This is a genomic window from Candidatus Schekmanbacteria bacterium RIFCSPLOWO2_02_FULL_38_14, from assembly GCA_001790855.1.
Taxonomy (GTDB): domain Bacteria; phylum Schekmanbacteria; class GWA2-38-11; order GWA2-38-11; family GWA2-38-11; genus 2-02-FULL-38-14-A.
This window is the reverse complement of the sequence record MGDH01000016.1, coordinates 1-57671: the sequence shown is the minus strand read 5'-3', so window position 1 is coordinate 57671 and position 57671 is coordinate 1. Positions and strand designations below refer to the sequence as shown.

Below are 57671 nucleotides of genomic sequence, written 5' to 3'. Positions count from 1 at the left end.
AAGCAAGAAATAAACTTTCAGGCAAGGGATGGGATGTTGAGATAATTTATGTTCATACTATATTGCCTTTGGACTTACCATTAATATATGAAAGTGTTGAGAAGACTAAAAAAGTTCTTGTAGTAGAGGAGCACAATCGTTTTGGTGGATTGGGGCATGATATTTTACAGGGAGTTTATAATATTAAAGGTATGCAGTTTAGCTCAATTGCCATTGATTCGTTTATGCATGACTATGGCACTTACGAGGAACTCTGTTCACAGGCGGGTCTTTCATCAGATGGGATAATAAGAGTTATACAAAATAATTTTAAAAAACATATGTGAGGAAAATTTTATGTCAGGAAGAATAGCCAATGAACCTCAAAACCAAATTCAATTTGATACATATTATAACAAAGGTGGTGTTGTCTTAGGACCATATACCAGTCATATATGGAGAAATGATCCAAGACATTTGTGTTTTTTACTTTCACGTTATAAGTTTTGTGCAAAAATATTAGCAGGCAAAGAGGAAGTGTTAGAGGTCGGTTGCGGGGATTCTTTGGGAACTGCTATTGTATTGCAAACTGTCGGTAGTGTACATGGTATTGATATTGAACCTCTTGTAATTGAAGATAATGTCAAAAGAGTAGAATATGGAGCGAATTGTACTTATGAGGTTTTAGATATTACGACAAGACCATTGAAAAAAAAATATGATGGTGCTTTTGCTTTGGATGTTATTGAACACATCCCGCCTAATCTTGAGCAAAAGTTTATGACAAATATTAGTGATTCATTAAAACCAGATGCCATTTTTATTATTGGTACTCCCAATATTAATTCTCAGCAATATGCTTCTTCAGAAAGTGCTATTGGTCACATAAACTTAAAGAGTGGAGAAAGTCTTAAAAAGTTAATGGCATCATTTTTTGAAAATGTTTTTATTTTTTCTATGAATGATGAAGTTGTGCATACTGGATTCTTCCCAATGGCCCACTATTTATTGGCTATTGGAGTAGGGAACAAAGGGTAGCCCCATTCACGATGATTACTAATAAGATTGTTAAAACAGACATGCAAAGAAGAATTTTAGGGGTTTGGAATCTTCGAGGGGATAGACTCAGTTTGGGATGTTTGCTGATTTTTCTTGAAGAACTAAGAATACAGCAGCTAATTCATAAGGCTGAATACATTGATTTGTGTTTTATAGGAGATGGATCTAAAATATTATCTGGGAATGAAGTATGCGGAAAGGATGGTTTGCTTAGAGTATTGGGCAAAGAGTGTTGTAATAAATCTATAATAATAACCACACTCCTTGATATAGACAATATAAATTTATATTATCAGTGCGATTCTTTTAGAATTTTGCAGAATTTTATTTCTGATGCATCATGTGAGTATATTTTATGGCCTTCAGCGAATGAACAAGAGATACTGAACTATAATTGTGACAATACCTTTACTGTACAGAAGTTTTTCCAAAATTATTCATTTATACCCTACCTTTCCTGCAGGATAGGACTTTTAGATTGGGCGATTAATTTTTTGCAAAGCAATGTGTTTCCAAGTATACCGGTAGTCATTCATTTGAAAAATAATCCGGAAGAACAAAATTGCAGTAATGCAAATTTTGATGCCTGGATTGCTTTTTTTGAAACCTGTAATGTACGTTATAATGCCAAGTTTATCCTTATTGGCAACGAAAAAATAGATAAGAGAATACACAATATTCCTAACGTATTATTGGCAAGAGATTTTGGAAGCAACCTTTCTCGGGATTTGGCTTTAATTCAAACAGCTTGCATTTTCATGGGAATGACAAGTGGGCCTTGTCAGATGGCACTATTCAGCGATGTCCCATATATTATTTATAAAAATCCGGATCATCATGCTGAAAAAATGCATTTAGAACTGGGGAGGGAAGATAGATATTCTTTTGCAACTTCATTGCAGAAAGTTTTGAGAGCTATAGAGACTCAGGAGAACATTTTATCTAATTTTGATTTTTTATATAATAATGTTAATGAACATTATTGGGAGACGAAGCAAGAAAAATTGCAGTTACATAAAAATGAGTATGGGAAAAAAACGTTTTGAAAATAAAGTAGCGCTAATTACTGGTAGTGCAACAGGAATTGGGAAAAATATAGCACGAGCATTTGGACAGGAAGGTGCACATGTTGCAATTTGCGATATTGACTTGGAAAACGGGAAAAAAACTGAAATGGAACTTATTGACAGAAAAATATCGGCAAGTTTTTTTCATGTTGATTTAAGTCTAAAAGGAGCTCCTTATGATATGGTACGACAAGTTGTTCAGCGATATGGTAAATTGGATATTTTAGTAAATAATGCACGTTCAGGACAGCGCACATCTTTCTTTGAAGAGGATGAAAATTCTTGGGAAAAAGGAATATCTGTTACATTGAGAGCAGCATTTTTTGCTTCTCAAGAAGCATGCCGAGTTATGTCAGAAAAAGGAGGAGGGAATATCATTAACATTAGTTCCGTTGCAGCATTATTAGCTTGTCATGAATCACCTGTATATCATATTGCAAAGGCAGGGATGCTGCAAATGACGCGTTACCTTGCTATGCATACAGGCAAATTTGGGGTTCGTGTAAATACAATTTTGCCTGGCTTTATCGTACGGGATGAACATAAAGCTCGTTATGACCAAGATAATAATAAGAACTATAGAGAAATGGTTAATTTTATTCACCCATCGGGACATATAGGTTGTTCTGATGATGTTGCAAATTTGGTATTATTCCTCTGTTCTTCAGAGTCATCTTTTATTAATGGACAGTGTATAATAATTGATGGGGGTCTTACATTGCAGGAACAAAGCAGCCTTGTTTTTCGGTTTGAAAAAAAAGAATAAGAATAATGTAATTGATATAGCAAAAAAGAAAATTATGTATGAATAATTTTTCTGTTGAAATACTATTGTTTATACCAAATAGCCGTTGGGATAACAAACGTCAATGGATGCAACAATCGAAGAACTTAATCAATATAGAAACCAGACTATATTGAAATGTGGAGTTTACCACCAACAAGGGGTAAGGAGATAAGGAATGGAGCTAGGTTTAAAAGACCGTGTTGCAATAGTCACAGGTGGTAGCAAAGGTATTGGCAAAGCTATTGCAAAATCTCTTGCTGAAGAAGGTGTAAATGTAGTCATTTGTGCAAGAGGAAGAGAGTCATTGCTTTCAGTGCAAAAAGAAATTGCAGATTCTGGTGGTAGTATTTATGCAATTCCTGTAGAAGCAACGAAACCTGAATCTGTGCAGAATTTAATTAATAGTGTGGTTGAAAAATTTGGGCAGATAGATATTCTAATTAATAATTTAGGAGGGACAGATAAATTTGGAGATTTTTTTGAATTAAAACATGATGATTGGAAAATGGCTTTTGAGCTGAATGTTATGACAATAGTTTACTTTGTCCAATATTCAATTCCCTGGCTCCGTAAGTCTACTGCACCACGAATAATTAATATCTCATCTATTTCAGGGTTGCAGCCTGGTTCTTATAATCCTCATTATACAATTACCAAAGCAGCAGTAATAAATCTTAGCAAATATTTGTCTAATCAACTTGTGAAGGACAATATACTGGTGAATGTAGTTTGTCCTGGACCAGTGCATAGCGATTCTTGGGATAGAAATGTCCAACGATTAGCTGATATCCACAATATCTCGATAGAAGAGGCAAGGGTAAAGATAGATACAGAAGAATCTGTTAAGATACCTTTAGGACGTGTTGGTGAGGGGAAAGATGTGGCTGAATTGGTAACATTTCTATCTTCTAATAAAGCGTCATGGATAACTGGCTCATGTTTTCATGTTAATGGTGGCAAATTGTACACAATTTTATAGGTAATAGTTAGGGGAATCTTATGAAAGAGATTAATTTGCTTGATACGCATCCAAAAACTGTACGGGATTATGATAAGCGTGCACAGGAGAAAACTCCTGAGATTGTCCGCATTGCTAAACAGTTTGGAAAGGATTTTTTTGATGGTGACCGGAAATGCGGTTATGGGGGATATAAATACGACGGCAGATGGAAGTCTGTTGTAAAGCGTATGAAGGATTATTATAATTTGCCTGAGAATGCCGCTATTCTGGATATTGGGTGTGGAAAAGGCTTTATGTTGCATGACTTCAAAGAGTTGATACCTGGCTGTATTGTTGCTGGAATAGATGTAAGTTCTTATGCTATTGAGAATGCAATGCCTTCAGTTAAACCGTTTCTGAAAATCTGGAGTGCAGAAAAATTACCTTATCCTGATAAGAGCTTTGATTTAGTCATCTCCATTAACTCTATCCATAACCTTCCTCTTCAGCGCCTTAAAGAGGCACTTCGTGAAATCCAGCGTGTTTGCAGAGGCAATAGCTATATTACTGTTGATGCATGGCGAAATGAGACCGAGCGGGAGAATCTTTTCAAATGGGTGCTTACTGCTGAGACTATGATGCATGTTGATGACTGGAAAAAATTATTTGATGAGGTGGGATACACTGGAGATTATTGGTGGTTCATAGCGGATTAAAAAGGCAAATGGCATAGAGCATAGAGTAGAAGTTCGGAGGAATATTTGAATAGGAACATTCCTGAAATCCAGAGTTCTCATGCTATTTTGCTGGTCTCTGGTAACTATGTTTTGCAATTGCGTGACAACAAGCCAACTATAGCAGCAACAGGCCAATGGTCTCTTTTTGGAGGGGTGATAAATAACGAAGAGACACCGCTTCAATCTATAAATAGAGAAGTATTAGAGGAACTTTCTATAAAACCTGCAGAATATAGGTTTTTGTGGTTTACGGATTACTATTCAAACTTTGAAAAGGCCAAGACTCGTACATGGTTCTTTGTTTCTGATATCAGCTCGGTCTGGAATAAGCATAAACTGATGGAGGGACAGGATGTAGGTGTGTTTAAGTTTGAACAGCTTTCATTCTTAGATATGCCATCTGTAATGCGCCAAACAATAGAAAATTTTCATAAGGGAACAAAGATTGTTGGACAGAGAATCAAAGAATAATAGCCTTCGATATTTTACCTCTTCACTATGCTCTATCTGAAAGAACATTATGAAAACCTTAGCAGCAGTTTTGAACAAAATTAATAATCCCTTACAGATTGAAGAGCTTACAATTCCTGAACTCAAAGCAGGACAGGTTCTAGTTAAGATTGCTTATAGTGGAGTATGTCACTCTCAACTTAATGAGGTTCATGGGTTAAAAGGTGAAGACAAATTTCTTCCCCATACCTTAGGACATGAAGGTTCAGGGGTTGTTGAAAATGTTGGGAGCAGTGTTAAAAAGGTAAAGCCGGGAGACCATGTTGTGCTGACATGGATAAAAGGCATGGGTGCTGATGTTCCGTCTGCTTTATACAAGAGAAGCAATGGCTCAATAGTAAATTCCGGTGCGATATCTACATTTCTGACAAAGGCTGTTATTTCAGAAAATCGTGTTGTAAAAATTCCTGATAAAATGCCTTTACGTGAAGCTGCTCTTCTTGGTTGTGCTATTCCTACAGGTGCAGGAATTGTTATGAATACAGCACGTGTAAAACCTAGTACTAGTGTTGCTGTATTTGGAGTTGGTGGTATTGGTTTAAGTGCTTTATTAGCAGCTAAAATAGCAAATGCTTCCTTAATTATTGCCATAGATGTACTTGATCATAAACTTGAACAGGCTATTCAGTTGGGAGCAACACATATAATTAATGCAAGAAATCAGGATGTCTTATCAGGAATAATGGACATTACAGGTAATCGTGGTATTGATTATGCGATTGAGTCTGCTGGTAAGAAGGAGTCCATGGAAACTGCTTTTCGATCAGTTCGCAATAATGGCGGTCTGTGTGTTCTGGCTGGCAATCTACCACTGGGTGAAAAGATATTAATTGATCCATTTGATCTTATCAAAGGCAAGAAAATTATTGGAACATGGGGAGGGGAGACTCAAATGGATCGAGATATTCCATTGTATGTCAACATGTATCTTGCTGGCAAGCTTAGACTCGATGCTCTCAATACTAATGAGTATAGGTTGGAAGATATAAATAGTGCCTTTGATGATTTGGAGCAGGGTAAGGCAGGAAGGGCATTGATTAATATGTCTGGAGAATAAGGTTTTTGGGAGAGGTGGGGAGATTTTACATAAAAACATGTTTTTTGAAATCAATAGGAGGGTTATCAAATGCAAAAAGATAGTAGGAAATTATTAATAGTAAAACCTCCTTATAAGCATAGCCCACTGGGAATGGCTTATGTCCTTTCATGTTTGGAACGGAATAATATACCATTTGATTTTATTGATACAACACTTACCAATCCAGATTATAGTAAACTGCTTAAAAAAAATGATTATTTAGCATTTGCAACTGGAGGGCTAATTTCCAACTTTAATTTTATATCACAAACCATTCATACAATTCGTTCGATCAAACCTGGTTTGCCGATTATAATAGGTGGTAATATCACCAAAGACGTTAATCCTCGTTTTCTTTTTGATAGTGAAATGATGGGAATTGATTTCGGGATTATTGGTGAAGCTGAAACCTCGCTCCCTTGCCTTATTGATGAGTTAAGTAATGGCTCAGATGATTTTAAAGAAGTGCCAGGACTACTTTTTAAAGACAGGTCTAGCAGTGAAGTAATTAAAAATCATCCTAAAAGATTGGATTTGCAAGATATTAATATTTTGCCCGCCTGGCATCACATTAATATAAATTATTACAAATATGCTGAAGCGTCCTATATGCATAATCAGGTAGTTTTACCGGTACTGACTGGCAGGGGATGTGTTGGAGTATGTACCTTTTGCTCCCCGACCATCGGGGCATTTAGAAAACGTCCCCTTGAACATATTATGGAAGAAATAGAATTTTTACTTTCTAAGTATAATTTTGACATACTTAATTTCGTTAATGAAATGTTTTACCAAACCAAGGAAGACATTTTGCGGTTTTGTGAAGAATACAAGAGATTGAAAACGAAAAAACCATGGATGTGTGGGATGCGTGTAGATGTAAAGAATATCGATGTTGATACTTTTGTTGCAATGAAAGAGGCTGGATGTGTTTTAACAGGAGCTGGTATAGAAAGTAGTTCAAATAAAATATTAAAAATAATGAAAAAACAAACGACTAAGGAAGAAATTATAAAGTTCTATAGAGCAGCAAAAGAAGCAAAAATACCGTGTCTTGGTACTTTTATGGTGGGGAATGAAGGAGAAACTAAGGAAGATTTAAAAGAAACAATTGATATGGTAATTAATGAGGAAATGAATGCTGATGTAAGTTTAGTAGATGCATATCCAGGAACGCAAATTTATAAAAGTGCTTTAAAAAGAGGTTTAATCAACGATGAAAAAGACTATTACAAAAACATACATCTGACCCCCGGTCCTTATGATTTATTATGGAGAAATCGAGAAAGATATTTAAATATTAGCGCGATTTCCAATGATCGTTTTTGGAGTGTTGTTTTCAGCGAGCTTAGGTGTTTTTATACATTTTTATTTAATAGATTTAAGGTCTTAGATGTTAAATATAAAAGGAATTGGTTATTGGGAACAATAAGTGTAAACGGTATATGTTCAGAGTGTGGCAGTACTGTTAAAGTGTTATCAGATTATAATTTATTAGGGCAGTTAACATATTGCCCAAAGTGTTACATTCCTTTACATATAAATTATTATAAACTAGAAGATTTTTTTAGACACTATGATATGTTATGTGAAGAATTAAGGAGTGCAGAAAAATTGGTTATTGCCGGCACACAATTGCAAGCGATGAATATATTACGTTATGACCATTTTGGATTAAACTATGAAAGGATAAAAGGATTTCTTGAACTTGAAAGAAAGAAAGATTCGAGTCCGCTATTTGCTCATATGCCAATATTACAAATAGAAAAGCTCCTAAGTATAGCACCGGATAAGATTCTAATAGCTGATGATCCAACTGGAGATGCAGAATTAATGATAAAAATGTTTTATTCAAAAAATGGAACGAACGCTCCTAAAATTTTACACTTAGTGCCTGATAATAAAAGATTTAGTTTAAAAATAACACGTTACGTAAGTAAATTTACTACAGGGAAAGGTCATAGAGGAGCTTTTGATCGTATAATTTGGGGCTTAGTTATAAAGCTATTAAGATTTGGGGCATTGTTTCTAAAAATAGAACCTACATTAAAACAGATATCAAAACGAGTGTTGAGACGGCTATTTGGTGCTACTTTTACAAAGGAGTTGTACTTGAAGTATATTCTTTGGAAACAGAAAAGCTTATAGAACAGAAAAATAAGCTTGCGAGAGAAACATTATGACATTGCTCTGGATTAATGGACAGACCCGAGAAAAATCAACTGGAGGCACCTTGTAAAATGATGATTATAAAAGACACAATGCACCTTTTTATGCAAAGGGCTTCTATAGATAGACCTGTATTTTTTGGACTTTTAACTCGAGTATTCAATCTAATTACTGGGCCAATTACTGGAATTTTAATGATTAGCGTTTTTACTGCAAAATTGCAGGGTTATTATTATACTTTTCAAAGTTTGGTTGCATTACAAACTTTTGCTGAATTGGGACTAAGTATTGTAATTCTCCAATTTGCCGCACATGAATGGTCTAGTTTAAGTTTAGATAATGATGGCAATATAATTGGCGATAATGTAGCTCTTTCGAGACTGGCTAGTTTGACACGTTTTGTTTTAAAATGGTATGGAATTGCCGCCATCTTCGTACTTATTGGTTTAGGTGTAGGGGGATATCTGTTTTTTTCCAGATCCCCAGATCCTTCGATTGACTGGGAAATGCCCTGGTTTTCACTTTGTTTTATCACTAGTATTGCGGTTTTATTGCTTCCAATTACTTCTATATTAGAGGGATGCAATCAAGTATCTAATTTATATACCTACTCGTTTTACCAAGCATTATTTGTCAAAATAACTCTTTGGTTAACAATATTATTACACACAAATTTATGGGTTTTAACTTTTTCTAATATAGCAAGTATAATATGCATTATTACGCTTATTTTAAGAAAATATAAGGTATTTTCTAAAACTTTAATATTCTCATTTAAAGTTAAAGAAAAATTGCATTGGTCTAATGATATTTGGCCAATGCAATGGAAGATAGGCCTAAGCTGTTTATGTGGTTATTTTGTCCATTACTTTTTTATACCGATACTTTTTAAATATCATGGTGCTGTAGTTGCAGGACAGATGGGTATGACATGGAGTGTAGTCGGACTCATACCTTCAATTCCTACTGCATGGATTGCTCCTAAAATTCCACAATTTGGTATGCTGATTGCACGGAGAGAATATGAGGAACTAGATAGACTATTTTGGCGACTCATGAAAATAACGATAGTGGTTTCAGGTTTCATATCATTCAGCGGCTGGCTTATAGTATACATACTCAATGTCTTACAGCATCCTTTTGCGGCTCGTCTTTTGCCACCATTGCCTATGGGAATATTTGCCTTTGCACAAATATTTCAAGCCATATCAGTTCCTATGGCAGGGTATCTGAGAGCCCATAAGCAAGAACCATTATTGCTCATTAGTGTTCTGGCTGCAATTTTAATCACATGCAGCAATGTTTTCCTTGGACGTTATTTTTCTGCCATGGGAATGGCAGTCGGATACATGATATCACTATTAATTGTAATCCCCTTGGTAGCATGGCAATGGTATCGTCTCAAAGGTATTTGGCATGGTGATGGTAAAACTATTGTTGGCTTAGATGGTAAGGTAAGTCGGTACTATTGAAAGTTTAGTCAGTACTAAATTGATTATTAGAAATATAATGTATAAATAGGAAATAAAATGTTTCAAAAGGGTATAGATATATATCGCAAAATTCGTAAGCACGGTGTTCTTACTACATGTAAGATAATAACTGATAAATTATATAGTTTTTGGTTGAGGCTGGGTCTATGGCCAATAAAAGTCAGGTTTTATTATAATTTGATGAAACTAATTTTCGCACCAAACTTTCAAAAGAAACGTATTTTGGGAGTTTGGGACTTCAAAGCCCTTCCATGGTCAGTTGGAGATCCCTTACTTTTCATTGAAAGATTAAGCATTTTGAAAATTAAATATAATGCAGAAGAAGTTGATATTTGTGTTATATATGATAGTGATAACCCAATTGGCAACCGTAAAAAAGCCGAAGATAATAATATTACATCTGATAATGCGCAAGACTATATGCTTGAATTCCTTCCATTGTTTAGTACATGTCCATATCTTGGATCAATTTTCCAATTTAATTCTCGTAAAGAATTTTATCATTTCTTGAAAAGTAATGTTGAACGCTATGACATGTTCCCACCGTTGGCTCATCACTTAGGCGAAACATATAATTATGCTGATTATGGATTCCCCAACTTTAATGAGGTACAAGATTTTTATAATTCGCATGGATATATACCATATCTTAGAATTGGTGATAGGGATGGATTTTGGGCACATTGGTTCTACCTGAATTATTTGCCAGAGAATACAGTACCTGTAACATTATCTTTAAAACAAACATCGCATGCTTCTGAACGGAACACTAATCCTGTGGTTTGGTTGTCATTCATAGATCAGTGTAAAATAGATTTTCCGGAAGTTGTTTTTGTATTTGTTGGATTACGGGAGGAAACTTTTGATGGCCTGAGAAAAAGGTCGAATGTAATTATCGCAAAAGATTTTGGGACATCTATAATAGAAGACCTTGCTTTGATTCGCACATCTTTAATGTATATGGGTACATCATCTGGGGTTAATACTATTGCGCAGTTTAGTGACCTTCCTTATTTGATATTCAAATTCCCAGAATGGTGTTTACATAGACTTGAATTGAAATCTGGGGAAAATTTTTCGTTTGCAACAGATAGACAAAAAATGTTTAGTACCCAGATTTTGGTAACACCAGAACTCTTGTTAAATGAGTTTAAGGCACTTTATTCCAAACTTGATCGGAATAAGTGGTGCAGTACAGTTTTAGAAAAAGCTCGTAATAAATATGGGCATCCATCAGCTAGGGTTAAGATGAATAGTAAAAATTAGTTTTGTGTGAGGATATAATTTCGCTTACTACTGCCCGATTATTGACATGACCGCAGGCAATAACATATTTAGGTAAATATAGATAAATGAGCAAAATGGAGTTTTCGGAAGGACATGCTGGTAATCAGGATAAGAAAATAAATTATGGGTTGAAGGTATTCAAATGCGAATTCTGTTAGTAGCATATGATAATGATTCTTATATTTCAGTTTTTCCCCTTGGATTAGCATACATTGCGTCCGTATGCAGAAATGCAGGGCATGAAGTTAAAATTTATAACCAAGATGTTTATCATTGGCCAGAATCACATTTACTTAATTTATTGAACAGGGAGTATTTTGATGTAATCGGCGTAGGTGTTATAGGAGGCTATTATCAATACAGAAAGTTATTAAAAATATCAGAAGCTATTAATAAAGCAAAAAATAGGCCCTTTTTTATAATAGGAGGGCATGGTCCATCGCCAGAACCTGAGTATTTCTTAAAAAAAACACGAGCTGATGTAGTAGTAATCGGAGAAGGCGAAATTACAATAATAGAACTATTAGAAACTTTAAAAGAAAAAAAAGAATTGTGTTCTGTTCATGGCATTGCATTTTTGAAAAATGGAAAATGTATTCAGACACCAAGACGTGCACTTATACCAAATATTGATGAAATTCCTTTTCCCGCATGGGATTTATTTCCTATTGATCATTATGCTTTGTTAAGAGAAGCCAATATTAAAAACAGCGAACGTTGTATGCTTCTATTATCAGGGAGAGGGTGTACTTTTAAATGTAATTTTTGTTACAGGATGGATAAAGGCCATAGAGTCCGGTCCACAGATAGCATTATAGAAGAAATACAAATTTTGAAGAAAGACTATCATATTTCTTATATTGATTTCCAGGACGAGCTTTTAATGAGCTCCGTTCAGAGAACAGTTGAATTATGTGAAAGTTTTATTAAGTCAAAACTTAAATTTAAATGGTTTTGTAACGGCAGATTAAATTATGCAAGACCTGATGTTCTTAGATTAATGAAAGAAGCAGGATGTGTTTTCATTAATTATGGTATTGAGTCGCTGGATGAAAAAGCCCTTCATACAATGAAAAAGGGGCTTATGGTTAAGCAAATCATCAGTAGCATAGAAAATACTTTAGCTGCTGGTATAAGCCCAGGGTTTAATATTATATTCGGCAATATTGGAGAAACCGCAGAATCGTTAAAACTTGGTGTTGATTTCCTGCTTAAGTATGATGACCATGCTCAAATGAGAACAATAAGACCTGTTACACCATATCCAGGCTCCCCACTATATTATTATGCTATAGAGAAAGGTTTGCTGAAAGATTGTGAAGATTTTTATGAGAATAAACATATTAATTCAGATTTATTGTCAGTTAATTTTACAAACCTAAGTGATGATGAATTTTATATGCTTCTCTACGAGGCAAATAAAGTGTTAATAGAAAACTACTTTCTGTATCAAAAATGTAATGCGATCGAAAATGCGAAAAAATTGTATTTTGAATGCGATGCGTCGTTTAGAGGTTTTCGACAAACCTGATTTCTGCAAATTAAATCAATAAAGATGTTGTCAATTATGATACCCTGTCTGAATGAAGAAAATAATTTAGAAAATACTGTTTCTGATATAATTCAAGTTGCAAATGAGACAGAGACCCAGTTAGATATAATAATAGTGGACGATGGAAGTACTGATAAGACAGGTTTTCTAATTTCTGAATTGACCAGAAAATATAATTTTATTCGCGGCATTTTTAATAAAACAAATATAGGGATTGGAGAAAGCTTAAAAAAAGCAATAAAAATAGCAAAGTATGAAAAATTTACTATTATTGGCGGAAGTAATGACATGAGTATAAATTTATTAAGAGAGCTGTTTAGATATAAAAATAAGGCGGAATTGGTTTTTGGTTTTTATTTGAATAAAAAAGTGAGATGTCGCAGGAGAATAGTTTTGTCAAATTTTTATAACTTAATTTATACAGTTTTATTTGATATTTACATTCAATATATCAATTCACCATGCATATATCCAACTTGGAAATTGAGAGGCTTACCAATTCGAGCACAGAGATTTAGTGTTATTGCTGAAATAACAGTAAAACTTTTGAGGCAAGGATGCTCATTTTTCGAAATTCCAGGGTATGCCCAGGCTAAAAAACAGAATAGTAGCGCAATAAAGATAAAAAACTTAGTAGAAGTTATTAATACTTTTTTTATGTTAATTATAGAAATATTTTTAACACAGCGTTCTTTGTATAATAAAAAACCCGTCCGAGTTTACTAGCTATTGGATTTTTTTATTGCGAATGTACACGAGCTACAATAAAAACTTAGTTTTCATTCTAATTTTTCTATTGGTTATTCCCTTTTTATATGTGCTTTTCGTAAACCCCTATTTCTCTAATACAGATGAAGCTTTTCAACTTCAAGCTGCGATGAGGTTGGCTGATGGCCGTGGATATACAGCCACATTGATTCCCCAAAAGGATTTGTCCATTGCCAACTATAGTTATTTAAAAGGGTGGCCAATAGGATATTCTTTTTTCATCTCTTTATTGTTGAAAATTGGTTTTAGCATAGGGTTTTCTGCAAAGCTTTTTAAAAGCGTTGTTCTCATCTCTGGTATATGGCTGTGGTTTAAGTTGTCTGACTTTTATATCGAAAGAACAATGGCTAAAATTTTGTACGTTTCTCTATTGTGCCCACTGTCATTGCGATTTGCATCTTCTTGCACTGACTTAATTCTTTGGGCGATATTTCCTTTACTAACCTGGTTAATGTTGTCTGTCAAACAGCTCCCTGCTCGAGAGAAGAACATTAAAAAGCAAAGTGTGTTTATTCTTGCTACAAGCCTACTGGTTTCTATTGCGATTCTTGTGAAATATTTAGGCTTGGTTATGTTAATAATATGCTTTGTATGGGTAGTATTTATGCATCGAAAAAATTACAAAGAAGTGGTAATTAATAGTTCATTAGTTGTTTTGTTGCCTATTGTAACTGCCGTTATTATTTTTTATACAAACGTTTTGTACGCAGGTAGTGTTGGAACAATAGGCGCTGTTATCAATAAACACTTACACTTGAATTTTAATTTACTGGAAATATTTGAGGCGATATTGTACGTTTTTATGCCTCCAGGACTCTTGATTTTTATTGTAAACAAGTTGAATATAGGTGGACAATTAGTAATGGTAGTCCGTATTTTGGCAGCAGGTGTTATGTTCACAATGGGCTGTGTGTTGTATAAATTATATCGCATAGGCCGTTTCAACGTTTTGACATCATGGTTTATTTTATCGTTTATGTCGTTAATACTATTCCTTGGTTTTCTTACGCTTTGTTTCTGGAATGGCACGAGCTTTAAATTCTTTAGTGAGTGTCGATATTACTATTTTATTAGCCCCATTATTATAATGTTTGTGGTAGAATTTTTATTTTCTATCATGAGCCAACGCGGTGCTCGAATTTTTACTATTTTGGTTGTGGTTGTTGGTATGGCAGGAGCGTGGAGTTATTCTGCGTATAAGGAGTATGAAAATAGATTAGATTGCCGTGTTAAGTCAGTTGTTTTAAATGGAATACAATCTATTAGATCTGCTGATACAGAAGCGTCTGTCGTAGTGATTGCCGGAGACGCTAAGTATAATTTGTTATTTCAACAACAAGGAATTTCAAGCTATAGTGTTCGATATGATCAAGTTCTAAACAAGGAGACATTTTTTTCAAAACCGACTTGGGTATTCATTGTATGCGATGGAAATTCAGGTTGTTCGGAAAATATTGTTGAGGTAGTAAAAAGATTATCATTCGATAATGCAAGTTATCCAAAAGCGACTATTTATTGGCGAAAGTTTAATGTTGGCCAGTTATCTTCGTAAGAGTATAAAGCTGGGGATCATCTGTTAACTATTCTTGGAGACATAAAAAAAACAACAGATGAGGAGGGTGTTTAAGATGGTTACCAATGTTTTTTTTACAAATGGATTAATGAGTACCATTGCAGCTAGTGTGGTTGCAGAAAAACTGCATGCAACAGATATTAATATTCTTTGCGTTGAGAGGGCTACTAATGTTTTTAAAGAAAATTATTTCAAATTGAACAGCATGATTGAGAGTTATTTTCCATGGGGAAAGGTTATTTACATTGATCGGATGGAACATGTGGGTTTGTTGAAAAGGAGGATCATTAGATATTACAAAGCGGTAAAATATTATAAGTCATTTAAAAAACATCTTAATAAAAACCTTACTGAATTTGGTGGAATTGATCAGATTTATGCACCCATGCCATCTATGCTGTGGTCTTTGATCAAAGATAGAACTGCTAAGCTTAATATTATTGAGCATAGCATACAGGAATATAATTTGTTTTATTCTATGAGAAATAGGTACAGTCCAATAACCCTTTTTAGACGATGTTTTGATTATTTTGTAGGGTATCGATTTATGAGCCGCGGCACTATCCCCTCACGGTTTGTTTTCTTGGATGGTGGACGGTGTCATTTAATAAAAAAAAAGCAATTAGAGAAAAATGTGTCTCTGGTATCTGTTAATGCGAGTGATTTAATACCAAAAATATTTAAGCATGTGGAGAAAGAATATCAAAAAATGTTTCCAAAAGAATATGGGGAGATTGTTGATATAAATGCTCAGATGAATCGTTTCAAAAACAGGTATGTATATCTGCCTACAGCAGAGGTGCCACCAAATGAATATAATAATTATCTTGAGCACCAGATTAAGGATGTTTCGTTAAATGATTCTTGTGTTTTAATAAAAAACCATCCTTTGGATTTGAATAATTATTTGGGATATTTTAAAAAATATGATTGCAAAGTATTTACTATGAAATATGAAATTAATCGGTTTCTCCCTGTTGAATTGTTGATGGTAATGTTGAATATGCCCACTTTATGGGGTTCGTATTCATCATCATTAATCTATTCGTATTGGTGGTTAGGTGCTTCCCCGATTTTATCGGAAGTGAATTCTAATTCTGCCAATCAATTACTACTTAAGGAGTATAAACGTTTTGTAGATGATTTTCATAATATTAAGGTTAATCAACGAGAAAGCGTGTTATAATCTATACAAAGTTAAATCATTAACAGCATAGAGAATGAGATTTATTATATGAAAATATTGATTACAGGAATAACAGGTTTTGTGGGGAGTCATCTTGCAGAATATATACTTAATCTAAATGAAAATCATGAAGTCTATGGATTATGCAGGTGGAGAAGCCCAAAGGATAATCTTGAAAAAATATACAATAAAGTAACTCCACTTGAGGCTGATCTTTGTGATTTGGGCGCTCTGATTCGACATCTTAAGGTTGTTCAACCTGAGGTTATTTTTCATTTAGCGGCGCAGAGTTATGTTTTGACCAGTTTTAACTCTCCTGTTCACACTCTATGGGTGAACGTTATAGGGACAACAAATCTGCTCGAGGCCGTTAGGATAACGGAAATTAATCCAGTTGTTCATATATGTTCGTCTTCAGAAGTCTATGGCCAGGTAAATGAGGCAGATGTTCCAATTAAAGAAACATGCCCGTTTAAGCCGGCTTCGCCATATGCAGTAAGCAAAGTCGGAGAAGATATGATAGCCTTTCAGTACTTTGTATCTTACGGAATTAAAAATATACGCACTAGAATGTTTACTCATACAGGGCCAAGGAGAGGTGATGTTTTTGCCATGTCGTCATTTGCCAAGCAGGTTGCAGCTGCTGAATTAGGACTTAGCAAACCGGTTGTATATGTTGGGAACTTAAAATCCGTGAGAACTTTCTGTGACGTGAGAGATGCGGTGAGGGCATATTGGATTTTAATAAACAGGTGTAAGCCCGGTGAGGTCTATAATATAGGCGGTGATAGGACAATGATGATTGGGGAGGCTTTGGATATTTTATTGTCACTTTCTAAGGTAAGGATTGAGGTTAAGGTTAACTCCAAACTGTTGAGGCCTTCTGATGTGACATTGCAGATACCTTGTATAGACAAATTCAAAAATGAAACAGGATGGAAGCCGGAAATACCTTTTGAAAAAACCCTCCAAGATATGTTGGTGTATTGGAAAGAGGAGTTGTCTCGTTGTCCATGGAAAGCACTAACGATTGAAAAATAGCAATCTTGTGAAATTGCAAAAAAACAGATCTACGTTAAATGAGAAATTAATTTTTTTGGCAGGTGCGACTGGGATGGCGGGCACCAGCATTTTGGTGCATATCCTTAATAATTATCCTGGAGCCAAAGTCCGTGCCTCATATTATAAGAATACGAGACCTTTTATTAAAAATGAGCGTGTGGATTATGTGGATGGTGATCTAACTTCTCTAGAGGATTGCAAGAGGATGGCTAGTGGATGTGATTGTGCAGTTATGGCAGCCGCATATACAGGTGGGGCAGGCATAATAAGATCATTCCCGTGGAGGCATATTAAAGAAAATTTATTGATGAATACACAGATGATAGAAGCATTTCAGCTGGAAAATATTAAACGGGTAATTTATATTGGTTCTGCAACTTTATATCAGGAGTTCGAAGGGAGTATAAAAGAGGATGAACTTGATTTGAACAAGGATCCCAATCAGGCTTATCTGGGATTTGGATGGGTAGTTAGGTTTATCGAAAAACTATGCAAATTTTTATATGAGCAAAATGGTATGGAAATAGTTGTGGCCCGGGTAGCAAATATTTTTGGTCCTTATGCTAAATTTGACCCGAAGACCTCTAATTTTATTCCAGCAATTATTCGTAAAGCCATTGATAAGATGGACCCTTTCGAAGTATGGGGAAGTCCTGATGTCATCAGGGATGTTATTTATTCAGATGATTTTGCAAGAGCGATTGTAATGATGTTAGACAATGGTAATGTTAAATTCGATGTTTTCAATGTTGGCTCTGGAGTAAAAGTCTCGGTTGGTGAGGTTGTTAATCTGGCTTTGAAATATGCAGGACATACACCAAAAGAAGTAAAATACATTCAAGACAAACCCACAACTATGAATTTCAGGGCGCTTGATTGTACAAAGATAAAAAACACTCTTGGTTGGCAGGCACAAAATACTGTCGAGGAGGGAATAAGGAAAACCACCGAATGGTGGTTTGAAAATAAAGGAAGGTGGAACAAATGAAAACAGAAAAACACGATGCAATAATTTTATCCAACTCGGATGAGAAGGCAGTTTTAAAACAGTTTGTAGAACAACTTAAGTCTGCTCCGCTTCCTGATGATGAACTGTTGCCTAACCTGGGATTGTTTCTGACATCTAAGAATCTGTCAAGAATACTATTCTTTTATGAAATTTATAAAAAGATTATCCATACTCATGGTATAGTTGTAGAATTTGGAGTCAGATGGGGTCAGACATTATCAATCATGTCTGCTTTGAGGGGGGTGTTCGAGCCATTTAACAGGCATAGGAAAATTGTGGGTTTTGATACATTTGAGGGTTTTAGAGGAATGTCTGAAAAGGATGGTGAACTTTGCAAATGTAAGGACGGTTCTTTTTCGGTAGCGCATGGTTATGAAGATTACCTCGGTAAAGTTTTATACATGCAAGAACAGTTGAACCCGATGTCTCATTTAAAGAGATATGAAATTGTAAAGGGAGATATTAGAGAAACTCTACCAGAATATTTTAAGAAACACCCGGAAACTATCATTTCTTTGGCCGTTCTGGACTTTGATATCTATGCACCTACCAAAGTTGCATTGGAAGCCATTAAACCCTATTTGTGCAAAGGGAGCATTCTTGTGTTTGATGAATTATGTGATGATATCTTTCCTGGAGAGACAATAGCACTTAAAGAGGTGTTAGGATTAAATAACGTGAGAATTCAAAGACTTCCAATGACTTCAAGAGTATCGTACTTGAAAATAGAATGAAGCCTATTTGTAAAAAAATCAGAAAAGATATTTTGAGAATTGCTCAATTAAGTGGTCATGGGCACATCCCTACCTGTTTCTCTATTATAGAGATACTATATACGATTTATAGTACGATAAAACACGATCCTAAAAATCCGTCGTGGAAAGAAAGAGATATATTTATTTTAAGCAAGGGGCACGCGGCACTTGCTCATTATTGTGTTTTGGCAGAATTCGGTTACTTTGATAAAAAGAGGGTGGAGACTTTCGGATCTTTCATGTCGGATTTAGGATGTCATGCAGATAGGCTTAAAGTGCCAGGCATAGAGGCATCAACAGGTTCTTTGGGACATGGAATAGGTATTGCTGTTGGGATAGCGCTTGCAATTAGAATAAAAGGTGAAAATAGGAAGGTGTTTGTACTTATCGGCGATGGTGAATCTAATGAAGGATCTGTATGGGAGGCGGTTATGGTTGCCTCTCATCTGAAACTCGATAACCTTACTATTATATATGACAATAACATGTCTCACAGTAGGGGACTGCAAATAACCAATCCTGCCGAAAGATTTAAAAGTTTTGGTTGTGAAGTTGTTGAAGTTAACGGTCACGATATAGACAAATTAAAAAAAGAAATAACAAAGAAAAGCGACACGGTCAGAGTTATTGTTGCTGATACTAAAAAGGGTTTTGGTTGCAGAACGCTAATCGAGAATCAATATGAATGGCATAGAAGGTCGCCAAATGATCAAGAGCTTGAAAATTTAATTGGAGAGCTGTGTGAGGAAACAATTTAAAGAAACAGTTTTAGATTTGGCCAGGCAAGATGATAGAGTGGTTTTGATACTAGGAGATGTGAGTGTTTATCTCTTCAAGGATTTTAAGGACAGATATCCTGATAGATTTTACAATATGGGTATTTGTGAGAACACGCTTATAAGTGTTTCTGCTGGTTTGAGCTCGCAAGGTTTTTTCCCTTTTGTTCATACAATAGCGCCATTTATAACAGAGAGGAGCTATGAGCAGATAAAGCTGGATGTGTGTTATAACCGCTTCGGTGTCAATATTGTTTCATGTGGGGCGACGTTCGATTATGCTTGGGACGGGGCATCCCACCACTCATATACGGATTTGGCGATTTTGCGGCTCCTGCCTGGTATGGAAGTTATTCAACCCGGCTCGACAAGAGAACTTAATATTTTGTTGCGGAGCCAATACCGGAGAGGAAAGCCATCCTACATAAGGCTTTCGGATCATCCCCACTTAATTAATGATTATTCCGTGGAATTTGGCAAGGGTGTGGTTCTAAAGAGAGCCTGTTCAAACGTGACGGTGATGACCGCGGGTCCGATTTTGGTCAATGTACTTGAAGCATGCAAGGATTTGAATGTGAACCTTATTTATTTTCACACCATAAAACCAATCGACAAGGAGATCCTCACTGAATTTTCTAAGACGAAGATCCTTGTAGTGCACGATGCGCTTGGTCTCTACGAGGCTGTTAACGAAGTGCCCAACCTTCAGACGGCCTATCATGGCCTGCTGCCGGACGACTTCTGTTGCTGGTATGGTACATTGAACGAGGTTCGGCGTCATGTGGGTCTGGATCCTGCGGGGATTAGAAATGTAGTTGTAAAACATATAGAGTTATCTGGGTGATGCGGGGCAAGGTGGTACACGACCAAATTTGCAGAACCTTTTGGACATATAGCGGATATCCCTTTAGATACCCGTCATTGCATTATTTATGCAAGAGTCAATAACATAATGAATGAAATAGTTTTGTTTTATCCCAGACCATGGCCTGGAACAACCATGAGCGGGAGATTGCCTTATTCTTTAATGTTTTTATATAGCTATCTTAAAAATGCTGATATCAAAGTAAAAATAATTGATCAAAGAACAGAAGTTGACTTAGACGCAACGATCAAGAAGTTTAAAAAAAACATATTATGCTTTGGTATAAGTTCATTTACAGGTGTTCAAATAAAAGGAGGACTTGAAATTTCAAAAAAAATAAAAGAATTCCATCCAGAAGTTCCAATTGTTTGGGGAGGGTGGCATCCAACCAGCATGCCCGAACAAACACTTCGACATCCGTTTGTAGATATTGTAGTCAGAGGACAAGGAGAAGTCACTTTAAAAGAACTGGCTGTTGCACTTTCCTGTGATAGAGATTTGTCAAACATAAAAGGAATCTCTTTCAAGAAGCAAGGAAAGATATACCACAATCCTTGCAGAGAACTATTGTCTTTAATTGAAGAGGTTAAAATGCCTTTTGAGGCTGTTGATGTTGAGAAATATATTTATAAAAAGCCTTTTGCTGATAGATCTGATAGATCGATAGGCATAATTACGAGTTTAGGTTGTCCTAACAATTGTGCTTTTTGTGAAGTTGCCAGTGTTTACAAAAGGCACATTTTCTTTAGAAACATGGATAATATATTGGAAGAAATCGAGTTTTTGGTATCGAAATACAAGATTACCGGAATAACAATAGATGATGATAATTTCTTTGTTTCAAGGAAAAGAGTTGTACAATTTTGCGAGGAATTGAATAAAAGACCCTACAAAATTTCATGGGACGCAGGTGTTAGTGTTAATCTTATTCTTGCAAAATATGATGATGAAACCTTAAAGTTGGTAAAAAAATCAGGTTGTAAACAACTATACATCGGGGCTGAATCTGGATCAAATTTAACTCTTGAAAGATTGAATAAAAAAGCAACGGTTGAACAAACGTATGAATTTGTAAATAAGATGAAGAAAATTGGCATCAGGGCATCCTTCTCTTCAATGGTTGGTGTCCACGGAGTACCTGAATCTGAAGTCTTCGAAACCATGGACATGATATTGAAGTGCAGAGAGATTAATCCTGATTTCGATTTTCGACTTTTTTATTATACCCCTTATCCCTCCACCAGTCTTTATGGGGAGGCTATTAAACATGGATTTAAAGAACCCGAAAGTCTTGAGGCGTGGTCTGATCATACTTTGAGAAAATTTAAAGCCCCGTGGTTTAAAAAATCATATAGAAATCAGGTAAAATATTTTTATTTTTATTATTTCCCTTATTCCGGCACTCTAAATAGTGCACCAACAGATACGTCATTATGGGGCAAATCGCTCGATTTGTTTTGTAGTATTTTTTTCGATAATTTTATTCTCAAAAAAATCGCCAAATGGAGAGTCAAGAAGCGATTTTTCAAATACCCGATCGATGCGATATACGCAATCCAAGGAAGGCGTCTTAAAAGTTTATATGGGAAAATTATTTACAACAATGTCGATGTATTTTATGAATTTGACAACTGATACACAACTAATAAGGAGTTTTTATGTTTAAAGAGAAAAATATTTTAGTAACTGGAGGGGCTGGATTTACCGGCGTGAATTTGATAAAACGATTGCTTGACCATGGTGCAAATATCAGAGCTACGCTGTATAAAAAAGACGTCGTCATTAAAGATAAACGTATTGAATATATAAAGGTTGATTTGAGAAGATCTGAAGATTGTTCTATTGTCTGTAAAGACATGGATTATGTTATACATTGTGCTGCTGTTACAGCTGGAGCTGCAATGATAGAAAAAAAGCCGTTATTCCTTTTAACTCCTAATCTTATAATGAATGCCCAAATTTTAGAAGCTGCTTATGAAACCGGGGTAAAAAAATTTGCTTTCATTAGTAGTAATACAGTTTATCCAGTAACGGATTATCCTGTTAAAGAAGAAGACACTTCAAATAATTTTTTTGAAAAATATTTTATAGCAGGTTGGATGAAACGTTTTTGCGAAATAATGTGTGAAATGTATTCGACAAAAATAAAAAAACCTATGCAGACGTTAATAATAAGACCTGCTAATTTGTATGGCCCTTTCGATAATTTTGATCAGGAAACCTCTCACGTCCTTCCAGCTTTGATTAGAAGGGTAGTCGAGCGACAGAATCCAATGAAAATTTGGGGTGATGGAAGTGATATTAAGGATTTTATTTATATTGATGATTATATTGATGGACTTTTATTGGCAATGGAAAAAATTGAAAATTTTGATGTAATAAACATCGCTAGCGGTAATCAATATGTTCTAAGAGATTTGCTCGAAATCATAATTGATATTGATGGATATAAGAATGCTGAAATTATTTATGATACTTCAAAACCAACAATGATTCCTAAAAGACTGATTGACCCTTCAAAAATAGAGAAAATGCTTGGTTTTAAGGCCGAGACTCCTATTAGGGTTGGACTTAAAAAAACGATTGATTGGTACAGAAGCGCACTTTATCATTCCTAAAATTAAGATGTTGGAAGTAGACGATTATGTTACTATTGAATTCTATAGTAAATAATCCTTATTTTAAGCAGTCTAGTCTTCACGCTTCTTTTTCTGAATGCCCATTGGGATTTATTGATATTGGTGCGTTAGGAGGTGTGCATTCGTTGATTTCTCCAGTCGCTTCTTTAATGCATTATGCCTGTTTCGAACCCGCTGCAGATGCATTGTATTTTAAAGATCCTTTTGATCCAGCAAATAAAAATAGAAACTTTTTTAAAAGGAATATAGAAGTGTTGTTGCTTACAGCAATTCTGACATATTTTTATGATTTTGCGCTGGAGATTGTTGAATGTTATTACACTGACAAGACTGATAGTGGACACATTAGAGATTTGGTTTTATCGATGGCTGCTATTCAATCAAAGACAATTGAAAATTCTTTAAATTGTTTATTGGAAGACGATAGAACTAATCCATCCAAAACTTATTTGTTAGCAAAGAAGTTTATTGATAAATATAAATCCAATAACGATGTTGATTTTATAATAGAAGTTTAAGTTTCTTTATAATGCCGGTGCAACTATAAAAATAGTATCAAAGGTTTGTAACTAATAATCTTATATGAAAGTATTTATTAAATGGCTTAGTGCTTGTGCTACGCGCAAGGCGGAGTTGGAACAATATCGTTCTTTTCTTGTTAAAAATGGTCATGAAATAGTAGGCAAGCCCCAAGATAGTGAAGTTATTTTGCTTTGGACTTGTGGTTTTAGAAGAGATCATAAAGATAATTCATTAGCCGAAGTTAAACGATATCAAAATGAATATAATGCAAAATTGATAGTAGCAGGTTGTTTGCCAGATATAGTACCACAAGAACTTGCAGAAGGATTTAGCGGATACGTTATTAACTGGCGCGATGATAAAAAGAAAATGGAAGAATATTTTGGGCGCGGGGTGGTTAATTTCGATAATGTTTGTTCTGTATTCATTCAAGAAAATGTTTGTGAAGATGTAGATAAATTTAGAAAGGAGAATCCGAACAAGGACGTAACATTCCATGATCAATTCATAAAAATATTAGTATCTGAAGGATGTAACTATAAATGTACATATTGTTCTGAGAAATTGGCGTTTCCTCCTTATCGTAGTTTTCCTGAAAATGAGATAGTTGAGGCTTGTCGACGCATGGTTGAAAAAACAGGTTGTTATGAAATCATTTTAATATCTGATAGCCTTGGTGATTATGGTTGCGATATTGGAACAAATCTTCCATCTTTGATGCACAATTTGCTGAAAATTAACCCTAAATTGAAGATTGCTTTAAATAATTTTAACCCCGAGGGCTTTGTTTTGTTTTATGAAGAAATTAGCAATTTTTTGGCAAAAGGAAATATTCGTCATCTAAATCTGCCAATTCAATCAGCATCAGATCGAATTTTGAAATTGATGAACAGGCCGTATAGCAGAAGTGATCTTGACAAAATTTTTGGACTTCTCAACGAGATTTGTTATGTAGAATTTGATACCCATATTATTATTGGATTTCCCGGAGAAACTAAAGACGATATTAATGAAACTGTTGAATTTATTCTGAAGCATAAGCCTAAATATGTGCTGGCAAGTTGTTATATGGAAACACATGGAATGGAGTCATACAATCTTTCTAATAAGGTCACCGAACTGACAATGCGTGAACGATTACAAGCCGCAAAGTCACGCATAACAGCAGCTGGCATTATTTGCAACACAGATGATAGTGGGCTTAGTATAGATAGATTTCGCAGGTTAAACATTGCGTAGTTCAATGGGTATGCCAGTTGTGGGTTAACCAAATTTAGGAGGGAGGAATGGGGTGATAGACAATATAATACTAGGAAGCTTTATTGGTAAAAATGTGTTGGTGACAGGAGGAACAGGTTTGATTGGAAGGCAGGTGGTGAATATATTATGTGACTGTGGTGCATGTGTAAAAATAGTATCTCTTGATAAAGTTAAAGTAAATAACAAAGCCCAACATGTGTTGGGTGATCTAACGAGTTTTGAATTTTGCAAAGATGCAACAAAAGGCATGAACTTTGTTTTTCATCTTGCAGGTATTAAAGGGTCAGCCGCTGTTTCTGAAAATAAGTTGGCAAGTCATTTTGTGCCAACAGTTATGATGAACACGAATGTTTTGGAGGCATGCAGAGTTAATAAAGTGGGCAGAGTTGTCTATACAAGTTCAATCGGTGCATATGCAAGCACAGATGTTTTTAAAGAGTCTAATTATAAATTGGACAGTATGCCGATGGATTTTGCTGGTTGGGCAAAAAGAATGGCAGAACTTCAAGTCCATGCTTATAAAGTACAGTATAATCTTAACAATTTTGCAGTTGTGAGACCTTCAAATGTTTACGGACCGGGCGACAATTTTGATCCAGATAATGCTATGGTGATTCCTTCCATCATGTGCCGAATCTACAAGAAAGAAAATCCTGTAATTATATGGGGAGACGGCAGTTCCATAAGGGATTTTGTTTATAGCAGGGATGTTGCAGAAGGTATTATACAGGCGATACACTATGAAACTAAATCAAGCTTTGTCAACTTAGGTAGTGGAAAAGGCTATTCCATTAGGGAATTGGTTGAGGCATTGAGGAGTTTTATTGATTTTAATTATGAGTTTGATGCTACTAAGCCAACTGGATATCGTAAAAGGGTTATGGATATTACTCTTGCCCAAGAATTAATTGGTTATAACCCTACAACGCCACTGCGAGATGGTTTGAAAGAGACGTGGGATTGGTTTGTGAATAATCAAAACGAGTATTTGAACAAGAAAAATTATTTTATTGAGGAGATTAATCAATGATTGAAGTGTGCGAGACATATCTAAGTGGTGTTTTGTTAATTAAACCTACTTTTTTTGAAGATCATAGGGGGGAATATTTTGAGATATATAGTAAAGAATTGTACAAATCTAAAGGGATAGATATAGACTTTGTTGAAGATGACATCTCGATTGCTACAAGAGGAGTATTAAAGGGCGTGCATGGGGATGACCGAACGTGGAAGCTAATTTCATGTCTGCATGGCAAATTTTATTTAATGGTCATCAACTATGATGAATTTTCAAATAATTATGGTAAATGGCAGTCTTTTGTATTGTCTGATGTTAATAAACATCAGGTACTTGTGCCACCCAAACATGGCAATGGTCATCTCTGTTTGAGTGAAAAGTCCATTTTTCATTATAAACAGTCTCATTATTATGATCCATCAAGACAATTTACAATCAAATGGAATGATCCAAGATTTAACATTTGGTGGCCTATCAAAAATCCTATATTGTCTATGCGAGATGAGCGTGGTGATTTCGTTAAATGAGTGATAATATAATTTACAGACGAGCGACACCTGAAGATATTCCAGTAATATATTCATTGCTCAGTACAATGTATAAAATTAAAAGGCCAAAGGAATTTTGGACTTGGCAATGTTTTGAAACAGTGATTCCTGTAGTTTTGATGTGTGGTTTTTGCGGTAATGAGCTGGTGGGTATATTTGGGATACAAAAAAGGAAACTGACGCATAATTTAATATGCGGGCAGGCAAACCACTTAAATATTGCACCACGTTGGAGAGAAAAAGGCCATTTTACTAGATTAGGGCAAGCAGCAATCGGCAACTTCAATGATTTGGACGTATTGTGTATTTTTGCCAATAAGAGGGCAAAATTGCCCTGTGAACGCTCATTTGGTTTTAAAACAATCGGTGCATTGCGAATATTAATTCTTGATTATTTGGCTGATATTGTAAATAATGGAACAAAATGCGAATCTGTGACAAAGAAGACTGTTTTCCCGGAGATCAAAAAGCAGCAGGATAGCATAATAATTTTTCAAGATTCGCAAAAATATCGTTTTTGGCGTTATGCTCTAAATCCAATGTATTCATATTCAATTGTCACGATTGATACTGGTGAGTTTGCAATTATAAAAAAGTTCGTAGACCCTGTTACAAAGACGTCTTACGGAGATATTGTTGATTTTGAATGCTCGTTGAAAGATAGCAGGAAATTAAAGAGGCTTTTTATTGGGGCATGTTGGCATCTGAAAGAACTGGGAGCAAATAAAATTACAACATGGGCCGTTCCGGGAACGATGGTTCGTAAAGTGGTCGAAGAAATCGGTTTTAGAGAAGGTGAATATGAATCTTATTTTTGTGTTAAGGTTTTAAAACCTGAATTCAATTATATTTATAATTTTTCGAAGTGGCATTTAAGGCAAGCTGATGCAACTAATTATTGATTACAAGAGGTTTCTTATATGATTATTACAAGAACGCCGTTTCGTATTTCATTTTTTGGTGGTGGGACGGATTATCCAGGTTGGTATAAAGGACATGGAGGTGTTGTTCTTAGCACGACATTTAATAAATACTGCTACATTAGTTGTAGATATCTTCCACCTTTTTTCGATTATAAAAATTTAATCAGGTATAGAATACGTGAGGAGACTCAAAGTATTGACGAAATAAAACATCCTGCGGTTCGTGAGTGTTTGAGATTTATGGGGATTGATAGAGGCGTGGAAATAGTACATACAAGCGATGTCCCTGCACGTTCAGGAATAGGTTCCAGCTCATCTTTTACTGTGGGATTGCTAAACGCGCTCTACGCTCTAAAAGGAAAAATTATAACCAAAAGACAGTTGGCTTCAGATGCGATTCATGTGGAGCAAAAATTAATCAAAGAAAATGTGGGTTCACAGGATCAGGTGGCTACGACGTTCGGGGGCTTTAACAAAATTGAATTTGGCGGAGAAGAGGAATTTTATGTTTATCCCATTACTATTCAACAGGAAAAAATAGATATACTTCAATCTCATCTCCTATTATTCTTTACTGGATTTTCAAGGAATGCATCTAACATTGCTGTCGAACAGATAAAACAACTCAACAACAAAATATCTGAATTAAGTGCAATGAAGCAAATGGTGGGTGAAGCCATTAGTATTCTTGACCGTGATTCAAATGATCTCACTGATTTTGGCAAACTACTTCATGAATCATGGATTATAAAGAAAAATCTTACCAGTTTAATAACTAACGGCAGGATAGATGAAATTTATGAGGTTTCAATAAAAGCAGGTGCCTTAGGTGGTAAACTGCTTGGTGCTGGAGGCGGTGGTTTTATACTTTTATTTGCCAAGCCTGAATATCACAACCATATAAAGGAAAAATTAAAAAATCTTATATATGTTCCTTTAGGTTTTGAAAAGTTAGGGAGCCAAGTGGTTTTATATTCCACACAAGATTTCTATTAATTTACACATGAAAGACATTGACGCTTTGATTTTAATTGGTGGTGAGGGTACACGTTTAAAAAAAGTTGTAAACGATAGACCTAAACCGATGGCTGAGATTAATGGCAGACCTTTACTTGATATATTAGTTGAATATATATCCTCCTATGGTTTTAAGCGTTTCATCCTTTGCACCGGCTATATGACAGATTATGTAAAAGATTATTACAATGATAAAGAGCATTCATTTGAATTGGTTTTTTCAGAAGAAAAGACACCTCTTGGTACTGCGGGTGCAATAAAAAATGCTGATAAATTTATAAGATCTAGTCCATTTTTGATTATAAATGGAGACTCCTTTTGTCATGTTGATCTGGCAAATTTTGTTGATTTTCATATAAAAAAGAAGTCCCATTTATCCATAGTGGTTACCGAAATTCAAAACGCGAGAGATTTTGGATCTATAGTTCTTGATGATTTGGGTAGAATTGTCAAATTTAATGAAAAAATGGACGGCAGCGGGAAGCTGGTTAGTGCTGGCATTTATCTCTTTGACAGGAGTATTCTATCTGCAATACCTTCAGGTATAAAGTGTTCGCTTGAAAATGATATTTTCCCTAAACTTGTAGGGCAGTGTATCTATGGTTTTTATACCAGAGAGAGATTGATTGATATAGGCACCCCAAAAAGGTATAAACAAGCAAAAGATTTTTTAGAAACACATTCTATATGTAAGAAGTGAATTTATGCATGGAGCGGAAAAGAATCAATTACAGGACAATCCTTATTTAAGTATCGTAATTGTATCTAGAAACGACAATCATAGTGCTAATATGTATCGTAGGATGCAGGTGTGCATAGATGGCATTATTTCTCAAATGGAGAGAAAGAAAATATCATCTGAATTGATACTTGTAGAATGGATTCCTCCTAATGGTAGGCCCTTAATAAAGGATATATATTCATGGCCTTCTAAATTAGGTTATTGTAGGGTTCGCACAGTTGTTGTTCCTTCATCTACAGTTGGGAACTATGACTGGTCTGAAGATTATAGTATTCGCGATTTGACTCCATGGAATGTTGGAATCAGAAGGGCAAGAGGTGAGTTTATACTGTCTACGGTAATAGACATTTTATTGTCAGAAGAACTAGTTGATTTTTTTGCGAACAAAAAACTCGAAAAAGATAAAATGTATCGTATAGATCGATGTGATGTGAATAGAAGGGTTTTAGATATCACAACGATTGATGAGCAGTTAAAATACTGTGAACAAAACATTATTGATATGTATACTCCAGGTCCATTTGAATTTTTGTTAAAGAGAAAAATTCCCATTCTTCATGACAAGGCTCCAGGTGATTTTATGCTGTTTTCTAGGGAGAGGTGGCATTTAATCCATGGTTTTCCTGAAGGGATAAGCCCTGGAGCAGATGATCTGCTCCTATACATGGCACATTTATCAGGCGCAAAGCAGTATGTTTTTAAGAAGCCTTTAAGTTTGTATCATATTGATCATGATTCAAAATGGAAAAAGCCTTCATATGTGTTTTTGAAAAAAGTTCTTAATAAGTTAAAACTACCATACCATTTAGTGGAGATTTTGGCTGGAGTGGGGTGTAAGTTTATCCCATCAAAAAGCTATTTGGATAAAGCCAATATTGTTTATACACAGAAGGATTATGTTAAAAATTTAATCATCGATATGGTGGAAGGTCGGCGTTCATATGTTTATAATGGTGATAATTGGGGATTGGGGGATAAACAAATGGAAGAGTTTATAGTTGTCGGCGCTCGTATGTAAATTGCCATTCGTTAATACGTAGATGATCTCAAAGCAGCTGGACTGCGGAAAGCTTTATCAAAACCCTTAAGGACGAGGAGTATACCTTTTGGGGCTACAGAACCTTTGAGGATGTGAAGGAACGCATTCCCTATTTTATCGAAGAAGTGTACAATGAGAAGATGCTGTATTCAGCCTTGGGAGATTGTCCACCAACCACCAAATGAATACGAATCCTTGGTGGCAAAGATAAAAAATAGAACTCGTCAAACCCTACTATCCTCAGAGGTTCTTTGTGTCTAACCGATGGGGGGCACTCCAATGTTTTTTTTGATTTTTAGTTTGTATATGTCTATTGCATCTTTATTTGGCATTCTTTTTAGAAGCTATTTGATTTTCCTTGCGGCATTAATAATATTGTCAAATTTCTTTAAAAGGTTTTTGTTTATTGGTGGCGATCCGGGTATTCTATATAATACTTTGCTTCTAATTCCAGATTTTTTCTTGCTGTTTTATATAATATGTAAAAGTAAACACCTGTTTTTTATAAATAAGAAAATATTCTTTTTTTTATTTTCATTATTTGTTTCAGGCGTAATTTTTCTGTCAAATGTATTGGTTTCAATAGCTTATATTAAGATATTTGTAATTTATATTTTTTTCTACTTTTTTGGTAAAGAAACAGTCCTGAAAAACAATTATGACTATGATTTTTTTAAAGATAAATTTTCCAATTTTATATTTTTAGTTGTTATTATTGGGACTGTTTATATTTTTCTTCAGCGGGTGAACAATTATTTCTCTTTTGAGAAGGCATGGCTAAGTAGTGGTTATGCAACTATAGGAGGTAACTATTTTGCTGATATGGGTGTTTACAGATATATATCGATTTTTTCTGGTCTCAGGGAAGCGGCGATATATTTTATTATTGGGATATTTTTCGTATATTACTACAACGGTACATTTCTCAAAGTGCCTATTAAATGGATAATATATGTTTGTTTGATAGGAGCACTTATACTGGTAGGTTCGAGAGGGTCATTGGTGGGATTAATGATAGCAATTATTGTAATAAAGTATATTATAAACAAAAAACGTTTGATGGTGTTGACGGGTGTCATTTTGTGCATATTTTTTCTTATATATTTTAATCCTGTTTTATTAAATGAACTAGATGAGTTTATGATGGGTGGGGTAAAAAGCAGCTATTTGCGCAGAATGCTTTTTTCAGCGTCGTTAGGGGCAAGGGTTATGTTCTGGGGTGAAATGATTCCAGAACACCTTTTTCAAGGTGATGGTTTGGGAGCTTATACCAGTGCTGCCTCCCTCGGCGGTTTAAACCCTGGCAGTGAAAGTCAAATTATTTCGTTTTTATTACAAGGTGGTATGCTTCTTATGATAGCATATCTTACAATTGTTTATGGAATATTCAAGATTCATTTTTTGAACAAGAGCATAGAAAAAAGCAATGGCAAAAAAAATGTTTCTCTCAATATTGTGATACTTATTTTGATGCTTATAATTTTTGATTCATTGTTTAATCCTACGCTCGACAGTCGAGCAACTAGTGTGGTATTCTGGTATTATTTGGGTGTTCTGTATACTTATTTTACATATTTTGCAAAATATAGAAAAAATTTGTATTCCAAAACATTTGTGAAAAGGTCAACAAATGAAAATACTGTTTGTGCATAATTTCTATATTTCCACAGCTCCAAGCGGTGAAGATATTGTCTTTAAAGATGAATTAGAACTTTTGAAAAAAAAAGGGATAGAAGTAATAACATATACAAAATATAATGACGAAATTTTATCTTATAGGTTTAAAAATAAATTACAATTACCAATCAATATTGTATGGTCTTTAAAGAGTTATAAAGAACTTAAGTCTATAATAAAAAAAGAAAAACCAGATTTATGTCATTTTCATAACATTTTTTACACAATCTCACCATCGGCCTATTATGCCTGTAAAGATGCTGGAATTCCTGTAGTTCAAACTTTACACAACTATAGAATATTTTGTGTGAATGGTCTTCTTTTCAGAAATGGTAAGACATGTGAGGATTGTATAGGGAGAATACCTTATAATGCCTTTCTAAATGGTTGTTATAGAAATTCTAGAACTTCTTCACTAGTGATGGCTTTTATGGAATATCTTCATAGAATTATAGGAACATGGAATACCAAAATAGATGCATTCATTATTTTAACAGAGTTTTCTAAATCAAAATTTATAAAGGCTAGCCTGCCAGCGGAGAAAATATTTGTAAAACCAAATTTTATCAAAAATAATTTAGAACCTCATTTTAATTTTAAAAAATTTGTACTTTTTGTTGGAAGACTTACTTCTGAAAAAGGAGTAATGACACTATTGAAATCATGGAAGAAAATAGATTCAAAAGGTATTGTATTGAAAATAATAGGAGATGGTTCTTTGAAAAAGGATATAGAAGAATTTATTATTAAACATAAATTGGAAAATGTTAAAATATGTGGTTATCTTCCTTGGGAAGAAGTTATAGAAAATATAAAGAATTCTATGTTTTTATTTTTTACTTCAGAATGTTATGAGACTTTTGGCAAACCAGTTATTGAAGCTTTTGCATGTGGTAAGCCTATTATTGCCTCACGACTTGGTGTAATGGAGGAAATTGTAGAGGATGGAAAAACTGGACTTTTTTTTGAACCAGGTAATCCTGATGACCTTGCTTTAAAGATAAAATGGATGTTAGACAATACTAATGCATCTATAGAGATGGGTAAGAATGCTCGTGCAGAGTTTGAGGCGAAATATACATTTGAGAAAAATTTTGAAATATTAATAGGCATTTATCAAAAAGCAATTGAAAATAATAGATAGAGAGAAAAAATGAAAACACATGAGTCAATACTTGATTATAATATTACCACGCTATCGAAAACAGAATGCATTTCTACAATTCTTAGATGGCTTGAAAACATAGAAAAGCACAAGTATTTTATTTGTGCTAATCCGCATTCATTGGAACTTGCAAGAAATGACTCTGATTTTAGTGCGGCAATAGAAAATGCTGACCTTGTAACACCAGATGGAGTTGGGATTGTGATCGCTTCAAAAATATTAGGAGGGAATATTTATGATCGGATTACAGGAAGTGATGTTTTTATAGGTCTCAGTAATGTTTTGAATAAAAAAAGAAAATATAGTTATTTTTTTCTTGGTTCAACAGAGAAAACTCTTGAAAAAATAAAAGATAGGATGAAGGTTGTTTTTCCAAACATAAAAATTGCAGGGACATATTCTCCCCCTTTTAAGGAAGACTTTAGCAAAGAAGATAATAGCTTTATGATTGAGGCAATCAACAATGCAAAACCTGATGTGCTTTGGGTGGGCATGACTGCTCCAAAACAGGAAAAATGGATATATCATAATAAAGATAAGCTTAACGTTTCATTTATTGGTGCAGTTGGAGCAGCATTCGATTATTTTGCTGGTACAAAAAAGCGAGCACCTGTATGGTTACAACATCTTGGATTAGAATGGTTACCAAGGTTAATGCTAGAGCCTTGGCGATTGTGGAAACGAAATTTTGTTTCATCACCTATGTTCTTGGGACATGTTTTAATAGCAATGTTTAAGCAAGTAAAAAGCAAATCATAAAATGCTATGACGAACCACTTCTCCAATTTAGAAAATAATTGTTCTATTCTTTACACCAAAGATTTGCAGAATGGGTAAGTTATTGGTTAGTATAGTTTTCTCAAGAAAAGTTTATGCATCATAGTTAAAAAAGGGATTTTTTTATTTTAAATAAAAGGCTTTTTAGCATGTTTAAAATTAATATAGAAGGCCTTAATAAAAAATATAAATAAACTGATTTTTTATTCCTTATCTTATAACGCTTAATTATAAATTCTCTATTTGGGAAGAGAGATCCAAAAATATAAAGTAATTTATTATATATCCCATTTATTGATTTAATCCTGTCATATACGCCTGGGATAAAATATAAATCCTTAGAATTATTTTTCTCATCCTCTAAAATTTCTTCAGGAGTAAGAATATATTTAAACTTATGCTTAATCTCCTTCCCGTAGCTCCTCTCAAGCTCAGCTAAATCACAATACGACAGTAATTGTTGCTCGCCAACGATTTTATGTTTTTTAGCATGACGCCAAACTAATTCTACCATATTTTCTATTGAAGGAATTAGAACTGTTAAATTATTTATTATAATAAATTTTGAACTTTTGGAAAAATCATTAAAGCCAGGTTTAAACCCATTTGGCCAGTAGCCAAAGAGTCCCCATTTAATTTCTACGGTTAAGATATTTGTTTTTACATAGGGAGACAAATAGGGAAAAAGTTCAGAAAAATATTTTCTTCGCAAAGGGATATCTTCTTTATAACCATTCTTAACTAAAATCTCTTCAACCTTTTCAGCATCCTCTTTTTTAATCAAAATATCCACATCACTCATTGGACGGAGGGCGATGTTTTTGTAAACAAGAATTGCAAGGGCAGCGCCTTTAATAAACATTACCTCAATTCCATTTTCTTTGAACTCTTTTAGCAATATTGCAAGCTCGTTATAGAGCCTTGTGTTGCGAATGCCGTTGCTGTGATAGGATTTTCTGAACTTGAAAAGGATATTCTGAGGTATTGGATGGTTGTTGTTGAGTTCCTTCAGGTTTGGATACATCAGGGGGGCGACATTGTGGTTTTTTGCTGTTTCATAGATATGCTCCCAGTTCAAGCCTTTTTTTATCATATCAAGGTTTGATGCACAAACATTTTCATCCATAGCCGTTGTGGCACAATTCAGGATTAACTGGTTTTCAGGAGATAACTCTTTATCTTTCATAAATATTTAGTTGAGTTAGAGATTCTGAGGAAGATTTGCTTTTATATTTTCTTTTTCTGAAGATAATTGTTTATGGATCTTAAATAATCGCTATAATTTTTGTGTATACTTTTAATATTTTTATAAACAATGCTATCTTTATATTCACCATATTCATGAACTATTCTATTTCGAAGCCCAGAACTTGGAGCAAGCCTTTTAGCCAACTGATCCGGTATTAATCCAGCCTTGCCTGCCTTGATAAATGACTCGTAATAACTTTCTGGGGGAGTTTTATCCCCCATTGTTAGGAGAGCTCCATTTATATCGCTTGCAACTTCCACCAAGAGCTGAAGGAGTCTTTCTGCTCCTCTTTTAACAATTTTATTTCCCATGTAGTAATTGAAGGTTATATCTTTAATTTCTGAAAGTTCTCCAAGGTATTGTCTCAATAGAATCAATTTTTCAGTTATGACTCCTAAATCACTGGAAGCAATCAATCTTAGCTCCTTGAAATTGTATTGTTGAGGAAGGTTTTTCTTAAAGTGCGGAATTTTTTTGTTTCCCAGTATTTTTTAAATGCCATAATCTTAAACTTTAAAAAATCACCTTTTTTTCTCTCAGCAATTAGCTTACCTTTTTTTGCTACTTCAAATAAAAGCAAAGGTGATGCATAATTTAATATAGCCACATCTAAAGAATCATTTTTAAATATTTTTATAAGATCAGTCAAAAGCTGAAACTCTTTACTATCATTAATAAGATTTTTTAAATAAATACCAATATCAATATCGCTATTTTTATTTCTGATTCCTTTTGTATAAGAGCCAAATAAAACAATTAAGGAAATATTGTATTTTTTGACCAGATGATTAAGCTTTTTATTGTCAAATTTTATAGGTAGTTCCATATAGTTTTAATAATAGACCTAAAGGTCTATTTCTACAGGTTTTGCTAATTTCAAGCATAGTTTTTCACCAAGCTTAGAATTTTATATTAGAAGCTGAGAGGGGGTTTGTCAATTCAAATTCCTTGATAAATTTGGGTTTCTTTGCTAATTCTTGAAAACATGAGAATTCTTGGACTTGATATTGGGGACAGGTTTATAGGTGTGGCTTTAAGTGATGAATCAGGAATTATTGCCTCAGGGCTTGAAACCATAAAGAGGACAAGGATAGAAGAGGATTCAAGAAAGTTAAAAGAACTCATAGATAAGCATGAAGTAAAGGAGATTGTTTACGGGATTCCTAAGAACCTTTACGGCGGGATAGGAGAGCAGGGAGAAAAAACATTAAAATTCATAGAGCACCTTAAAAAATCTATAGATATTCAAATGAACCCATGGGATGAAAGGTTTACATCAAAAGAGGCTGAAAGAGTTCTTATTGAAAAAGGGATAAGAAGGGAAAAAAGAAAGCAAATGAGAGACAGGCTTTCAGCAGTTTTGATACTTCAGGGATATCTGGATTCAAAAAAAACTTATAACCTGTGACTTATAACTTATAACTAAATAGATAAGATAATCTGTGTAATCTGTCTTTAATCTATGTAATTCTTTTAAAGGAGAGCCCTGGTTTTGGGAAAATATATAGCACTTGTTTTAGTCTTTCTTATACTTGCGGTTTTTACTTTTGTCAGAGTGTTGTGGGATTATCCTTATACTCCTCTTAACAATGACCAGAGAACAAAGGTAATTGAGATTCCCAAAGGCACGGGAATAAAGGAGGCAGCCTATATTCTTGTAAAAGAGGAAATCATTTCACACCCAATGTTTTTTACCCTGATGTGCAGGATTAACAGCAAATCTCCTGTGATTAAGGCAGGAGAATATGAACTCAGAGCTACTATGGCGCCGCTTGAGATTTATCAGACCCTTGAGAAAGGGGCATACAGGAAGCATTATGTTACTATTCCTGAGGGATTTACCTTAAACCAGATTGCGAAACTTCTCCTTAAAGAGCAGCTTATTGACAAGAAAAAATTTTTAAAACTTGCCCATGACAGGGAATTCATAAAATCACTTGGTATAGGCGCATTATCTCTTGAGGGGTATCTTTTCCCTGATACATATGAGTTTACCAAAGGAAGTGGCGAGGGGTTTATTCTTACAAAAATGGTAAGCCGTTTTCATGAGGTTTTTACTGACGCTTTCAAAAGGAAAACTGATGAGATGAAATTAAGCATACATGAAGTTGTAATTCTTGCTTCAATCGTTGAAAAAGAGGCAAAATCTGCGGAAGAAAAAGGGCTTGTTTCTGCTGTGCTGCACAACAGGTTAAGAAAAAATATGCCTCTCCAATGCGACCCCACAATTATTTATGTGATTGAAGACAGCTTTGACGGAGTTCTTAAAAACAGTTCGTTACAGATTGATTCACCGTATAATACATACAAATACAGAGGGTTGCCTCCGGGTCCAATTGCAAACCCGGGAAAGGAAGCAATCCTTGCAGCCATGTATCCTGCCAGAGAAAATTACCTTTATTTTGTTTCCACAAATGAAGGGTATCACAAATTTTCAAAGAGTTATACTGAGCATCTTATGGCAGTCAGGGAGTTCAGGGGAAAGAGAGAGCTTATGAAAAAAGCTGAAAAAGAGGTTAATTCTCTTGACAGCAGATAAATCCTTGTGGTAATTGAAAATGCTCAAAATTTTTTAATCTTTAAGGAGACGGGAATTTGGCAAATACAAAGTCAGCAGAAAAAAGAATCAGACAGGGCATAAGAAGAAATACAAGAAACAGGATGGTAAAATCCGGTGTAAAAACTGCAGTAAAAAAGATTCTGTCTGCGGTTGAAGCAAATGATTCAGAAAATGCAAAAGCCTTGCTGAAAAAGGCAATACCGGTTATTGATAAAGCAGCAGCAAAAAGGGTTTTTCATAAGAACACTGCATCAAGAAAGATTTCAAGGATTACAAGAAGGATTAATGCTCTGCTGAATAGACAAAAAGAAGCTGCTGTCAAAAGCTGATGCTTTAGGCGGAAAGCTTGCAAGTCCGTAAGATTTAAGGATTTAATTCTAAAATCCTTCAAAAATCTCGCCTACAAGTTTTTTGGAAAGTTTTTGTGCAAGCCTTGCACAGGCGTACTCTTCCTCTCTTTTTCTTGAGATTGAATCTCTTGGTACTTTAAAGTCAATGAACCATTCAAAATCTTTGTTCTGATAGAGGATATTGCTTTCATCAATATCCTTTAAGGTTATTTCAAGCTTTATCCTTAGCCTGTATTCAAACACTTTGTCCCTTGTATCAGCAGTTACTGTTTCAAGATTATAAAAGACAACATTACCATGTATTATTGCTTTTGCGTGTTCAGTATCAGTAATCATTTTAGGTGAAAAGGCTGTGAATTCCTTTATCATTGCATCTGTTATTGTTATCTCAATTCCCGGAACGTCTGTCTTATTTTTCAAAACAGGTATTGCAAGGCTTTCTATTTCCTTACCTGCCTCTGAACTGCCAGAACCAACCAGATAATAACAGGAAGAAAAAAGAAATAAGGAAAGAATACTTATAGAAATTATTATTGCTCGCATCTTAAAAATGTTTCTCCAGATTTGTCATTGCGAGCGATAGCGAAGCAATCTCAAATTCCCCTCTATTCCCCCTTTTCTAAAGGGGGAGAAAAGGAAGATTGTTTTGTTGCTTATGCTGCTTGCAATGACTCAATACCTTATACCCTAAGTCTTCTATATCATTCAACTACAATGTTTATCAGCTTTTTTGGAACCAGAATCGATTTTACAACTTTCTTGTTTTTGAGAAATTCCTTAATTTTTTCATTATTAACTGCAGCCTCTTTTATTTCTTCTTCAGAAGCTGAAACAGAAACTGTTATTTTCCCACGCACCTTTCCATTAATCTGTATTACGATGGTTACATTTTCTTCTGTCAGCATTTTTTCATCATAACAGAGCCATGGTTGTTCAAATACACTTCCTGATTTTCCAAGCCTTTGCCAAAGCTCTTCGCAGATATGGGGCGCAAACGGAGAAAGAAGCAAGAGCACAGTTTCAATGGCAAAAATATATGAATTTTTCAGTCCATCATTCCCTGCAAGCTCTTTCTCATCTATCAGATAGATTGAGTTAACAAGTTCCATTATTGCCGCAATTGCAGTATTGAAGTGGAACCTGTCTTCAATGTCAACAGATACTTTTTTTATGGTTTTATGGCATTTCTTCAGGATATGCTTGGCGCTATCAGAGAGTTTGTCTGTTTCCGGCAGAATTTTTTTTTCAGACAGAGGCAAGCTTTTCCCTTCCTGCTCAACCAGTCTCCATACCCTGTTCAAAAACCTGAAAGCCCCGTCAACTCCCTCATCGCTCCAGTCAAGGTCCTTTTCAGGAGGGGAAGCAAAGAGGCAAAAGAGCCTTACTGTATCAGAACCGTATTTTTTTATAAGGTCATCAGGGTCAACAACATTCCCCTTTGATTTTGACATCTTTGCCCCATCTTTTATGACCATTCCCTGAGTCAAAAGATTTATGAAGGGTTCGCCTTTATCTAAAAACCCTAAGTCTCTTGTAACTTTGGTGAAAAATCTTGCATAGAGAAGATGGAGTACTGCGTGCTCAATGCCGCCTATGTACTGGTCAACAGGCATCCAGTAATTCAAATCCTGTTTTTCAAGCGGCAGGCTTTCACTGTCAGGAGTACAATATCTTGAAAAATACCAGGATGAATCAACAAATGTATCCATTGTATCTGTTTCCCGTTTTGCTATACCCCTGCATCTTGGGCAGGTTGTGTTCAGAAACTCATTGCTTTTTTTAAGAGGTGAATCTCCAATGATATCGAAGTTCAGGTCCATTGGAAGAAGCACTGGCAGATCTTTTTCCGCAACAGGGACAGTTCCGCATGAGTTGCAATAGATTATTGGAATCGGGGCTCCCCAATATCTCTGCCTAGAGATTCCCCAGTCCTTGAGCCTGTAGTTCACTCTTTTTTCCCCTACACCTTTTTTCTCAAAATATTCTATAAGCAAACCCATTGCTTCAGTATTTTTCATTCCTGAAAATTTTCCGGAATCTGCCAGAATACCTTCCTCAGTATAGGCTTCTTCCAAAGTGTCTGAATCAAGCCTCTTGTCAGGGGGCTGGATAACGACTTTAATTGGAAGGTTATATTTTTTTGCAAAATCAAAATCCCTCTGGTCGTGGGCAGGAACAGCCATAACTGCGCCAGTTCCGTAATCCATTAACACAAAATTTGCCACAAATATTGGCATCTTCCAGCCGGTCAAGGGATTTATGCAGTACCTTCCTGTAAAAATTCCTTCTTTTTCTTTTGTTATATCAGTTCTTGTGATTTTGCTCTGTTTTTTAACCTGCTCTATGAAATCGCTGACAGGTTTTTCATACTCTGTTCCTTTGACAAGCTCTTTCACAACCGGGTTTTCAGGCGCAATGCTCATAAATGTGGCGCCAAAGACTGTGTCCTGCCTTGTAGTGAAAACTGTGACTGAAAGGTTTGAATCAGCAACAGGGAATATTATTTCAGCGCCATAGCTTTTCCCTATCCAGTTTTTCTGCATAATGAGGACTCTTTCAGGCCAGCCTTTAAGGTTATCAAGTTCTGAAAGAAGTTCTTCAGCGTAGTGGGTAATTTTGAAGAACCACTGTTTCATTTCCTTCTGGGTCACTTCGGTTTCACATCTCCAGCATTTTCCGTCTTCTACCTGCTCATTTGCAAGCACGGTTGTGCAGGAATCACACCAGTTCACCAGAGATTCCTTCTGGTATGCAAGCCCTCTCTCATAAAACTTAAGGAAAAACCACTGACACCATTTATAGTAATCTTCTCTGCATGTTGAAATCTCTCTGTCCCAGTCATAGCTCAATCCAAGGCTTTTGAGCTGTTTTCTCATGTAACTTATATTTTCTTCAGTCCATTTTGCCGGATGAATCTTATGTTTTATTGCTGCATTTTCTGCAGGAAGTCCGAAGGAATCCCATCCCATGGGATGGAGGACATTGTACCCCTTTTTCCACTTGTACCTTGCAACCACATCACCAATTACGTAGTTTCTCACATGCCCCATGTGGATTTTCCCCGAAGGGTAGGGGAACATTTCAAGGACATAATATTTTTTTCTGGTTTTATCAGGTTTTGCCGCAAAGAGTTTTTCCTCTTCCCAAATTTTCTGCCATTTATCTTCTATGCTTTTTGGTTCGTATTTCATAGCCTGAAAATATTCAGTTGAAACAGAATTATTGTCAAGAAGTTTTTAGGTAGTTACAGAGTTATGAGTTAAGGAGTTTTTAGATAATTTATAAAACTCTGAACCATTTTTGAAACTTTATCAACTATTTACTCAATGCTTTTTTCTGAGCATCAAAGAGATTAAAAATTCCCTTGCGTGCTAAAGACAAAAGGTCATCAAGGTCATTTTTGGAAAAAGCATTTTTTTCAGCGGTTGCTTGAACTTCAACAAGTTTTCCGCTCCGAGTCATTATTACATTCATGTCAACATCTGCATTTGAATCTTCCTTGTAATTTAAATCCAGACATTTTTTGCCTTTTACTATACCAACACTTATTCCGGCAACCTGGTCTTTTATAGGATTTCTGCTTATTGCTTTTTTTAAAAGCAATGTCTCTATTGCATCAGCAAGCGCTACATAGGCACCTGTTATTGAGGCTGTCCTTGTTCCGCCATCTGCCTGCAGCACATCGCAGTCAATCCATATTGTCCTTTCTCCAAGGAGCGATAGGTCTGCAATTGAACGGAGTGACCTTCCAATCAGCCTCTGTATCTCATGAGTTCTTCCGCTGATTTTGCCTGCAGAAGCCTCACGCCTTGTCCTTGTGTGTGTTGAACCCGGGAGAAGGGAATACTCTGCTGTTATCCATCCTGTACCTGTATTTTCCAGAAACTGCGGCACTTTTTCTTCAACTGTTGCTGTGCAGAGGACTTTTGTTTCTCCGAGGGAAATAAGCACAGAGCCTGAAGGATTCTTTAAAAACCTTCTTTTGATTTCTACCTTTCTCATCTCGTCATATTTGCGTCCATCGTGTCTCACGATTGTCTCCTCTTTCTCTGAGCAGACACCTGCCTGCCGGCAGGCAGGTGTCTGCCCCTACTTTTAGACAGGCATTGTCTTGCCCCCACCCTTGTTACATTTTTTCTCCACTCTCTACAAATCTACCTGAACAAAATGCTCTATTTCTTTTCCGAGGAAGAGCTTTGCAGTTTTTAAAAAATGGGATGAAGTGTCAGTTACAAAGAATCGGTGATAAGGTTTGGTTGCAACTTTATTCTCCAGAGTGTTTTTCTTTAGAATATCTTTTACCACCTTTGCTGTTTCAATGCTTGAGTCTATGAGATTTACAGATTTTCCCATTGATTTCTGAATTATGTTTTTGAGCAAAGGATAGTGGGTGCACCCAAGCACAAGTGTATCAATTCTTTTGCTTTTAAAAGATGCAAGATATTTGTCAGCTATCATAAAAGTTATATTGTCATGGATTAGTCCTTCCTCGGCAAGCGATACAAACAGGGGGCATGGTTTTTCAAACACGCTAAATTCCGGGTTAAGGGACATGATTGCCTTTCTGTAAACAGAGCTTTCAATGGTTCCTCGTGTTCCTATCACACCAACTCTTTTAATACTGCTTTCCCTTACTGCTGCCATTGCGCCAGGCTCAATAACTCCTATTATTGGAATTTTAAAAGTTTCTCTGGCTGTGTCAAGACTGTAAGCAGTGGCAGTATTGCAGGCTATTACCAGCAGTTTTACCCCTTTTTCAAGCAGGAAGTGGATATTCTGAAAAGAATATTTTTTTACTGTTTCCTGTGACTTAGTGCCATAAGGCACTCTTGCTGTGTCCCCAAGATAAATAGTATTTTCATTCGGCAAAAGTCTCATTATCTGTTTAAGGACTGTAAGCCCTCCAATTCCTGAGTCAAAAACTCCTATAGGTTTTTTCCTATCCTTAGCGCTCATTTTTCCTCATTATTTCCTGAGAGATGCTTCAGAAAATTCTTTGAGTTTAAAAGGCTTTGAGGTATCTATGTGTCCCCATAGCGTGTTTACTTCTTCTCCGTTGATTAAAATCTGAACAGCAGTTATTTCCTCAAAATTTTCAACAAGGGTATGGACTATGGAGTTGATTGCTGAAAGTTCTGCAAAAGTTCCTCCGGGATTGTTTTTTATAATATCCTTTGAGAAATTGAGATAAGCAGTTCCGTCTTCATCAAAAAAGGCATTCAGAAGCTTTATCTTGTTTGACAGAGTCGGAGTCATCCCTTGTTTTGGACCCTCAATAAGAGCATTTAATGCCTCATTTATCTTTTCAGAGGGTTTCCCGCTGTTGAAAAATATTGTCTTTTCTTCATAAGCAAGCTCTGACCCGTTAAGGAAAAAAACTTTAACTACCATTTCTTTTTTTTCTTTTGGTTCATTTTCAGAATTTGCATCGCTACGGGTTTTTTTTTCTGTTGAAGATTTTTTGCTACAGCCCGGATATAATGAAAGAAAGAGAATGATTGAGAGTGTAAAGGCTGTTAGCTTGCGCAAATGATAATTATATTTTTTTACAGGGCTTGACATTTCTACCCATTATCCTCAAAATATTTTGTTATTCCTTCTACAATCTTTATAGCAAGAACTTTTAGATATCCATCTCTTGACAAAGCGGTTTCTTCTTCAGTGTTAGTGATGAAGCCAGCTTCTATGAGAACAGCAGGCATTGCTGTCCCTGTCAGAACAAGAAGCGGCGCGGGATTGACTGACCTGAATGCTATCTCCTGAGAACTTTTAAAACTTTCTTCAAGAAAGGATGCAGCTTCAAAACTTTTTGGTATAAAAATATTCTGCGCTTCGTTCCACGGTAAAATCAGAGATTTATTTTCTTCATCACTGGCTTCCGGGTTTAAACTCTGGGTCTGAGATTGAGAATAGGAAAAACCTAAATTATCCTCAGAGTAATAGTATATTTCAATTCCTTTTTGATTTTTATCAAATGAAGCGTTTATGTGGAGACTTAAAAAAATATCAGCTCCTTTTGAGTTTGCCAAAGATACCCGTTTTTCAGATGACAGGTCAATGTCTTCGCTTCTTGCGAGGAAGACATCCATAACCGGGTTTTTGGAAAGAATATCCTTAACCATTAAAGCCAGCTTAAGGGTAATTTCTTTTTCTGTCAGACCATTGGGGCTTTTACACCCAATGTCTTTTCCTCCGTGCCCCGGGTCAATGGCTACCAGCTTTTTTTTGGAAACCGCAGGAGAGATTGCCTGAGTCTCCTTTAGAACTGAGAGCGCTTCAATAGACAGCAAATCTGAGAAAATCAGGAAGAATAAAACAGAAAAATATATTTTATATTTACTTTTTGTCATCTGTTTTTCATTGCTCTTTCAAGTTCACGCTTTGATTCTTTTTCCTTTAAAGCCCTTCTTTTATCATAAAGCTTTTTCCCTTTTACAAGCGCTAATTCAACCTTGGCGTGTGCTTTTTTAAAATAAATCTTTAATGGAACCAAAGTGAATCCTTTTTCACGGGTTTTTCCTATCAGCCTCTGTATCTCTTTTTTGTGCAGAAGGAGTTTCCTTGCCCTTGCTGGAGGAGGATTTTCCCTTGCCCCCGGAGAATAAGGGCTTATGTGACAGTTCAAAAGGTATATTTCTTCATCTTTTATCAGCGCATAGCTGTCTTTCAGATTAGCCTTGCCTTCCCTCAGCGATTTTACCTCTGTTCCAGCTAAGACTATGCCTGCTTCAATTTTTTCAATGATATGGTAATCATGTGATGCTTTTCTGTTGCTGCAAACAATTTTAATGCCTTCTGCAGACTTATTGGAATTTTTCATTCATTCGATTCCTGCAATTTTTTCATTTATTAAGCAGGCTTGCCGACCTTTTTTGAAATTGTTACCATATTTATTGAAATCAAATCAACAGAATTATTTTTAATTGACAAGGCTTGATACATAAATTAGTTTCATTTTAAATAAATTTGAAGGAAACAGATTATGGGAAAGAGGGTTGAAGGGAAAATCAGGAGCGCAAGGATAAGCGATGTTCCTACAATACAGGAAATAATCAACTTTTATGCCAAAAAGGGGAAGATGATTCCCCGCTCTTTGAGTGAAATATGTGAAAGCATCAGGGGATTTTTAGTGTATGAGAAAGGGAATGAAATCCTTGGTGTCTGCAACCTGAAAGTTTTCTGGAGTAATCTTGGAGAGATATGCTCTTTAGCTGTTAAGAAAAAGGCTGTTGGAAAGGGAATCGGTTCAAAACTTATAAAAAAATGTCTTTCAGATGCAAGAAAAATTGAAATAAAAAAGGTTTTCGCTTTAACCTATGAACCGGAGTTTTTTAAGAAAAAAGGATTTACTGTAGTTGACAAATCAGAACTGCCGCAGAAAATCTGGAATGACTGTATGAAATGCATAAAATTTCCTCACTGTGATGAAGTCGCTCTGATTAAGGAATTGGATGAAAATGAAAATTGAAATGTCAGCGGGACAAGAATGTCCCGAAAATATGGAGAGTGAATTGGAAGCAATAAAACTTTGCAGAGAAATTTTGAAAAAAGCTAAAGGGAGAAAGGCTCAGGGTGCAGAAGTATATATGACAAGTTCTGAGTCCACTTCAATTGAGATAAAAGACCAGAGGGTTGACTCTTTTGAACTTGCCAAGGACAGAGGAATTGGGTTGAGAGTTATGGTTGACGGAGCATGCGGTTTTTCCTATTGTAATGATTTTAACAGCGATTCAATCAATAAACTAATAGACAAGGCAATCAGCAGCGCAAGGAATAGCACTCCTGACGAGTTCAGGGGTTTTTCTGAGGCAGTTGAAAGATATCCTCAGGTCAACTGCTTTGATGAAAAATTGAGCGAAATATCCATAGAGGAAAAAATAGAAAAAACCAGATTTGCAGAAAAAACAGGAAGAGATTTTGATAAAAGAATTATAAATGTAAGAAAATGCTCATTCGATGATACTCAGTATGAGGTTGCGATTTTAAACACAAAGGGACTGGAATATACCAACAGGGGAACTTACTGTTCCTCAAGCATAACCCTGATTGCCCAGGAAAACAATGTGATGGAAACGGGATGGGAAATTGATTCATCAAGGTGGTTTAAAAATCTGGATTTTGAGATGGTTGGAAGAGAGGCTGCAAGAAGGGCAGTTGAGATGCTTGGTGCAACTTCTGTGGAGACAAAAAAGGTTCCGGTTCTTCTTGACCCATATGTGGCTATGGAATTTTTAAGCATTTTTGCTTCTTCATTGTCTGCTGATAATGTACAGAAAGGGAAATCAATGCTTTCCGGAAAAACAGGCGAAAGTGTTGCTGCAAAGCAGATTTCAATCGTTGATAACGGGCTTTTGCCTGAGGGATTAGCATCAGCGCCTGCTGATGGCGAAGGAGTTCCGATGCAGAGGACAGTTCTGGTTGAAAACGGAGTCCTGAGAGGTTTTCTGTACGATATATACACAGCGAAAAAAGACGACACAGTTTCCACAGGGAATGGATTCAGAGGAGGGTTTAAAGATACACCAAGGGTTAGCGTTTCCAATTTTTATATAGAAAAGGGAAACATTTCACAGGAAGAAATTGTTTCAGAAATTGATGATGGTTTTCTTATAAGAGAGGCAATGGGTGTTCATACTGCCAATCCGATTTCAGGGGATTTCTCTCTTGGTGTTTCAGGTTTATGGATTAAAGGAGGGAAGATATCATTTCCTGTAAGGGGTGTTGTGATTTCAGGAAATATAATGGATTTATTCAGGTCTGTTAAAAAAGTCGGCTCTGATTTAAGATTTTATGGAAGGATTGGTGCCCCAACGCTGATGATTGAAGAGATGAGCGTTAGCGGAAAGGGATAGTTGGTTGTAAGGTTTTATTTCTTCTTAGAACTTATGCGGGTTAAAACCTTTTTGATGCTTTCTGAATACGGTTTTCTTAAAATTCCTTTCTCAGTTATGATTGCAGAGATATAGCAGTTTGGAGTAACATCAAAGGCAGGGTTTTTGACTCTAACCTTTTGAGGTGCAATTGGTTTTCCTTTGATTGTAGTTATCTCCAAAGGATTCCTTTCCTCAATCGGAATGAATTTTCCGTTTTTCATTTTAGGGTCAATGGTTGATATTGGTGCTGCCACATAGAATGGTATATTATGTTCTTTTGCAAGAACAGCCACAGTATAAGTTCCTATTTTATTTGCTACGTCCCCGTTTGAGGCTATCCTGTCGGCTCCTACAATGACTTTTGAAATCTCTCCTTTGCTCATAAAATAACCCGCCATATTATCGCAGATTAATGTCACAGGGATTTTATCCTTTAAAAGCTCCCATGCTGTAAGCCTTGCTCCCTGCAAAAACGGTCTTGTTTCATCAGCAATAACCGCAATTTTTTTCCCGTCATTAACAGATGCCCTTATAACACCAAGGGCTGTTCCAAAGCCTGCTGTTGCAAGCGCGCCTGCATTGCAGTGAGTCAGGACAGTGTCTCCGTTGTTTATCAGCTTGCTGCCGTGCATTCCGATTAATTTGTTAATCTTTATATCTTCTTCACAAACAGTTTTTGCTTCTTTGAGAAGAAGCCTTTTAATTTCATCAGGCGGGCATTTGCTGTTTTTGATGAAAACTTCCTTCATCCTGTCAATTGCCCAGAAAAGGTTAACTGCGGTTGGTCTTGTAATGCTTAAACGATAACAGATTTTATCAAATTCTGCTTTAAATTTTCCTATAGTGTCTGCTTTTGATTTTACTGCCCCGAGAGCGATTCCAAAAGCTGCTGTCACACCGATTGCAGGAGCGCCCCTGACTATCATTTTTTCTATTGCCTGAGCTACTTCTTCATAGTTTCTGCAGTCAACATAAACCTCCTTGTCAGGCAACCTGATTTGGTCAATTAATCTGACAAAATTATTTTTCCATTCAACGGTCTTAAACATTTCTTCCCTCATAAGAATTTTAGTAAATTAAGCACTACTGTTCCAATTAATTATTGTCATTGACTCTAAAATTTTCATGGACAGGCGGGACCTGCCTGCCGGCAGGCAGGCGCCTGATTATTTTCATGCCCCTTTATGAGCCTTTGACTCATGATGATTCCTACCCCCATTTTCATGATGGTAAACTCCAGCAGGAATCAAGAGGACATTAATTTTACTGGACACAAATTTATTTTGGACAAATCTACCTTAATTATGCATTATAAAATATCAAATCCAAAATCTCAAATCAACGTAAAAATTTTAAACTTTTTTTATTGTTGGTATCTGAATGGATTTTGCAGAGATTTCTACCAGTTTTTCCCGTGATTTAAAACCTGATACAATTCTTATATCTGATTTTTTAATATTAAAAATTTCAGCCAGAAATTTTACGAGATGCTCATTTGCCTTACCTTCTGTCGGAGGAGATGTGAGGCGGATTCTTAGCACGCCATCAGAAAGTTCCTTTACTTCATTTTTTGAAGAACGTGGAGTAACCTTTATTTTTAAAAGAGTTTTTTGCATCCTGCTTTATTTAAAAGCTTTGACAGGGCATTCAGGGGAAGTCCAACAACATTAAAATAGCATCCGTCGATTTTGCGAATAAAAAATTTCCCTTTGCCCTGTATGGCATATCCGCCTGCTTTATCCAGCGGTTCTCCTGTTCTGACATAGGATTTTATCTGTTCAGGGCTCAGTGTATCCATTGTCACATATGTCCTTACACATTTGGTATAGAATCTTTTTGTTGAAGTATCATAAACAGCAAGCCCTGTTATCACAGCATGTTTTCTTCCGCTCAAACGCGAGAGGATTCTTACAGCATCTTTTCCGTCTTTCGGTTTCCCGATAATTGAACTATCAATCTTAATCACTGTATCAGCAGCTATGATTATTCCCTTCTCTTTCAATGAAGCCTTTAAGGCTTTTTCTTTTGCTGTTCTTAAAGCAAAATCCTCTGCACTTTCTGAAATTTTTGCTTTTTCATCAACATTGGATGGTACAGTTTTAAATTTTAGTCCTGTTTCAGTTAGCAGAGAATTTTTTCTCGGTGAGGATGAAGCTAAAATAATATGTGTGTTCATCAGAGAAGGTTTTTTAAGCTGAATTTCTTTTCCTTGATTCTTGAGACTTTTATCCTTTCAGCAATGACAATGGATTTTAACTCTGATAAGGCTGAATGGATATTGTCATTAATTATCAGGTAATCATATCTGGGAATACATTTTATTTCCTTTAAGGCAGCTTTCAGCCTTTTCTCTATTTCCTCAAAGGAGTCAGCATTCCTGCTTTTTAATCTTTTTTCAAGTTCCTTTAAAGAAGAAGGGATTACAAAGACAAGTAGCGAATTTTTGAACTTCTTTCTTGCTTTTGTGGCACCCTGCGTGTCAATGGCTAAAACCAGATCATTTCCCCTGTCCATTGCTTCCTTTACATTTTTTAAAGTTGTTCCATAATAATTCCCGTGAACCAGCGCCCACTCGGCAAAAGCCCCCTTTGATTTCATTTCCCTGAAACGTTTGCCTGAGATGAAGAAATAATCATTTCCATTGATTTCACCGCTTCTTGGCGTTCTTGTGGTATAGGAAACAGAGAGTTTTATATCAGGGAGAGATTCAATTAGTTTTTTGCACAGAGTGGTTTTTCCTCCCCCTGAAGGCGCAGAAACTATCAGAAGGAAGTTTTTTCTACTCAACATTCTGTACCTGCTCTCTTATCTTTTCAAGTTCAGCCTTCACTATGACTGCTGTTTCTGAGACAATCACGCTGCTGCTTTTGGAGCTCATTGTGTTTATTTCGCGGTTAATTTCCTGTATGTAGAAATCCATTTTTCTTCCAACAGGTTCGCATTCTTTAAAAAGCTTTAAAAAATTTTCAAGATGGGTTTTAGCCCTTAAAACTTCTTCTGTGATGTCGCTTTTCTCAGCAAAAAGCACTATCTGTTCCTCTATTTTTGCAGGGTCTATTTCAATTCCTGAAGATATTTTTTTTATCCTTTCCTGCAGTTTGTCTTTATATGCAAGAAGAAACGACTCTTTTTTTTCATCAATCTGCTGAACAGATTTCAAGATATCCAGAACTCTTTTTCTCATATCCTTTTCAATGATAATTCCTTCTGAAATCCGGCTTTCCCTGATTGCGCTTATTGCCTGAGAAAGAGCTGATTCAAAAAGCCTGTCAATGCAGCTTTCATCATCCTGTGATTCTTTTAGAATAAAAATATCCCTCAGTTTTGCAACATCTGATACAGTGATTTCTCCCGAAAGAGAATAAATATCCTTTAACTCCTTCAAGACTTTTATATAGTTTTCTGCAAGCCTGAGGTCTAATTCTATTTCCTTGATAGGCTGGCTGGTATTTGAATCAAGGTTCAGAAAAAGTTCAAACTTTCCACGGGAGAAATTTTTTTTAAGCTCTTCAAAAGCCTTTCTTTCAAAAGATTTTAATATTCCCGGAAGTTTCGCGGAGATTTCAAGATAGCGGTGATTGACGGAGCGGATTTCAATTCTGATTTTATGCAGGTTGCTGCTGGCTTCTCCCTGCCCGAATCCTGTCATGCTTTTTAACATTTTTGTCTGCCTATGCTGTAATACTCAAATCCCAGTTTTTTCTTTCTTGCAGGGTCGTAAATGTTCCTTCCGTCAAAAATAACAGGACGTTTCATAGCCTGCTTGATTTTTTCAAGATTTAAAAATCTGAATTCTCTCCATTCCGTTACAATTGCAAGGGCATCACATCCTTCTGCCAATTCGTATGGGTTGCTGCAGTAAGTGATACCGGGAAACAGGGCTTTTGTATTATCCATTGCCACAGGGTCGTATGCTCTTATATTGGCTCCTTCATTTATTAAAAATGATATCAGTTCAAGGGATTTTGCTTCCCTTATATCATCAGTGTTGGGTTTAAATGAAAGCCCAAGAATCCCTATAGTCTTCCCCTTTAATGTTCCGAGCACATTTTTCATCTTGTTTATAAACTTTGGGCATCTCTGCCTGTTTACTTCTACAGCAGCCTTTAGTATTTCAAACTGATGAGAGAATCTTTCAGCAGTTTTTATAAACGAGTCAACATCTTTTGGGAAACACGAACCCCCGTAGCCAAGACCCGGGTCCAGAAAATTCTGGCCAATTCTTGAGTCAAGCCCCATTCCTTTTGCAACATCAGTTACATTTGCACCTGTTTTTTCACACAGGTCAGCAACTGAGTTAATAAATGAAATTTTTAATGCAAGGAAGGAGTTTGACGCATACTTTATCATCTCAGCGCTGTAAATGTCAGTTATAATCATTGGCCTTTCAAGGGTAGCATAAAGTTCAAGAAGAACCATTGCTACCTGTTTTGATGGCGCGCCTATTACAATTCTGTCCGGGTGCAGCGTGTCTCTTATTGCCGAGCCTTCTCTTAAAAATTCAGGGTTTGATAGAACATCAAAATCAACATTAGTTTTTTTATTCTTTTCAATGATTTCTCTTACAAAATCGCCGGTGCCAACAGGAACAGTAGATTTGTTGACTATGACCTTGTATTTATCAATATATTTGGCTATTCCTCTTGCTGCTTCCTCTATATATGTCAAATCAGTTTCTCCGTTTTCTTTCGGAGGCGTTCCAACAGCTATGAAAATCACATCTGATCTTTTTACTCCCATTTCCAGATTAGAGGTAAAGACAAGTCTTTTGTCAGAAAAATTTCTTGATACCATTTCTTCAAGCCCGGGCTCGTAGATTGGCATTATGTTTTTATTCAGCATTTCAATTTTTTTCTCATCGCTGTCAACGCATATCACATCATTACCAAGGTCTGCAAATACAGCGCCTGTTACAAGTCCGACATAGCCTGTGCCAATGACGCAGATGTTCATTTTTTTCCTCCGAAATAAGTTTTATGATTTTTTATCCAAGCAACAGATTTCTTTACCCCAGCAAGCTTTATGTTTTTCGGGAAATATACCTGCTCTTATTAGCAGATAAATAAAAAAGACTACCTGATTTAGCCTTTTTGTTTTTAATTTTTACCTGTTGACTGACAGCCAACATCTTCTGTTAAATCCTCAATTGCTTTGCTTCCCGCAATGAATTTAGGATAGTGCTTCATCATGGCTTTCTGCCATTTACGAGGTGATAAGATATATAAGGAGGTTTATGCGATGTCAAGAGGAAAAGTAGAAGTTGAATTTTTGTTGACAATAAATTAAGGATAATTAATAAGAAATAGTGTTTTTTATAGAAATGAATTAAAATATTTTTTATAATGTCTTAAAATTCAGATAAGGTCTGTTTCTGCAATATGACGGATAAAGTAAGTTAAAATCTTGTATAAATTTAAATTATTAGAAAGGGGTGGTTCTGCAAAAAATTGCCTGAGCTTAGAAAGAAATTAGATATTTTTTTTACCTTTTACTCAAAAGGAGGAATAAATGTATTTCAAATCTGCTAGATTTTCTCTAATCGTTTTCTTGATTTTACTTTTTGCAAATTTCTGTTACGGTGAGATTCCCCGTCCTTATACAAGCGCTGTTTTTACAGACATTGATAATGATGGTGACAAAGATTTGATTGTTTCAAGCTCTTCCTACGGTTCTACAAGCAATGCAATCAGAATATTAATAAATAACAACAATCTATATTTTATAGATGAAACCTCTACAAGAATTACTGGCAGTAACTCAACTGTTACTGAAAAAGTAGTTGTTGGTGATTTTAATGAAGATGGAAAACCGGATATTCTGGCTGTTAATTCTCTTAGCGTTGCAAACAGACTTCTCCTTAATAACGGTAGCGGGCAGTTTACTGAGGATTCAAGCAAGGTAGGGGATACATATAATAATATTATAATTCCTAATGATGAGGATTCAAGCATTTCTGCAACTGTGGCTGATATTAACAGTGATAATAAGGTTGATTATATTTATATTGCAAATGACGGAGGACAGCAGAACAGGTTATACATTTATAATACCGGAATAAGTAAGTTTGCAGATAAGACCTCTTTAAACCTGCCAAGTTTTAATGATTACAGTTTTGATGCAGCTTTTGGAGATTTGGACAATGACGGCGATGTAGACATATTTGTAGCCAATGGTAAAGATAGCGGTGTAGTAAATAAAGTGTATCTTAATAATGGTTCAGGGAGTTTTAGCGCAGCAAGCACTGGTTTTTTTCCGCAAGACACAGACTTCAGCTCTTCTGTTATAATCAAGGATTTTAGCGGTGACAACAAGAATGATATTTTTGTTACTAATGCAAAAGGACAGCAGAACAGGTTATATATCTTTAATTCAGGAACATCAGAGTTTGAAGATAAAACTGCAAATTTGCCACAGATTTCAGATTCAAGCTGGAGTGCTGTTGCTGTTGATGTAGATAATGATGGTGACTATGACATTTTTGTGGCAAATGACGGGCAGGACAAACTGCTTATTAATAATGGTTCAGGCCATTTTACAGAAGGAACCTTGCCGGTGGATGATGATTACAGCAGTGGTGCGGCAACAGGTGATGCCAATGGGGATGACAAACCTGATATATTTGTTACCAATTTCGGCGGTAATAATAGGCTTCTGATAAATGATGGGACAGGTGTTTTTACTGACAAATCAGCAGATATGCTTCCCCATGCAATTACAGGTGAAATTGCTCTTTCAGGAGGAAGCAAAAGCGCAACTGATGTAACAGTTACACTGAGCGGAGATAAAAGTGCTACCACAAATCCTGTAACTTCTCCCGGGCTTAATAATGGAATATATTCTTTTGAGGAGGGACTTGAACAAGGGAAGAATTATACGGTTACTCCCACCTTGCCAGGCTATATCTTTGACCCGACCAAAGCAGATTTTACCAGCCTTTCTCAGGATGAGGTGCAGGATTTTACCGAAGCTACATATACCATATCTGGAACGATTAGCCTTTCAGGAGGAAGCGGCAGTGTAATTGGTGTGACAGTTACATTGAGCGGCGGAGATAGCGCAACCACCAATCCCGGAAGTGACGGGAAATATACCTTCTCAGGGCTTGAAGGAGACAAGGATTACACAGTCACCCCGACTTTGACAGGATATGCCTTTACACCAACCCAAAAAGACTTCACAGCCCTTTCCAAAGATGAGACTCAGGATTTTAGCGGTACTGCTTCAGTTACTAATTTAAGTATTACCACAACTTCTCCTTTGCCAGCAGGAAAATTGAAAAAAGCCTATTCCGGCAAGATAGAGGCAAGTGGTGGTACTACTCCATATACATGGAAACTGGCAAGTGGGAAACTGCCTCCCAGATTGAGACTGAATAAATCAACAGGAGCAATTTCAGGTAAGCCTACAACACGAGGAACATTTAAATTCAAAATAACTGTAACAGACTCAAGCAGTCCTGCAAAGAAGACCAAGAGTAAGCAATTTGTAATAAAAATTAAATAGGATAGTCTATAAAGGTAATTTATAAGGAGAAGGGATTATGAAAAATGTTTTTTCTAAGGGGTTATACTTAGTTATATTAATAACATTTTTGATCTTAACCCTCCAAGGATGCGGAGGTGATAGCGGAGGCGGCGGAAAACTTGGTTTAGGTAATGGGGAAGTTGAAGGTTCTCTGAAAAAAAATTCCAAAAAGCCTATTCAGAGCTTTGTTGCCCATATTGATGTTGCAAGAGGGAGTATGAAGATTGAGTACCTTGACGGCAAGAGAAAAAAAGGAGTTTCATCAAAACTTAGTGTTACACCAAACATCACAATTTCAACTGATGGAGTAAATTCTTTTTGGAATGCCGGAGATAAGATTTTTACAGCCTCAGTTCTCTTAACTAACAATTCATCAGATACTCTTTACGGTACTTATGTTACAATCAGCAGTGTTACTTCTGGCATCTCGGTCAATAATGAATATGGCTATGACCCTGATGGGAATCCTTATTTCAATCACGCACCAAATGCGGAATATATTGCTTCAGGGGGATCGAGTTCAAGGGTTGCATGGAAATTTTCTGACCCTGATGCAGTTAACTTTAGCTTCTCTGGCAATATCTATGCAGACAACTGGCATCAGATAGCCGGTGACGGCATAGCATCTACAGCATGGGAGAATGCTGATGCTGATAGGGGAGACAAAATATTTATTGATTCAATGACAGCCTTTAATGGTAAACTCTATGTTACAATGGGCAAACAGGTTCATCCTGCAAGGGATACAGGCAAACAAAATGACTTTCCTGGTGGAATTGGAACAGGAACTGGAATTACCGGTGCCGAGGTATGGGAGTATGAGCCTACAGGCGGAACATGGTCCCAGATTAATGCGGATGGTTTCGGAGGCGCTGAAGATTATTTAAATTTTGGCTATAACAACTGGGGCACATCTCTGGCAGGCTTTAACGGTGCCCTTTATGCAGGAACAAGCAAGGCAGCAATATTTGGCAATGGGCAGACAGACCCTAATAACCAGCAGGGCGCTGAGATATGGAGATGGTCTGGCTCAGGCACAACATGGACAAAAGTCCACAGCATGACAGACACCAAAGCTATAAAAGATTTACTTGAGTTTGATGGAAATTTATTTGCCACAGGTTATTTCAGAGGATACAATAAGACACCCGGCACCGTAACACAAGCCCGGTTTGACTATTCACCAACCGGATCAGCAGGATCATGGAATATAGTAATGAGCGATGCGTTCGGTGATATAGACGAGCAAGGCACCTATGGCACATCAATATCCTCTGCTGTCAGCAATGTTCAGTTTGGCACATCAGACAAGTACTTGTTTTTTGCAAAGGGCGGGATTACAGCAAAGCCCGGTGCACAGATTTACAGGGCTGGCCCTGCAAATGGTACAGGCAAAGGGACAACATATACTAACGGTGTGATAACTGGAGCACGTGGTGATGGTAACTGGGTTACTAACGGTGACTGGACTAAGATTACAGATATCACCTCTGATGATATCTATGCAACAATCACTGCAGCACCGGCACTGATTAATGGTTCATCCATGTATATATGTACAGTAACCTTTAGCACAACCCCTTTAGACCATGAGCTTGCCCATCACTGGGCACATAATGATACTCTTGGAAGGTCAAGCGTGACAATCATTGACAATAAAGGCAGTACGCTAATCTATGGAATCCATGCAAATGACCATGTTCCTGCCTCTGGTAATAAGCTTCGTTTAACAAAGGGCCCAAACGAGCGTGGTCTTAGTGAAACCGCCAATGGAACATCATTTGATCTTTTTGCCTTTGCTCCGAGCACCGAGGGCACAGCCTCACCGGTTATTGATAATACTCTTTTAGTATCTACAAATAACCTTCCGCAGGGAATTGCCCAGTACAATTCTTCCGGAGGCGAGCTATATTTTTCGTCAAATGCAGGAACATCAGCAGGAACAGTAGACAGCGACTGGATAAGGAAGGTTGATTTATTTACAGGAGATAACGGATCAGCACTGGGTATCACAACACCCACTGCTTCAGGCGGGGCAACTTTAGAAAGTTTATCATCAATAGCTGGTTTTAACAAGCGGGATGATTTCACCGCTACCACAGGCTCACATGAAGGGTGGCTTTATGCTGCTGTATATCCATTCCAGAGAACTAATACCGGCTTCAGGCTCTATAAGAGTGCAGACGGGGTAAACTGGATAAAGATTACAGGAGACGGTTTTGGAGATCCCTTTGGCAAAGGATTTGTCTTTGTCTCGCTGAATGGCAAATTATACATGAGCACGAGCAGACAGCAGTTCAGTACCTCTGTGGCATCCTCTTCAAACACTGCTGCGGGCATAACCGAAACAACAAGCACGTTCTATGTTACTGACCCTACCTTCGGTACACCATCAGTGAGGTTTACTACAGCGGGAACGCTGGTTTTAGACAAGTCTACTAATGCAGACGTCAACAACTATGTGCCTGAGTCATCAATTTTTATTGAGAAGGTGAACTACACAGGGAATAAGGTTGCTACGGCTCTCACGCTTACAACTGCTCTTCCTGCAAATGACGGCACTCTTGCAAGCCATGTATGGGCAACTGATACCACGATTGTCCTGAGCAGTGTAGCAAGTTTGCCGGCATCAGGCGCTATTGTAGTAGAGAGTGAGGTAATCCAGTATGGAGCAATATCAGGAACTACACTAAGAACTTTAACTGACCCAGGAGGATCACCTGGTGGTGATTTTTCTGGAAGAGGCTCAAGAGGACCAAGAGACCACGGTATTGCAAATCATCCAAAAGGAACGCCTGTATTCAGGACCACAAGGCATGGAACTGGTGACTACGGTATTGTCTTATCAGGAACAACAGGACTGCCCGCAAGTTCTAGCGGTGCTGGCAGCAACCAAAGGCGTATTTTGATTGATGATGAGGAAATATACTATAACAGTATAACCGGGTTAACCCTTTGGACACCGATGAGGGGAGTGGATGTAACAGATGTAGCAGCGCATAGCGCTCCAACTACCATCTACAGGGCGGGCTTTACGGGGATTACAAGAGGGCAGCACGGTACAACTGCTACAACATGGGCTGGTGCTGAGGGTGTAAGCGGTGGTATTGTTATGGGCACTGCAGAGCTGTGGGTA

Annotated in this window: 55 protein-coding genes and 1 pseudogene (1 of these 56 running past the window's edge); 40 read left to right on the top strand and 16 right to left on the bottom strand. The window is 36.2% G+C overall.

Going from position 1 to position 57671, the window contains the following annotated elements; genetic code table 11:
• The 33 genes from A3H37_06365 to A3H37_06205 all read left to right on the top strand — a co-directional run.
• Positions 1-326, top strand: the 3' portion of a protein-coding gene (locus A3H37_06365; GenBank protein OGL50496.1) for a hypothetical protein. The gene continues 592 nt to the left of window position 1, outside the view; the window shows 326 of its 918 coding nt (coding positions 593-918); the start codon falls outside the window, past its left edge; its stop codon occupies positions 324-326.
• A gap of 10 nt (positions 327-336) precedes the next feature.
• Positions 337-1017, top strand: coding sequence for a hypothetical protein (locus A3H37_06360; GenBank protein ID OGL50480.1), 681 nt, complete (start codon positions 337-339; stop codon positions 1015-1017).
• A gap of 11 nt (positions 1018-1028) precedes the next feature.
• Positions 1029-2084: a hypothetical protein gene (locus tag A3H37_06355; protein OGL50479.1), complete on the top strand. Its 1056-nt coding sequence runs from the start codon at positions 1029-1031 to the stop codon at positions 2082-2084.
• On the top strand, positions 2065-2871 hold the full coding sequence (locus A3H37_06350; GenBank protein ID OGL50478.1) for a hypothetical protein: 807 nt from the start codon (positions 2065-2067) through the stop codon (positions 2869-2871). The genes A3H37_06355 and A3H37_06350 overlap by 20 nt, the downstream gene beginning before the upstream one ends.
• Positions 2872-3067: 196 nt before the next feature.
• On the top strand, positions 3068-3871 hold the full coding sequence (locus tag A3H37_06345; protein ID OGL50477.1) for a hypothetical protein: 804 nt from the start codon (positions 3068-3070) through the stop codon (positions 3869-3871).
• Between the two features lie 20 nt (positions 3872-3891).
• Positions 3892-4548 (top strand): methyltransferase type 11, encoded by a 657-nt coding sequence (locus A3H37_06340; GenBank protein ID OGL50476.1) that lies wholly within the window; start codon positions 3892-3894, stop codon positions 4546-4548.
• A gap of 45 nt (positions 4549-4593) precedes the next feature.
• Positions 4594-5040 carry a hypothetical protein gene (locus tag A3H37_06335; GenBank protein OGL50475.1) on the top strand — a complete coding sequence of 149 codons (447 nt, stop codon included), beginning with the start codon at positions 4594-4596 and terminating at the stop codon, positions 5038-5040.
• Between the two features lie 49 nt (positions 5041-5089).
• Positions 5090-6136, top strand: coding sequence for an acetoin dehydrogenase (locus tag A3H37_06330; GenBank protein OGL50474.1), 1047 nt, complete (start codon positions 5090-5092; stop codon positions 6134-6136).
• Between the two features lie 69 nt (positions 6137-6205).
• Complete coding sequence (locus A3H37_06325; protein OGL50473.1) at positions 6206-8305, top strand: hypothetical protein; 2100 nt, start codon at positions 6206-6208, stop codon at positions 8303-8305.
• Between the two features lie 92 nt (positions 8306-8397).
• Entirely contained in the window at positions 8398-9798 is a 1401-nt protein-coding gene (locus A3H37_06320; protein OGL50472.1) for a hypothetical protein, read from the top strand.
• A gap of 57 nt (positions 9799-9855) precedes the next feature.
• Entirely contained in the window at positions 9856-11085 is a 1230-nt protein-coding gene (locus A3H37_06315) for a hypothetical protein (GenBank protein OGL50471.1), read from the top strand.
• 163 nt (positions 11086-11248) lie between these two features.
• A complete protein-coding gene (locus A3H37_06310) occupies positions 11249-12637 on the top strand; it encodes a B12-binding domain-containing radical SAM protein (GenBank protein OGL50470.1) in 1389 nt (462 codons plus the stop codon).
• 36 nt (positions 12638-12673) lie between these two features.
• Entirely contained in the window at positions 12674-13384 is a 711-nt protein-coding gene (locus tag A3H37_06305; protein OGL50469.1) for a hypothetical protein, read from the top strand.
• A gap of 151 nt (positions 13385-13535) precedes the next feature.
• Positions 13536-14978, top strand: a complete 1443-nt coding sequence (locus A3H37_06300; protein OGL50468.1) for a hypothetical protein — start codon at positions 13536-13538, stop codon at positions 14976-14978.
• Positions 14979-15054: 76 nt separating this feature from the next.
• On the top strand, positions 15055-16185 hold the full coding sequence (locus A3H37_06295) for a hypothetical protein (protein ID OGL50467.1): 1131 nt from the start codon (positions 15055-15057) through the stop codon (positions 16183-16185).
• A 48-nt stretch (positions 16186-16233) separates the two neighbouring features.
• Positions 16234-17226: a GDP-mannose 4,6-dehydratase gene (locus tag A3H37_06290; GenBank protein ID OGL50466.1), complete on the top strand. Its 993-nt coding sequence runs from the start codon at positions 16234-16236 to the stop codon at positions 17224-17226.
• On the top strand, positions 17216-18235 hold the full coding sequence (locus tag A3H37_06285) for a hypothetical protein (protein OGL50465.1): 1020 nt from the start codon (positions 17216-17218) through the stop codon (positions 18233-18235). Before A3H37_06290 ends, A3H37_06285 begins: the two co-directional genes overlap by 11 nt.
• Positions 18232-18990 carry a crotonobetainyl-CoA--carnitine CoA-transferase gene (locus A3H37_06280; protein ID OGL50464.1) on the top strand — a complete coding sequence of 253 codons (759 nt, stop codon included), beginning with the start codon at positions 18232-18234 and terminating at the stop codon, positions 18988-18990. The genes A3H37_06285 and A3H37_06280 overlap by 4 nt, the downstream gene beginning before the upstream one ends.
• On the top strand, positions 18987-19769 hold the full coding sequence (locus tag A3H37_06275) for a hypothetical protein (GenBank protein OGL50463.1): 783 nt from the start codon (positions 18987-18989) through the stop codon (positions 19767-19769). The genes A3H37_06280 and A3H37_06275 overlap by 4 nt, the downstream gene beginning before the upstream one ends.
• A complete protein-coding gene (locus A3H37_06270; GenBank protein ID OGL50462.1) occupies positions 19753-20631 on the top strand; it encodes a hypothetical protein in 879 nt (292 codons plus the stop codon). Before A3H37_06275 ends, A3H37_06270 begins: the two co-directional genes overlap by 17 nt.
• A gap of 108 nt (positions 20632-20739) precedes the next feature.
• Positions 20740-22287 carry a hypothetical protein gene (locus A3H37_06265; GenBank protein OGL50461.1) on the top strand — a complete coding sequence of 516 codons (1548 nt, stop codon included), beginning with the start codon at positions 20740-20742 and terminating at the stop codon, positions 22285-22287.
• A 23-nt stretch (positions 22288-22310) separates the two neighbouring features.
• Positions 22311-23270 carry a hypothetical protein gene (locus A3H37_06260; protein OGL50460.1) on the top strand — a complete coding sequence of 320 codons (960 nt, stop codon included), beginning with the start codon at positions 22311-22313 and terminating at the stop codon, positions 23268-23270.
• Between the two features lie 26 nt (positions 23271-23296).
• Positions 23297-23809, top strand: a complete 513-nt coding sequence (locus A3H37_06255; GenBank protein ID OGL50459.1) for a hypothetical protein — start codon at positions 23297-23299, stop codon at positions 23807-23809.
• Between the two features lie 64 nt (positions 23810-23873).
• Complete coding sequence (locus A3H37_06250) at positions 23874-25052, top strand: hypothetical protein (GenBank protein OGL50458.1); 1179 nt, start codon at positions 23874-23876, stop codon at positions 25050-25052.
• Between the two features lie 52 nt (positions 25053-25104).
• The gene (locus A3H37_06245; protein ID OGL50457.1) at positions 25105-26103 is read left to right on the top strand and encodes a hypothetical protein; all 999 of its coding nucleotides are present in this window, start codon (positions 25105-25107) and stop codon (positions 26101-26103) included.
• A complete protein-coding gene (locus tag A3H37_06240) occupies positions 26100-26618 on the top strand; it encodes a dTDP-4-dehydrorhamnose 3,5-epimerase (protein OGL50456.1) in 519 nt (172 codons plus the stop codon). The genes A3H37_06245 and A3H37_06240 overlap by 4 nt, the downstream gene beginning before the upstream one ends.
• On the top strand, positions 26615-27541 hold the full coding sequence (locus A3H37_06235) for a hypothetical protein (protein OGL50455.1): 927 nt from the start codon (positions 26615-26617) through the stop codon (positions 27539-27541). The genes A3H37_06240 and A3H37_06235 overlap by 4 nt, the downstream gene beginning before the upstream one ends.
• Positions 27542-27559: 18 nt before the next feature.
• Complete coding sequence (locus A3H37_06230) at positions 27560-28558, top strand: kinase (protein ID OGL50454.1); 999 nt, start codon at positions 27560-27562, stop codon at positions 28556-28558.
• Between the two features lie 16 nt (positions 28559-28574).
• Positions 28575-29279 (top strand): hypothetical protein, encoded by a 705-nt coding sequence (locus A3H37_06225; protein OGL50495.1) that lies wholly within the window; start codon positions 28575-28577, stop codon positions 29277-29279.
• A 4-nt stretch (positions 29280-29283) separates the two neighbouring features.
• The gene (locus A3H37_06220) at positions 29284-30339 is read left to right on the top strand and encodes a hypothetical protein (GenBank protein OGL50453.1); all 1056 of its coding nucleotides are present in this window, start codon (positions 29284-29286) and stop codon (positions 30337-30339) included.
• A gap of 300 nt (positions 30340-30639) precedes the next feature.
• The gene (locus A3H37_06215; protein OGL50452.1) at positions 30640-32013 is read left to right on the top strand and encodes a hypothetical protein; all 1374 of its coding nucleotides are present in this window, start codon (positions 30640-30642) and stop codon (positions 32011-32013) included.
• On the top strand, positions 31991-33181 hold the full coding sequence (locus tag A3H37_06210) for a hypothetical protein (GenBank protein OGL50451.1): 1191 nt from the start codon (positions 31991-31993) through the stop codon (positions 33179-33181). The genes A3H37_06215 and A3H37_06210 overlap by 23 nt, the downstream gene beginning before the upstream one ends.
• A 9-nt stretch (positions 33182-33190) precedes the next feature.
• Positions 33191-33961, top strand: a complete 771-nt coding sequence (locus tag A3H37_06205; GenBank protein OGL50450.1) for an N-acetylglucosaminyldiphospho-UDP N-acetyl-beta-D-mannosaminyltransferase — start codon at positions 33191-33193, stop codon at positions 33959-33961.
• A gap of 124 nt (positions 33962-34085) precedes the next feature.
• On the opposite strand, the gene A3H37_06200 is transcribed toward A3H37_06205, so the two are convergent.
• The 3 genes from A3H37_06200 to A3H37_06190 are packed head-to-tail and all read right to left on the bottom strand — an operon-like array spanning position 34086 to position 36054.
• The gene (locus A3H37_06200; protein OGL50449.1) at positions 34086-35165 is read right to left on the bottom strand and encodes a hypothetical protein; all 1080 of its coding nucleotides are present in this window, start codon (positions 35163-35165) and stop codon (positions 34086-34088) included.
• Between the two features lie 41 nt (positions 35166-35206).
• A complete protein-coding gene (locus A3H37_06195) occupies positions 35207-35644 on the bottom strand; it encodes a hypothetical protein (protein OGL50448.1) in 438 nt (145 codons plus the stop codon).
• Positions 35645-35646: 2 nt separating this feature from the next.
• Positions 35647-36054, bottom strand: a complete 408-nt coding sequence (locus A3H37_06190) for a hypothetical protein (GenBank protein OGL50447.1) — start codon at positions 36052-36054, stop codon at positions 35647-35649.
• 159 nt (positions 36055-36213) lie between these two features.
• Here A3H37_06190 and A3H37_06185 point away from each other — a divergent pair, with 159 nt between their 5' ends.
• From A3H37_06185 to A3H37_06175, 3 genes are all read left to right on the top strand, one after another.
• Positions 36214-36636 (top strand): Holliday junction DNA helicase RuvA, encoded by a 423-nt coding sequence (locus A3H37_06185; GenBank protein ID OGL50446.1) that lies wholly within the window; start codon positions 36214-36216, stop codon positions 36634-36636.
• Positions 36637-36714: 78 nt separating this feature from the next.
• Complete coding sequence (locus tag A3H37_06180) at positions 36715-37767, top strand: hypothetical protein (protein ID OGL50445.1); 1053 nt, start codon at positions 36715-36717, stop codon at positions 37765-37767.
• 56 nt (positions 37768-37823) lie between these two features.
• The gene (locus tag A3H37_06175) at positions 37824-38117 is read left to right on the top strand and encodes a 30S ribosomal protein S20 (GenBank protein OGL50444.1); all 294 of its coding nucleotides are present in this window, start codon (positions 37824-37826) and stop codon (positions 38115-38117) included.
• A gap of 48 nt (positions 38118-38165) precedes the next feature.
• Here A3H37_06175 and A3H37_06170 read toward each other — a convergent pair whose 3' ends face one another.
• The 7 genes from A3H37_06170 to A3H37_06140 all read right to left on the bottom strand — a co-directional run bounded on the left by A3H37_06170 (position 38166) and on the right by A3H37_06140 (position 44958).
• Positions 38166-38681: a hypothetical protein gene (locus A3H37_06170; protein OGL50443.1), complete on the bottom strand. Its 516-nt coding sequence runs from the start codon at positions 38679-38681 to the stop codon at positions 38166-38168.
• 158 nt (positions 38682-38839) lie between these two features.
• The gene (locus A3H37_06165) at positions 38840-41329 is read right to left on the bottom strand and encodes a leucine--tRNA ligase (protein ID OGL50442.1); all 2490 of its coding nucleotides are present in this window, start codon (positions 41327-41329) and stop codon (positions 38840-38842) included.
• Between the two features lie 124 nt (positions 41330-41453).
• On the bottom strand, positions 41454-42173 hold the full coding sequence (locus tag A3H37_06160; GenBank protein OGL50441.1) for a ribonuclease PH: 720 nt from the start codon (positions 42171-42173) through the stop codon (positions 41454-41456).
• Between the two features lie 111 nt (positions 42174-42284).
• Positions 42285-43094: a glutamate racemase gene (locus tag A3H37_06155; protein ID OGL50440.1), complete on the bottom strand. Its 810-nt coding sequence runs from the start codon at positions 43092-43094 to the stop codon at positions 42285-42287.
• Positions 43095-43103: 9 nt separating this feature from the next.
• Positions 43104-43700 (bottom strand): hypothetical protein, encoded by a 597-nt coding sequence (locus A3H37_06150; protein OGL50439.1) that lies wholly within the window; start codon positions 43698-43700, stop codon positions 43104-43106.
• Positions 43701-43702: 2 nt separating this feature from the next.
• Complete coding sequence (locus tag A3H37_06145) at positions 43703-44488, bottom strand: hypothetical protein (GenBank protein ID OGL50438.1); 786 nt, start codon at positions 44486-44488, stop codon at positions 43703-43705.
• Positions 44485-44958: an SsrA-binding protein gene (locus A3H37_06140; protein ID OGL50437.1), complete on the bottom strand. Its 474-nt coding sequence runs from the start codon at positions 44956-44958 to the stop codon at positions 44485-44487. The genes A3H37_06145 and A3H37_06140 overlap by 4 nt, the downstream gene beginning before the upstream one ends.
• A 162-nt stretch (positions 44959-45120) precedes the next feature.
• On the opposite strand from A3H37_06140, the gene A3H37_06135 reads away from it, so the two are divergent.
• The gene (locus tag A3H37_06135) at positions 45121-45606 is read left to right on the top strand and encodes a GNAT family N-acetyltransferase (protein ID OGL50436.1); all 486 of its coding nucleotides are present in this window, start codon (positions 45121-45123) and stop codon (positions 45604-45606) included.
• A 31-nt stretch (positions 45607-45637) separates the two neighbouring features.
• Positions 45638-46990, top strand: coding sequence for a hypothetical protein (locus tag A3H37_06130; GenBank protein ID OGL50494.1), 1353 nt, complete (start codon positions 45638-45640; stop codon positions 46988-46990).
• Between the two features lie 14 nt (positions 46991-47004).
• Here the strand turns inward: A3H37_06130 and A3H37_06125 are convergent, their stop codons facing one another.
• The 6 genes from A3H37_06125 to A3H37_06100 form a co-directional block, all read right to left on the bottom strand.
• Positions 47005-48060, bottom strand: coding sequence for an S-methyl-5-thioribose-1-phosphate isomerase (locus tag A3H37_06125; GenBank protein OGL50435.1), 1056 nt, complete (start codon positions 48058-48060; stop codon positions 47005-47007).
• Positions 48061-48363: 303 nt separating this feature from the next.
• Positions 48364-48627 carry a YggU family protein gene (locus A3H37_06120; GenBank protein ID OGL50434.1) on the bottom strand — a complete coding sequence of 88 codons (264 nt, stop codon included), beginning with the start codon at positions 48625-48627 and terminating at the stop codon, positions 48364-48366.
• The gene (locus A3H37_06115; GenBank protein ID OGL50433.1) at positions 48609-49187 is read right to left on the bottom strand and encodes a septum formation protein Maf; all 579 of its coding nucleotides are present in this window, start codon (positions 49185-49187) and stop codon (positions 48609-48611) included. The genes A3H37_06120 and A3H37_06115 overlap by 19 nt, the downstream gene beginning before the upstream one ends.
• Positions 49187-49798 carry a guanylate kinase gene (locus tag A3H37_06110; GenBank protein ID OGL50493.1) on the bottom strand — a complete coding sequence of 204 codons (612 nt, stop codon included), beginning with the start codon at positions 49796-49798 and terminating at the stop codon, positions 49187-49189. Before A3H37_06110 ends, A3H37_06115 begins: the two co-directional genes overlap by 1 nt.
• Positions 49791-50672, bottom strand: a complete 882-nt coding sequence (locus tag A3H37_06105) for a YicC family protein (GenBank protein ID OGL50432.1) — start codon at positions 50670-50672, stop codon at positions 49791-49793. Before A3H37_06105 ends, A3H37_06110 begins: the two co-directional genes overlap by 8 nt.
• Positions 50666-51964: a UDP-glucose 6-dehydrogenase gene (locus A3H37_06100; GenBank protein ID OGL50431.1), complete on the bottom strand. Its 1299-nt coding sequence runs from the start codon at positions 51962-51964 to the stop codon at positions 50666-50668. Before A3H37_06100 ends, A3H37_06105 begins: the two co-directional genes overlap by 7 nt.
• A gap of 555 nt (positions 51965-52519) precedes the next feature.
• Here A3H37_06100 and A3H37_06095 point away from each other — a divergent pair.
• Together A3H37_06095 and A3H37_06090 are read left to right on the top strand one after the other, a co-directional pair.
• On the top strand, positions 52520-54514 hold the full coding sequence (locus A3H37_06095; protein ID OGL50430.1) for a hypothetical protein: 1995 nt from the start codon (positions 52520-52522) through the stop codon (positions 54512-54514).
• Positions 54515-54551: 37 nt separating this feature from the next.
• A pseudogene (locus tag A3H37_06090) lies at positions 54552-57671 on the top strand (hypothetical protein).

Excerpts from the sequence above, each read along its gene's own strand:
- A3H37_06360 (OGL50480.1), top strand. The coding sequence starts at position 337 with ATGTCAGGAAGAATAGCCAATGAACCTCAAAACCAAATTCAATTTGAT.
- A3H37_06355 (OGL50479.1), top strand. The coding sequence starts at position 1,029 with ATGATTACTAATAAGATTGTTAAAACAGACATGCAAAGAAGAATTTTA.
- A3H37_06350 (OGL50478.1), top strand. The coding sequence starts at position 2,065 with ATGGGAAAAAAACGTTTTGAAAATAAAGTAGCGCTAATTACTGGTAGT.
- A3H37_06345 (OGL50477.1), top strand. The coding sequence starts at position 3,068 with ATGGAGCTAGGTTTAAAAGACCGTGTTGCAATAGTCACAGGTGGTAGC.
- A3H37_06340 (OGL50476.1), top strand. The coding sequence starts at position 3,892 with ATGAAAGAGATTAATTTGCTTGATACGCATCCAAAAACTGTACGGGAT.
- A3H37_06330 (OGL50474.1), top strand. The coding sequence starts at position 5,090 with ATGAAAACCTTAGCAGCAGTTTTGAACAAAATTAATAATCCCTTACAG.
- A3H37_06325 (OGL50473.1), top strand. The coding sequence starts at position 6,206 with ATGCAAAAAGATAGTAGGAAATTATTAATAGTAAAACCTCCTTATAAG.
- A3H37_06320 (OGL50472.1), top strand. The coding sequence starts at position 8,398 with ATGATGATTATAAAAGACACAATGCACCTTTTTATGCAAAGGGCTTCT.
- A3H37_06315 (OGL50471.1), top strand. The coding sequence starts at position 9,856 with ATGTTTCAAAAGGGTATAGATATATATCGCAAAATTCGTAAGCACGGT.
- A3H37_06310 (OGL50470.1), top strand. The coding sequence starts at position 11,249 with ATGCGAATTCTGTTAGTAGCATATGATAATGATTCTTATATTTCAGTT.
- A3H37_06305 (OGL50469.1), top strand. The coding sequence starts at position 12,674 with ATGATACCCTGTCTGAATGAAGAAAATAATTTAGAAAATACTGTTTCT.
- A3H37_06300 (OGL50468.1), top strand. The coding sequence starts at position 13,536 with ATGAGGTTGGCTGATGGCCGTGGATATACAGCCACATTGATTCCCCAA.
- A3H37_06295 (OGL50467.1), top strand. The coding sequence starts at position 15,055 with ATGGTTACCAATGTTTTTTTTACAAATGGATTAATGAGTACCATTGCA.
- A3H37_06290 (OGL50466.1), top strand. The coding sequence starts at position 16,234 with ATGAAAATATTGATTACAGGAATAACAGGTTTTGTGGGGAGTCATCTT.
- A3H37_06280 (OGL50464.1), top strand. The coding sequence starts at position 18,232 with ATGAAAACAGAAAAACACGATGCAATAATTTTATCCAACTCGGATGAG.
- A3H37_06275 (OGL50463.1), top strand. The coding sequence starts at position 18,987 with ATGAAGCCTATTTGTAAAAAAATCAGAAAAGATATTTTGAGAATTGCT.
- A3H37_06265 (OGL50461.1), top strand. The coding sequence starts at position 20,740 with ATGAATGAAATAGTTTTGTTTTATCCCAGACCATGGCCTGGAACAACC.
- A3H37_06260 (OGL50460.1), top strand. The coding sequence starts at position 22,311 with ATGTTTAAAGAGAAAAATATTTTAGTAACTGGAGGGGCTGGATTTACC.
- A3H37_06255 (OGL50459.1), top strand. The coding sequence starts at position 23,297 with ATGTTACTATTGAATTCTATAGTAAATAATCCTTATTTTAAGCAGTCT.
- A3H37_06250 (OGL50458.1), top strand. The coding sequence starts at position 23,874 with ATGAAAGTATTTATTAAATGGCTTAGTGCTTGTGCTACGCGCAAGGCG.
- A3H37_06240 (OGL50456.1), top strand. The coding sequence starts at position 26,100 with ATGATTGAAGTGTGCGAGACATATCTAAGTGGTGTTTTGTTAATTAAA.
- A3H37_06235 (OGL50455.1), top strand. The coding sequence starts at position 26,615 with ATGAGTGATAATATAATTTACAGACGAGCGACACCTGAAGATATTCCA.
- A3H37_06230 (OGL50454.1), top strand. The coding sequence starts at position 27,560 with ATGATTATTACAAGAACGCCGTTTCGTATTTCATTTTTTGGTGGTGGG.
- A3H37_06220 (OGL50453.1), top strand. The coding sequence starts at position 29,284 with ATGCATGGAGCGGAAAAGAATCAATTACAGGACAATCCTTATTTAAGT.
- A3H37_06215 (OGL50452.1), top strand. The coding sequence starts at position 30,640 with ATGTTTTTTTTGATTTTTAGTTTGTATATGTCTATTGCATCTTTATTT.
- A3H37_06210 (OGL50451.1), top strand. The coding sequence starts at position 31,991 with ATGAAAATACTGTTTGTGCATAATTTCTATATTTCCACAGCTCCAAGC.
- A3H37_06205 (OGL50450.1), top strand. The coding sequence starts at position 33,191 with ATGAAAACACATGAGTCAATACTTGATTATAATATTACCACGCTATCG.
- A3H37_06200 (OGL50449.1), bottom strand. The coding sequence starts at position 35,165 with ATGAAAGATAAAGAGTTATCTCCTGAAAACCAGTTAATCCTGAATTGT.
- A3H37_06190 (OGL50447.1), bottom strand. The coding sequence starts at position 36,054 with ATGGAACTACCTATAAAATTTGACAATAAAAAGCTTAATCATCTGGTC.
- A3H37_06185 (OGL50446.1), top strand. The coding sequence starts at position 36,214 with ATGAGAATTCTTGGACTTGATATTGGGGACAGGTTTATAGGTGTGGCT.
- A3H37_06170 (OGL50443.1), bottom strand. The coding sequence starts at position 38,681 with ATGCGAGCAATAATAATTTCTATAAGTATTCTTTCCTTATTTCTTTTT.
- A3H37_06165 (OGL50442.1), bottom strand. The coding sequence starts at position 41,329 with ATGAAATACGAACCAAAAAGCATAGAAGATAAATGGCAGAAAATTTGG.
- A3H37_06155 (OGL50440.1), bottom strand. The coding sequence starts at position 43,094 with ATGAGCGCTAAGGATAGGAAAAAACCTATAGGAGTTTTTGACTCAGGA.
- A3H37_06150 (OGL50439.1), bottom strand. The coding sequence starts at position 43,700 with ATGTCAAGCCCTGTAAAAAAATATAATTATCATTTGCGCAAGCTAACA.
- A3H37_06145 (OGL50438.1), bottom strand. The coding sequence starts at position 44,488 with ATGACAAAAAGTAAATATAAAATATATTTTTCTGTTTTATTCTTCCTG.
- A3H37_06140 (OGL50437.1), bottom strand. The coding sequence starts at position 44,958 with ATGAAAAATTCCAATAAGTCTGCAGAAGGCATTAAAATTGTTTGCAGC.
- A3H37_06135 (OGL50436.1), top strand. The coding sequence starts at position 45,121 with ATGGGAAAGAGGGTTGAAGGGAAAATCAGGAGCGCAAGGATAAGCGAT.
- A3H37_06130 (OGL50494.1), top strand. The coding sequence starts at position 45,638 with ATGGAGAGTGAATTGGAAGCAATAAAACTTTGCAGAGAAATTTTGAAA.
- A3H37_06125 (OGL50435.1), bottom strand. The coding sequence starts at position 48,060 with ATGTTTAAGACCGTTGAATGGAAAAATAATTTTGTCAGATTAATTGAC.
- A3H37_06120 (OGL50434.1), bottom strand. The coding sequence starts at position 48,627 with ATGCAAAAAACTCTTTTAAAAATAAAGGTTACTCCACGTTCTTCAAAA.
- A3H37_06115 (OGL50433.1), bottom strand. The coding sequence starts at position 49,187 with ATGAACACACATATTATTTTAGCTTCATCCTCACCGAGAAAAAATTCT.
- A3H37_06105 (OGL50432.1), bottom strand. The coding sequence starts at position 50,672 with ATGTTAAAAAGCATGACAGGATTCGGGCAGGGAGAAGCCAGCAGCAAC.
- A3H37_06100 (OGL50431.1), bottom strand. The coding sequence starts at position 51,964 with ATGAACATCTGCGTCATTGGCACAGGCTATGTCGGACTTGTAACAGGC.
- A3H37_06095 (OGL50430.1), top strand. The coding sequence starts at position 52,520 with ATGTATTTCAAATCTGCTAGATTTTCTCTAATCGTTTTCTTGATTTTA.